This is a genomic window from Rhizobium subbaraonis, from assembly GCF_900220975.1.
Classification (GTDB): domain Bacteria; phylum Pseudomonadota; class Alphaproteobacteria; order Rhizobiales; family Rhizobiaceae; genus Mycoplana; species Mycoplana subbaraonis.
On the sequence record NZ_OBQD01000006.1, the window covers coordinates 282,581 to 338,710 of the forward strand.

At 63.3% G+C, this 56,130-nt stretch carries 55 protein-coding genes and 1 tRNA gene (2 of these 56 only partly in view); 35 read left to right on the plus strand and 21 right to left on the minus strand.

The window, feature by feature from the left end; translation table 11 throughout:
- A protein-coding gene (locus CRO48_RS11410) for an alpha/beta fold hydrolase (RefSeq protein WP_097139253.1) crosses the window boundary here: on the plus strand, window positions 1-73 show its 3' end. Its footprint begins 815 nt before the window's first position; only the last 73 of its 888 coding nucleotides appear in the window; its start codon lies beyond the left edge, outside the window; it ends in the stop codon at window positions 71-73.
- Window positions 74-278: 205 nt separating this feature from the next.
- On the opposite strand, the gene CRO48_RS11415 is transcribed toward CRO48_RS11410, so the two are convergent.
- On the minus strand, window positions 279-1,382 hold the full coding sequence (locus CRO48_RS11415) for a porin (RefSeq protein WP_097139254.1): 1,104 nt from the start codon (window positions 1,380-1,382) through the stop codon (window positions 279-281).
- Between the two features lie 509 nt (window positions 1,383-1,891).
- Window positions 1,892-2,950, minus strand: coding sequence for a porin (locus CRO48_RS11420; protein ID WP_097139256.1), 1,059 nt, complete (start codon window positions 2,948-2,950; stop codon window positions 1,892-1,894).
- A 565-nt stretch (window positions 2,951-3,515) separates the two neighbouring features.
- Between CRO48_RS11420 and CRO48_RS11425 the strand changes: the two genes are divergently transcribed.
- Entirely contained in the window at window positions 3,516-3,782 is a 267-nt protein-coding gene (locus CRO48_RS11425) for a porin (RefSeq protein ID WP_097139258.1), read from the plus strand.
- 54 nt (window positions 3,783-3,836) lie between these two features.
- Window positions 3,837-4,892 (plus strand): porin, encoded by a 1,056-nt coding sequence (locus tag CRO48_RS11430; RefSeq protein ID WP_176526723.1) that lies wholly within the window; start codon window positions 3,837-3,839, stop codon window positions 4,890-4,892.
- A 123-nt stretch (window positions 4,893-5,015) separates the two neighbouring features.
- Here the strand turns inward: CRO48_RS11430 and ftsZ are convergent, their stop codons facing one another.
- The 5 genes from ftsZ to CRO48_RS11445 all read right to left on the minus strand — a co-directional run bounded on the left by ftsZ (window position 5,016) and on the right by CRO48_RS11445 (window position 8,055).
- Complete coding sequence (gene ftsZ / locus CRO48_RS11435) at window positions 5,016-6,035, minus strand: cell division protein FtsZ (protein ID WP_097139262.1); 1,020 nt, start codon at window positions 6,033-6,035, stop codon at window positions 5,016-5,018.
- Window positions 6,036-6,314: 279 nt separating this feature from the next.
- On the minus strand, window positions 6,315-6,482 hold the full coding sequence (locus CRO48_RS32165) for a hypothetical protein (RefSeq protein WP_176526724.1): 168 nt from the start codon (window positions 6,480-6,482) through the stop codon (window positions 6,315-6,317).
- Between the two features lie 201 nt (window positions 6,483-6,683).
- On the minus strand, window positions 6,684-6,908 hold the full coding sequence (locus CRO48_RS11440; protein ID WP_097139264.1) for a hypothetical protein: 225 nt from the start codon (window positions 6,906-6,908) through the stop codon (window positions 6,684-6,686).
- Between the two features lie 288 nt (window positions 6,909-7,196).
- Window positions 7,197-7,529 (minus strand): hypothetical protein, encoded by a 333-nt coding sequence (locus CRO48_RS31790; protein WP_141402040.1) that lies wholly within the window; start codon window positions 7,527-7,529, stop codon window positions 7,197-7,199.
- 64 nt (window positions 7,530-7,593) lie between these two features.
- Window positions 7,594-8,055, minus strand: a complete 462-nt coding sequence (locus CRO48_RS11445) for a BA14K family protein (protein WP_097139266.1) — start codon at window positions 8,053-8,055, stop codon at window positions 7,594-7,596.
- Between the two features lie 280 nt (window positions 8,056-8,335).
- Here CRO48_RS11445 and CRO48_RS11450 point away from each other — a divergent pair.
- A tRNA-Ser gene (locus CRO48_RS11450) sits at window positions 8,336-8,425 on the plus strand.
- 247 nt (window positions 8,426-8,672) lie between these two features.
- On the opposite strand, the gene CRO48_RS11455 is transcribed toward CRO48_RS11450, so the two are convergent.
- Together CRO48_RS11455 and CRO48_RS11460 are read right to left on the minus strand one after the other, a co-directional pair.
- Window positions 8,673-9,269: a hypothetical protein gene (locus CRO48_RS11455; protein ID WP_097139268.1), complete on the minus strand. Its 597-nt coding sequence runs from the start codon at window positions 9,267-9,269 to the stop codon at window positions 8,673-8,675.
- A 104-nt stretch (window positions 9,270-9,373) separates the two neighbouring features.
- A complete protein-coding gene (locus tag CRO48_RS11460; protein ID WP_342588263.1) occupies window positions 9,374-9,853 on the minus strand; it encodes a LysR family transcriptional regulator in 480 nt (159 codons plus the stop codon).
- Window positions 9,854-9,954: 101 nt separating this feature from the next.
- Between CRO48_RS11460 and CRO48_RS11465 the strand changes: the two genes are divergently transcribed.
- Window positions 9,955-10,740 (plus strand): hypothetical protein, encoded by a 786-nt coding sequence (locus CRO48_RS11465; RefSeq protein WP_141402041.1) that lies wholly within the window; start codon window positions 9,955-9,957, stop codon window positions 10,738-10,740.
- A gap of 507 nt (window positions 10,741-11,247) precedes the next feature.
- Entirely contained in the window at window positions 11,248-12,285 is a 1,038-nt protein-coding gene (locus CRO48_RS11470) for a calcium-binding protein (protein ID WP_097139272.1), read from the plus strand.
- A 94-nt stretch (window positions 12,286-12,379) separates the two neighbouring features.
- On the opposite strand, the gene CRO48_RS11475 is transcribed toward CRO48_RS11470, so the two are convergent.
- On the minus strand, window positions 12,380-13,495 hold the full coding sequence (locus tag CRO48_RS11475) for a Gfo/Idh/MocA family protein (protein WP_097139273.1): 1,116 nt from the start codon (window positions 13,493-13,495) through the stop codon (window positions 12,380-12,382).
- 133 nt (window positions 13,496-13,628) lie between these two features.
- Here CRO48_RS11475 and CRO48_RS11480 point away from each other — a divergent pair, with 133 nt between their 5' ends.
- From CRO48_RS11480 to CRO48_RS11505, 6 genes are all read left to right on the plus strand, one after another.
- Entirely contained in the window at window positions 13,629-14,501 is an 873-nt protein-coding gene (locus CRO48_RS11480) for a MurR/RpiR family transcriptional regulator (protein ID WP_097139275.1), read from the plus strand.
- Between the two features lie 131 nt (window positions 14,502-14,632).
- Window positions 14,633-16,576, plus strand: a complete 1,944-nt coding sequence (locus tag CRO48_RS11485; RefSeq protein WP_097139278.1) for a bifunctional 5-dehydro-2-deoxygluconokinase/5-dehydro-2-deoxyphosphogluconate aldolase — start codon at window positions 14,633-14,635, stop codon at window positions 16,574-16,576.
- Window positions 16,577-16,719: 143 nt separating this feature from the next.
- Complete coding sequence (iolD, locus tag CRO48_RS11490; RefSeq protein ID WP_097139280.1) at window positions 16,720-18,570, plus strand: 3D-(3,5/4)-trihydroxycyclohexane-1,2-dione acylhydrolase (decyclizing); 1,851 nt, start codon at window positions 16,720-16,722, stop codon at window positions 18,568-18,570.
- A gap of 74 nt (window positions 18,571-18,644) precedes the next feature.
- Window positions 18,645-19,562 (plus strand): myo-inosose-2 dehydratase, encoded by a 918-nt coding sequence (gene iolE / locus CRO48_RS11495; protein WP_097139282.1) that lies wholly within the window; start codon window positions 18,645-18,647, stop codon window positions 19,560-19,562.
- A gap of 49 nt (window positions 19,563-19,611) precedes the next feature.
- On the plus strand, window positions 19,612-20,406 hold the full coding sequence (iolB, locus tag CRO48_RS11500) for a 5-deoxy-glucuronate isomerase (protein WP_097139284.1): 795 nt from the start codon (window positions 19,612-19,614) through the stop codon (window positions 20,404-20,406).
- Window positions 20,407-20,442: 36 nt separating this feature from the next.
- Entirely contained in the window at window positions 20,443-20,976 is a 534-nt protein-coding gene (locus CRO48_RS11505) for a GNAT family N-acetyltransferase (protein WP_097139286.1), read from the plus strand.
- Between the two features lie 28 nt (window positions 20,977-21,004).
- Here CRO48_RS11505 and CRO48_RS11510 read toward each other — a convergent pair whose 3' ends face one another.
- Entirely contained in the window at window positions 21,005-22,036 is a 1,032-nt protein-coding gene (locus CRO48_RS11510; RefSeq protein ID WP_245423492.1) for an extracellular catalytic domain type 1 short-chain-length polyhydroxyalkanoate depolymerase, read from the minus strand.
- 246 nt (window positions 22,037-22,282) lie between these two features.
- Here CRO48_RS11510 and CRO48_RS11515 point away from each other — a divergent pair, with 246 nt between their 5' ends.
- The 4 genes from CRO48_RS11515 (at window position 22,283) to CRO48_RS11530 (ending at window position 25,842) form a co-directional block, all read left to right on the plus strand.
- Complete coding sequence (locus CRO48_RS11515) at window positions 22,283-23,503, plus strand: acyl-CoA dehydrogenase (protein WP_097139288.1); 1,221 nt, start codon at window positions 22,283-22,285, stop codon at window positions 23,501-23,503.
- A 126-nt stretch (window positions 23,504-23,629) separates the two neighbouring features.
- A complete protein-coding gene (locus tag CRO48_RS11520) occupies window positions 23,630-23,968 on the plus strand; it encodes a hypothetical protein (RefSeq protein WP_097139290.1) in 339 nt (112 codons plus the stop codon).
- Between the two features lie 150 nt (window positions 23,969-24,118).
- Window positions 24,119-24,547 (plus strand): PilZ domain-containing protein, encoded by a 429-nt coding sequence (locus CRO48_RS11525; RefSeq protein ID WP_245423493.1) that lies wholly within the window; start codon window positions 24,119-24,121, stop codon window positions 24,545-24,547.
- A gap of 182 nt (window positions 24,548-24,729) precedes the next feature.
- A complete protein-coding gene (locus CRO48_RS11530; protein ID WP_097139436.1) occupies window positions 24,730-25,842 on the plus strand; it encodes a pyridoxal phosphate-dependent aminotransferase in 1,113 nt (370 codons plus the stop codon).
- Between the two features lie 196 nt (window positions 25,843-26,038).
- Here the strand turns inward: CRO48_RS11530 and CRO48_RS11535 are convergent, their stop codons facing one another.
- Window positions 26,039-26,308, minus strand: coding sequence for a sel1 repeat family protein (locus CRO48_RS11535; RefSeq protein ID WP_097139292.1), 270 nt, complete (start codon window positions 26,306-26,308; stop codon window positions 26,039-26,041).
- A 541-nt stretch (window positions 26,309-26,849) separates the two neighbouring features.
- On the opposite strand from CRO48_RS11535, the gene CRO48_RS11540 reads away from it, so the two are divergent.
- Complete coding sequence (locus tag CRO48_RS11540; RefSeq protein ID WP_097139293.1) at window positions 26,850-27,191, plus strand: DUF2147 domain-containing protein; 342 nt, start codon at window positions 26,850-26,852, stop codon at window positions 27,189-27,191.
- Between the two features lie 149 nt (window positions 27,192-27,340).
- Here CRO48_RS11540 and CRO48_RS11545 read toward each other — a convergent pair whose 3' ends face one another.
- Complete coding sequence (locus tag CRO48_RS11545; RefSeq protein ID WP_097139295.1) at window positions 27,341-28,042, minus strand: glutathione S-transferase N-terminal domain-containing protein; 702 nt, start codon at window positions 28,040-28,042, stop codon at window positions 27,341-27,343.
- Window positions 28,043-28,225: 183 nt separating this feature from the next.
- Here CRO48_RS11545 and CRO48_RS32170 point away from each other — a divergent pair, with 183 nt between their 5' ends.
- The 4 genes from CRO48_RS32170 (at window position 28,226) to CRO48_RS11565 (ending at window position 30,664) form a co-directional block, all read left to right on the plus strand.
- Complete coding sequence (locus CRO48_RS32170; protein ID WP_176526713.1) at window positions 28,226-28,393, plus strand: hypothetical protein; 168 nt, start codon at window positions 28,226-28,228, stop codon at window positions 28,391-28,393.
- Window positions 28,394-28,415: 22 nt separating this feature from the next.
- Window positions 28,416-28,592, plus strand: a complete 177-nt coding sequence (locus tag CRO48_RS32175; RefSeq protein ID WP_097139298.1) for a hypothetical protein — start codon at window positions 28,416-28,418, stop codon at window positions 28,590-28,592.
- 153 nt (window positions 28,593-28,745) lie between these two features.
- Window positions 28,746-29,066 carry a YnfA family protein gene (locus CRO48_RS11560; protein WP_097139300.1) on the plus strand — a complete coding sequence of 107 codons (321 nt, stop codon included), beginning with the start codon at window positions 28,746-28,748 and terminating at the stop codon, window positions 29,064-29,066.
- 95 nt (window positions 29,067-29,161) lie between these two features.
- The gene (locus tag CRO48_RS11565; protein ID WP_097139301.1) at window positions 29,162-30,664 is read left to right on the plus strand and encodes an AMP nucleosidase; all 1,503 of its coding nucleotides are present in this window, start codon (window positions 29,162-29,164) and stop codon (window positions 30,662-30,664) included.
- 4 nt (window positions 30,665-30,668) lie between these two features.
- On the opposite strand, the gene CRO48_RS11570 is transcribed toward CRO48_RS11565, so the two are convergent.
- The gene (locus CRO48_RS11570) at window positions 30,669-31,649 is read right to left on the minus strand and encodes a lysylphosphatidylglycerol synthase transmembrane domain-containing protein (RefSeq protein WP_097139303.1); all 981 of its coding nucleotides are present in this window, start codon (window positions 31,647-31,649) and stop codon (window positions 30,669-30,671) included.
- 90 nt (window positions 31,650-31,739) lie between these two features.
- Between CRO48_RS11570 and CRO48_RS11575 the strand changes: the two genes are divergently transcribed.
- On the plus strand, window positions 31,740-32,747 hold the full coding sequence (locus tag CRO48_RS11575; protein WP_097139304.1) for a glycosyltransferase family 2 protein: 1,008 nt from the start codon (window positions 31,740-31,742) through the stop codon (window positions 32,745-32,747).
- 1 nt (window position 32,748) lies between these two features.
- Complete coding sequence (locus tag CRO48_RS11580) at window positions 32,749-34,251, plus strand: ArnT family glycosyltransferase (protein WP_097139306.1); 1,503 nt, start codon at window positions 32,749-32,751, stop codon at window positions 34,249-34,251.
- Window positions 34,252-34,542: 291 nt separating this feature from the next.
- Here CRO48_RS11580 and CRO48_RS11585 read toward each other — a convergent pair whose 3' ends face one another.
- Window positions 34,543-35,910, minus strand: a complete 1,368-nt coding sequence (locus CRO48_RS11585; RefSeq protein ID WP_176526725.1) for an aspartate aminotransferase family protein — start codon at window positions 35,908-35,910, stop codon at window positions 34,543-34,545.
- 191 nt (window positions 35,911-36,101) lie between these two features.
- Between CRO48_RS11585 and CRO48_RS11590 the strand changes: the two genes are divergently transcribed.
- A complete protein-coding gene (locus CRO48_RS11590; RefSeq protein ID WP_097139311.1) occupies window positions 36,102-37,460 on the plus strand; it encodes a glutamine synthetase family protein in 1,359 nt (452 codons plus the stop codon).
- A 12-nt stretch (window positions 37,461-37,472) separates the two neighbouring features.
- On the opposite strand, the gene CRO48_RS11595 is transcribed toward CRO48_RS11590, so the two are convergent.
- Window positions 37,473-38,405, minus strand: coding sequence for a diacylglycerol/lipid kinase family protein (locus CRO48_RS11595; protein WP_097139313.1), 933 nt, complete (start codon window positions 38,403-38,405; stop codon window positions 37,473-37,475).
- 317 nt (window positions 38,406-38,722) lie between these two features.
- Here CRO48_RS11595 and CRO48_RS11600 point away from each other — a divergent pair, with 317 nt between their 5' ends.
- Together CRO48_RS11600 and CRO48_RS11605 are read left to right on the plus strand one after the other, a co-directional pair.
- Complete coding sequence (locus CRO48_RS11600) at window positions 38,723-39,970, plus strand: MFS transporter (RefSeq protein WP_245423494.1); 1,248 nt, start codon at window positions 38,723-38,725, stop codon at window positions 39,968-39,970.
- A gap of 164 nt (window positions 39,971-40,134) precedes the next feature.
- A complete protein-coding gene (locus CRO48_RS11605) occupies window positions 40,135-40,554 on the plus strand; it encodes a DoxX family protein (protein ID WP_097139315.1) in 420 nt (139 codons plus the stop codon).
- 187 nt (window positions 40,555-40,741) lie between these two features.
- Here the strand turns inward: CRO48_RS11605 and CRO48_RS11610 are convergent, their stop codons facing one another.
- From CRO48_RS11610 to CRO48_RS11620, 3 genes are all read right to left on the minus strand, one after another.
- Window positions 40,742-41,629 carry an ABC transporter permease gene (locus tag CRO48_RS11610; RefSeq protein ID WP_097139440.1) on the minus strand — a complete coding sequence of 296 codons (888 nt, stop codon included), beginning with the start codon at window positions 41,627-41,629 and terminating at the stop codon, window positions 40,742-40,744.
- A gap of 114 nt (window positions 41,630-41,743) precedes the next feature.
- Window positions 41,744-42,742 carry an ABC transporter substrate-binding protein gene (locus CRO48_RS11615; protein WP_097139317.1) on the minus strand — a complete coding sequence of 333 codons (999 nt, stop codon included), beginning with the start codon at window positions 42,740-42,742 and terminating at the stop codon, window positions 41,744-41,746.
- Window positions 42,743-43,053: 311 nt separating this feature from the next.
- Complete coding sequence (locus CRO48_RS11620; protein WP_097139319.1) at window positions 43,054-43,668, minus strand: L,D-transpeptidase; 615 nt, start codon at window positions 43,666-43,668, stop codon at window positions 43,054-43,056.
- Between the two features lie 248 nt (window positions 43,669-43,916).
- Here CRO48_RS11620 and CRO48_RS11625 point away from each other — a divergent pair, with 248 nt between their 5' ends.
- Window positions 43,917-44,159 carry a hypothetical protein gene (locus CRO48_RS11625; RefSeq protein WP_097139321.1) on the plus strand — a complete coding sequence of 81 codons (243 nt, stop codon included), beginning with the start codon at window positions 43,917-43,919 and terminating at the stop codon, window positions 44,157-44,159.
- A gap of 46 nt (window positions 44,160-44,205) precedes the next feature.
- Here the strand turns inward: CRO48_RS11625 and CRO48_RS11630 are convergent, their stop codons facing one another.
- A complete protein-coding gene (locus CRO48_RS11630; RefSeq protein ID WP_097139323.1) occupies window positions 44,206-45,870 on the minus strand; it encodes an electron transfer flavoprotein-ubiquinone oxidoreductase in 1,665 nt (554 codons plus the stop codon).
- A 281-nt stretch (window positions 45,871-46,151) separates the two neighbouring features.
- On the opposite strand from CRO48_RS11630, the gene CRO48_RS11635 reads away from it, so the two are divergent.
- The 6 genes from CRO48_RS11635 to CRO48_RS11655 all read left to right on the plus strand — a co-directional run bounded on the left by CRO48_RS11635 (window position 46,152) and on the right by CRO48_RS11655 (window position 51,477).
- Window positions 46,152-47,441 carry an Hsp70 family protein gene (locus CRO48_RS11635; RefSeq protein ID WP_097139325.1) on the plus strand — a complete coding sequence of 430 codons (1,290 nt, stop codon included), beginning with the start codon at window positions 46,152-46,154 and terminating at the stop codon, window positions 47,439-47,441.
- Window positions 47,442-47,522: 81 nt separating this feature from the next.
- Window positions 47,523-48,311 carry an SDR family oxidoreductase gene (locus CRO48_RS11640; protein WP_097139328.1) on the plus strand — a complete coding sequence of 263 codons (789 nt, stop codon included), beginning with the start codon at window positions 47,523-47,525 and terminating at the stop codon, window positions 48,309-48,311.
- A gap of 84 nt (window positions 48,312-48,395) precedes the next feature.
- On the plus strand, window positions 48,396-49,301 hold the full coding sequence (locus CRO48_RS11645) for a uracil-DNA glycosylase (protein ID WP_097139330.1): 906 nt from the start codon (window positions 48,396-48,398) through the stop codon (window positions 49,299-49,301).
- Between the two features lie 197 nt (window positions 49,302-49,498).
- Complete coding sequence (locus CRO48_RS32180) at window positions 49,499-49,675, plus strand: hypothetical protein (protein WP_097139331.1); 177 nt, start codon at window positions 49,499-49,501, stop codon at window positions 49,673-49,675.
- Window positions 49,676-49,864: 189 nt separating this feature from the next.
- Window positions 49,865-50,008 carry a hypothetical protein gene (locus CRO48_RS32185; protein WP_176526726.1) on the plus strand — a complete coding sequence of 48 codons (144 nt, stop codon included), beginning with the start codon at window positions 49,865-49,867 and terminating at the stop codon, window positions 50,006-50,008.
- A 182-nt stretch (window positions 50,009-50,190) separates the two neighbouring features.
- Complete coding sequence (locus CRO48_RS11655) at window positions 50,191-51,477, plus strand: MFS transporter (protein WP_097139334.1); 1,287 nt, start codon at window positions 50,191-50,193, stop codon at window positions 51,475-51,477.
- 33 nt (window positions 51,478-51,510) lie between these two features.
- Here the strand turns inward: CRO48_RS11655 and CRO48_RS11660 are convergent, their stop codons facing one another.
- A complete protein-coding gene (locus CRO48_RS11660; RefSeq protein ID WP_097139336.1) occupies window positions 51,511-52,449 on the minus strand; it encodes a DMT family transporter in 939 nt (312 codons plus the stop codon).
- Between the two features lie 320 nt (window positions 52,450-52,769).
- On the opposite strand from CRO48_RS11660, the gene pepN reads away from it, so the two are divergent.
- Together pepN and CRO48_RS11670 are read left to right on the plus strand one after the other, a co-directional pair.
- Window positions 52,770-55,418, plus strand: a complete 2,649-nt coding sequence (gene pepN / locus CRO48_RS11665; RefSeq protein ID WP_097139338.1) for an aminopeptidase N — start codon at window positions 52,770-52,772, stop codon at window positions 55,416-55,418.
- 281 nt (window positions 55,419-55,699) lie between these two features.
- Window positions 55,700-56,130 carry the start of a PAS domain-containing sensor histidine kinase gene (locus CRO48_RS11670; RefSeq protein WP_097139340.1) on the plus strand. Its footprint extends 1,918 nt past the window's final position, so 431 of the gene's 2,349 nt are visible here — the first part of the coding sequence; it begins with the start codon at window positions 55,700-55,702; its stop codon lies beyond the right edge, outside the window.

Consider the following 56,130-nt stretch of genomic DNA (forward strand, 5'->3'; position numbering starts at 1 on the left):
ACAAGGCCATGCGCCGCTCCTGCACAGGCGGGACGTCTTTTCTGCGGTCGTGGACTTTATTCAATCCATCTGACCTCCGGATCGATCGGGGCGGAAAAGTCCCGCCTTGCCAATCCTCTTTTCGGATAGCCCTTCGCAGCGCCCTTTTCTGGCAGCGCGCGGAGCAAACGTCGCTCAGACCGGTGCCGGCCCCGTTGCGCGAACATCAGGGCATCGTCAAACGGCAAGAGCCCGGCTTTGGGCCGGGCTCTCTCCAATTTGACCGAGGTCAGATCAGATTAGAAGTCGCGCTGGAAGCGGATCATGCCGCCCCAATCTTCAGCCTTGTCGCCAGCGATCTGGTCGTAGTCGGCTACGTAGCTGACTTCCGGACGAACCTTGAAGCCCGGAACGATAGCGTAGTCGAGACCGATCGAGGTTTCAAACTTGCCAGCGTCGGTGAAGTTGCCGTCGCTGTCCGTTGCACCCTGGTCCATGAAGTTGAAGTCGCCGTAGATAGCGAGCTTCTCGGTGAACTGGTACTTCGCACCGAGCCAGACAGCCCAGTCACCGTACCACTGAGCGTAGTCGTTCTGGTAGTCGCCGTCGGTGTTCCAGCCGGCCATTACGTATGCGCTGAATGCACCGAAGGTCGCGTTGATACGGCCCTTGATGGCGCCTTCTTCGACGACAGCGTCGTAGCCGCCAACGAGGAATGCCTGGAAGCCGCCGGTCGAGTAGCTCATGCCGCCGACTACGTTCGGAACGTAGGTGTCGACCTTGTCGCTGTCGCCCAGGAAGTCGCCGCTGTTGTCGCTGCTGTCTTCGACGCCAGCCGTGAACGAGAAGCCGTTGCTCGTGTCGCCGTAGGTGTAACGGATCTGGTTGCGAGCCGTATCACCGTAGTTGACGAGGATGTAGTCGTTGTTCGAGTAGCCGCCACCGATGTAGCCGCCAGCGAAGAGCGAGTCGGTGTAACCGAGCAGGAAGCCGGCGAATTCGATGTAGCCGTGTGCCAGGTTGGTGGAGCCGCCGTTGTTGTTGTCCTTCTGGAACTCAACTTCAGCGTAGGTCTTCAGCGCACCGTATTCGGTGTCCGTAGCCGTCGAGAACTTCAGGGTCGCACGGGTACGGGTGTTCCAGGAGTCGCCGCCGCCACCGGGGAAGGTGTTCTGGCCGGTGCCCTGAACGTCGCCGCCCTTCCACTCAACGCGGAGGTAGCCGCCGATCTTGAGGCAGGTTTCGGTGCCGGGGATGTAGAAGTAGCCGGTGCCGAACGCGTCGCAGACGCGAACGTATTCCATCGGCTCCGGCTCAGCGGCGACGATTGCGTCGGCAGCCTGAGCGCCGGATACTGCTGCGAGAGCAGCAGCGGAGCCGAGAAGAAGGCTCTTGATGTTCATTTTCTGACCTCCAGTCAAAAGTTTCATTCGGGTCTGGGTCTTTTTGCTGAAGGACAGCGTTCCCTGCCCCATCCCCAACTTCAAGAAGAGGACGATCACCGCCCCTGCTTCCGGAGTTGAAAATACAAGACGATCAGACCGGCGCAATCTCCAAACAGCCGGAAGCGAGCGTTTGGCTCATGCTTCCGGTTACCGTGTTGCGCAAAGGACACAAAACTGTAACCAGGGACCGAGAAAATTTACCGGTCGTTAATAAAAAAGCTTAGGATCCGGCTACTTAAGCGCGCCGGGCATGGTTCGGACGGGGCCCATCGAGGCGGCGGAATGCGGGGATTCGCACCGCATACAGCCCCATGACTGCTGCAGGCAGCGAAGTCCCAAGCCCATTTCGGCCGCGCCGTCCCGAACGAATCTGCCAGCCACAGCTGTACCGATTCGAGAATCAGCGGCCGGGCCAGATGTGGAAAACCCGGCTCGACGCCGGGTTTTCCGAAATCCCCTGGAGGAGATTAGAAGTTGCGCTGGAAGCGGATGACGCCGCCCCAGTCTTCGGCCTCGCGGCCGGCCTTCTCGTCCATGTCGCTGCGGTAGTTGAGTTCCGGAATGACCGTGAAGCCCGGAACCACCTGGTAGGCAACGTTCAGAGCGGCTTCGACGTTGTCGCCGTCGTCGAAGTTGACACCAGCGTTGATGGTTGCCTTTTCGGTCAGCGAATAGGTGCCGCCGAGCCAGACAGCCCAGTCGCCATCCCAACGAGCGTACTTGTTCTGAACGTCGCCGTCGGTGTTCCAGCCGCCCATTGCGAAGAGCGAGACCGGACCGAACGTAACGTCGCCGCGAACCTTGATTGCGCCTTCCTCGGCGTAGTCGTCGTAACCGCCGACTGCGCGGAGCTGCCAGACGCCACCATTGTAGCCAACACCGGCAACGAGGTTCGGCACGTAGCTGTCGTAGTTGGTGTAGGTGTTGTAGCCGTCGTCGTTGCTGTCGCTGCCGTCTTCGATCGAGAACACGGCGGTGAAGCCGGCGCCCGTGTCGTACTTGTAGGTCAGCTGAGTGGACTGGAAGTCACCGTAGTCAACATCGTAGTAGTCGTTGATGTTGTTGTTGCCGAACCCGGTGAAGCTCGAATATGCCGAGTCGGTGTAACCGACCAGGAAGCCGCCGAGCTCGATGTAGCCTTCCTGCAGGTAGGTGTCCGAGTCCGTGTTGTTGTCACGGTCGAAGCGAACTTCCGTGTAGGTCTTCAGGGCACCGTATTCGGTGTCGGTTGCCGACGAGAGGCGCAGGGCAACACGAGTACGCGTGTTCCAGGAGTCGCCGCCGCCGCCGGGGAAGGTGTTCTGGCCGTTGACGTCGCCGCCCGAGATGTCGACGCGGACGTAGCCGCCGATCTTGAGGCAGGTCTCGGTGCCGGGGATGTAGAAGTAGCCGGTGCCGAACGCGTCGCAGACGCGGACATATTCCATCGGCTCGGGCTCAGCGGCGACGATCGCGTCGGCAGCCTGTGCGCCGGATACTGCTGCGAGAGCTGCAGCGGAGCCAAGAAGAAGGCTCTTGATGTTCATTTTTGACCTCCAGTCAAACATTCTGATCCGATTGCGTCGGCGGGCGAACTCCTCGTCCATCCGTCCGACTGACGCATGCCCGGGTGGGTGCCCCGACCTGCTGACCGCCACATTGCAGCCCGCGGCAAACGACGCAACCGTGAACGGCGAATATCCGAACTATAATTCAAATAGACTCCCATTGTTGTTGCAATAATAACACTGGAAGATAGCGCTAATATAAGGCAACTATCGGATTCATATGCATATTTCGGCCGAGAAAGATAACATATCGTATCTCTAGTATCAAAAATGTGCCTTACGTATACTCTTTTAATATGGAAACATGGCCAAATTTTCAACTAACTGTCCGAGATTTTTTTAGACTTAACAGATTTATATTTATTTTTATGTGGAAATATTCAAGTTATTCTCAAATTAAATAAGCAACTCCGAGACATTGCCGCTCGATATCAAGCTGCCATCGCCGCGAGGGAAGAGCGCCGGATCTCAATTGCCTTGCTTGCGACGGGAGGATCGGCGAACATGACTTCGACCGGGTTTCAAGTTTCATGGAGTGCAGGGTATGGGCCGCGCCGCGATCAGACTTGTCTTGGCGACGTGCTTTGCTGCCGGGCCTGCTTTCTATGTGTCGGCCGAGGAAGCCATCGGGCAGTACCAGACAGAAGAATCACGCCCGACGAATCCCTGCGCCCACTTCGGCCCGGGATATTCGCCGCTGGGCAGCACCCAGACCTGTATCAGAATCGGCGGGAGCATCCGCTTCGACATCGGCGGCGGCGACATCGACGACAGGGATAACGGGACCGGGCGCAAACGGACCGGCGGCTGAGATCCTGCCGCATCGGCATGCTTTGGGTCAAAACCGACCACACAGGCAATGCGCATGAAGACACCACTTGCCGCCTTTGCAGCGCTTCTTATTCCGGCGTGCGGAGCACACGCCGAGGATGCGAGCCTGAGCGCGGCGCCCGAGCCTGCGTCCTACGTTCGCGTCTGCGACGCGTTCGGCACCGGCTACTTCTATATTCCAGGGACAGAAACCTGCCTGAAGGTCGGCGGATATCTTCGCGTGGAGGCCGCAGGCGGCGATCCGAACGAACAGGACACCGTTCCGGGCGGCGGCGGCGATTCGTGGTCGACGCGGTCGCGGCTGGCGCTGCGCCTGTCCTCGGCGGCCGATACGGAGCACGGCACCCTCTCCACCTATGGCGAGGCGGAGATCGAGAACGTCGACAACGGGCCGACGAGCCTCAACATAGAGAACGCCTACCTGGAACTCGGCGGCCTGCGGGTCGGATACTCAGACACGCTCTACACCGAATTCACCGGAGATGCCGGCAACACGATCAACGACTACTACGACGTCAACTACGGCGACTTCGGCCGGACGCAGATCCGCTACACCTATGGCGAGGAAACAGGATTGAGCTTCGCACTGTCGGCGGAAGACGACAGCGATGCTAATAGCAGCGTGGTGGCGGACGCGGCGAAGCCAGACGACGACTATATGCCCGACCTGGTCGCCGCTTTCGGCTACAGCGCGGAAGGCTTCAGGATCCGCGCGGTCGGCGGATACGACGAATCGATGAATGCCGGCGCGGTCAAGCTTCGGATGGACGGGACGCTGGGGCCGGTCGAACTCTTCGCGATGGGCGGCTGGAACACCAACGGCAGCGAACCCAACAACTATGCCCGCTGGAGCGGCGACTGGGCCCTGTGGGTCGGCGGCACCTTCAAGATGACGGAAAAGGCTGCCATGAACGCCTCCGCCAACTTCGATCAGGGTGGCGATGCGGAGGCGGCCCTCAACATGACCTACACGATCGCACCGGGCTTCACAGTGGCGCCGGAAATCAACTACCGCAATCGCATGGACGAAAAGGCGGGGCCGAACGCAAAGGACTGGGGAGGCGTCATCCGCCTGCAACGCAATTTCTGATCGCGATCCGAACGGGCAGTCCCGCTCCTGATCCCAACGAAGAAGCCGCTCGCGCGGGCTGCACGCAAGCGGCTTTCAATTTCGTGCCGCGCCCGATTGCACGGACGCGGTTGCGCGGGGGCGCTATCGCTGGAAGTTGACGACGACCTGGGCCTCGGGATGCGCGCCCGCTTCGCCTTCCATCGCGCCCAGCCCGGTTGCGACCACCGAAACACGGAAGGTTCCGGCGAGCTCCTGGTCGAAGATGGCGCCGACGACGATGTTGGCGTCGTGGTGCACTTCGTCGCGGATACGCGAGGCAGCTTCGTCGACCTCGAACAGCGTCATGTCATTGCCGCCGGAAATCGAAATCAGCACGCCCTGGGCGCCCTTCATCGAGGCTTCGTCCAGCAGCGGGTTGGCGATGGCCGCTTCCGCAGCCTTCATCGCCCTGCCCTCGCCGGTCGCCTCGCCGGTGCCCATCATCGCGCGCCCCATGTCCTTCATCACGGCGCGAACGTCGGCGAAGTCGAGGTTGATCAGACCTTCCTTGACGATCAGGTCGGTGATGCAGCTGACGCCGGAATAGAGCACGCGGTCAGCCATGATGAACGCATCGGCGAAGGTGGTGTTGGCGGTCGCTACGCGGAAGAGGTTCTGGTTGGGAATAACGATGACGGTGTCGGCGCTTTCGCGCAGCCGTGCGATCCCCTCGTCGGCCATCTGCATGCGGCGGCGGCCTTCGAACGAAAACGGCTTGGTGACGACGCCGACGGTGAGGATGCCGGCCTTGCGGGCAGCCTGGGCGATGACGGCCGCAGCCCCTGTGCCGGTACCGCCGCCCATGCCGGCTGTGACGAAGCACATATGGGTGCCGGACAGATGGTCCATGATCTCGTCGATCGATTCTTCCGCAGCCGCCCGGCCGATCTCCGGATGGGCGCCGGCCCCCAGGCCGCCGGTGATATCGGCGCCGAGCTGGATGATGCGGGTGGCCTTCGACATGGTCAGCGCCTGGGCATCCGTGTTGGCGACGACGAAGTCAGCGCCCTGCAGATCCTCAGTGATCATGTTGTTGACCGCGTTGCCGCCGCCGCCGCCGACGCCGATCACGGTGATCTTCGGGCGCATTTCCGCGACCTCATGGGTCCGGGCATTCGTCATGTCTCGTCTCCTCGTAACATCGGGCCGGCGCGCCCCCTAAGGGTCCCGCGCATTCGCGAATCACCGCATCCCCGTTCGTGGATAGTGGATAACAGATGTCCGCCGCAAATAAACGCAACCGATGGTTCAGCTTTCGGTGCGCCTCGAATCACGAGGAGACCCAAGAAATGCGGCTTTCTGCCGGCAATGCGGGCGCAAGAGGCTGTTGTGAACAGCTTTTGGAACAGTCGCCGCGGCTGGGCGACCGTAGATCTGGTTCCCCTGGCTCCAAATTCGGGCCTAGACCAGGCCGAGCTTGTCGCGCTGATAGGCTTCGAAGCGCCGCGCCTCTTCCTCGGTTGAAAACGCGGTATGGACCGAACTTGTCTCGACCCGCACCGTCACGACCCACTTGCCGCTCTGCTTGACGATCGTCACAGACTTTTCTGCTCCGCTTCCTCTGCTCAAAGTCCATCTCCCAACAAGCCACACCTTCTGAGACCATTAAACGTGTCAGAGCACGGTTTGGTTTCAGCAACTTGTCATAAACGTTTCGTGATCTCGGCCATGAGCGCGGGTCTAACGGCTCGCCAGGCCGCAGCGCCGGTGTTAAGTGGCCAGAGTTGAGCGCCTGCGCCTAGGGCAGCGGAGGCGCGCCGACGTTCGGGATCAGCCGGTCGGTCGGCGCAATCTCGGGCAGACCGTCGCCTTGAGCTTTTCGCGATCGCGCGCCCCGGCCTTGTAGAACTGGATGATCTGCCGTGCCAGTTCGTCCGCGGCGGCGGAATGCTGAGAAAGAAGACATTCCCTGCAAAGATCGTCGAAGACCTCCTGCAACATGCTGAGATCCTCCGGCCCGACGAAATCGTCGGCACGGATAAAGCGCGTAATCATGCACGCCTCCCTTGCAACGACTCCGGGCGCGTCCTGCCTCGCGCCCATCACGTAAGCACCGAGTTCTAGATCGAAAGATCGATATCGAAGTGCGAGAAAATTTTTACGCTGATAGCGACGAACAGCCAAGCGGAATCTGCCGATTCGCCCGTGGGGTCCCGCTCGACCGCCACGACGAATTCCAACCCCCTAATGCAGGCACTGCTAAATCGACAATGAACAGCGATCGAACACGGGCGGACCAGGTCATGAACGCATGCCGTGCCTACTGCAGGCGGCCTAACCCAATCAGGTGATGCAGGGCAGCACCTGATGCGCCTTTTGCGGGCAACCTCCGATCGACGTCGAGACAGCGTTGCCGCCATCTCGTCTTGTGAACGGTTTGTCCACAGGCTGGAGCGGCAATATCAGTTGATGAATGCTTAATGAAATATTAATGCCGGACGTGGGAGGGGAAGCCGGGAATCTACGAATATGACCTTTCAACTTGTCCAGCTCCTCTGTTTCTTCGCCGCCGTCTTCTGGTTCTACCGCTGGGTTGCGCGCGACACGCATTAGGAAGCCATGTCGCAGGGCGTCCGGCAGCGGTGCCACGCCCTTGCGCGCCTTGGTCACACCCATCAACAGACAAAACCCCGCCGCCGGCTGACCGGCGACGGGGTTTCGCACAAAAAGACCGCGGACCTCAGCGATAGGGCGAGATGCACTGCGCCCGGACACCGACCTGCGGCACATAGCTGTTATCAAAGGCACGATAGGTGCGGTATCGGGACATGCACCAGTCGACATGCGCCTGGCTCATGCCGCGTGGCGGCGCTGCTACGCCCGGATTTGCGATGGCTCCGCCAATCACCGCACCTGCGGTGAACGCAGCCAGCGGGTACCACCATCCATCATTGTGGCGGCGATAGCCGGGCCGGTAGCCCCGGTAGCCCCTGTGACCGTTGTGCCAACCGTGGCGTGGCGGCGGCGGACGTCGATAGTGCCGGTCGCGACCGCGATCATCCCGGCGATACTGCACATCCAAAACATCGACGGAGCTTATTGCCGGCTGCTTCACTGCGGGGCTAAAAGGTGCTGCGCCTGCAGGCAAAACGCCCGAGAATGCAGTCAGCGCAGCCAAGACGACAACAGAAAGTTTTTTCATAATCCACCCTTTCAATGTACGCCCCATATAATGAGGGTCCTAGTTGAACAGGGCATGAATGGACAAGGGCGCGCCCGACCACGCGCAATGGCGCAAGGATGCCACTCCTGGATTCCGAGCGTCTGCAGGGCTGTGTCGAAATATTGCGCCGCCAGCTAAGTTCGCACGACGTTTCCGGTTTTGGCCGCCAACATCCGCGCCATCAAAATACGGGGTTGCACGCGGCCAACCAGAAAAAAGGCTTGATCGCCCATCCGATTCCCCATATCAGGACCGCGACGGAGAGGTGGCCGAGTGGTCGAAGGCGCTCCCCTGCTAAGGGAGTATACCGGAAACGGTATCGAGGGTTCGAATCCCTTCTTCTCCGCCACTTGACCTTGCTTGATTTCATTGAGCCCTTAGAGGCCTTGGTTTGGCGCCGTCATCGCCGAGTATCCAACGTATTTGCAGACCTTGTCGGGACGTCAAGGCACGCTGCCAAGCACAAGCGATCCGACGCGAATCGGGACGTAAAGCACGAGTAAAGAACAGAAATTCGTCACATCATTCAGTGGTCCTGGCCGTCTGGCGGGCCAGTTCCACATAGAATCAGAAACGGGCCGTCCTGATCTGAGCAGTTAAAGACGCTGACCGTCGGCGAAGTCGCCGGCCATGTCGCCGTTGCCGCGCATGTCGCAAACGCCGTGAAGGCGGCCGGACTTCACTTCCACCAGGAACGTGTTGCGATCAGCCTGAACTTCCCCGTGCACCACCTTGACGGCATGGATATCGCGGGGATTGATGCCCCAGTATGCCGACGCCTCGCCGATGCAGCCGCGCTTGGCCAGCCCAGCGGACTTGGATTTGCCGCCAGAACCATCATGGCGGTAGGCCGACTGCCGCTGGCGTTCACGCTCGCTGATGCCGGCATTGTAGCCTGGTGCGTAGGCTTCGCTTGGTGCGCCCGTGTTGTAGGGGGTTCCGTAGAGCCCATCGCGATAGCCCTCCTCAAACCAGGCCTCGGCGCCTGCATCCGAATAGTGATTGCCGTTGTCGTGATGATCCGAACTATGGGCAAGGGCACCGAGGCCCAGAATGGCCGCGGCGCCGATAACGGCTGCAGCAGCTTCCTGCTGGTGTCGCCTGTGCTTGTCTTTGGACGATTCCGCACCTGCTGTGCTCGCAGCCAGCGCAACGATCGAGAAGAGTGCAACTCCACTAAAAATCGAACGCATTGATAACTCCCATCGCGATGTTCAAAATTGCTGGATATAGGGTGGAGCGGAACGCACCTGCTCAGTTGCAGGTGGGATATTTGGCACGGTCTGCCTCGGAAACGTCAACAGGGCATCCAGAGCTGGTCGTACCGTCGCCGGCAGCAGGCGAACTGGTTTCGCAGCCGGAAAGGGCAAGCAAGGCGCATGCGATCAACGGGAGATGCTTCATGCCAGGCTCCTACATGTGATCTGAAAATCACCGCCAGCCGTTCTCCGGCTTCCGTCAGCTCGACCCCTCTGCCGGATTTCCGAACAAGCCATTCGCCGACGTCCGCGCTCAACTTCCGCAACTGGTGGCTGATCGCACTGGCGGTAACGTTCAGTTCACCTGCCGCATGTGCAACCGACCTGCGTCGATAGACGGCTTCCAAGGCCTGGAGGCTGCGCAAATTGTAGTTCATGCGCGATAATCCCGCGGTTGAGCCAGCCTGCCTGGCATCTTGCCTGCAAGCCCTCCCGATACCCCGCTTCAGCGAGCTTGGGAGCGATGCCGATGGGCAGGCCTTCCCCGGCAAGCCCATACTGACTGTCATCGTCATCATGGCAAGGCCGAAGTTGAATGGAGCTCAACTTTGCAGGATTCGATTCATTGGACGAAGGCCTGGCAAGCAACTAGGCTGAAGCGACAAGACGCGAGGCGCTGATGCGCCGCCTGCGTTTGATCCTTTGGCGGAATGATCGGAGATGGCCGATGAGAACTGGCATTCTGACGTTTGCAGCAGTGGCATTGTTGCCCGTCCTGGCCGCGGTCGCGGCAGAGCAGGTTGTCCACTTCAAACCCGGCGCGACCTCCGCCACGCTTGATGGAACGATCAAGGGCTATGACGGGAAGGACTATCGTGTCGGGGCGAAAGCCGGACAGGCGATGTCGGTGCTGTTCGAGCCGAACAATCAAAGCTGCTACTTTAACGTCCTTCCGCCCGGATCGAACGACGTGTCGATTTTTACCGGATCGAATTCCGGAAATGAATTCGCTGCCAATCTCGAGGACACGGGCGACTACGTCATCCGTGTCTATCTGATGCGCAATGCAGCGCGCCGAAACGAGCAATGCAAATACAAGTTCACGGTCGAAATTTCCGCTCAGGCAACGGAGGCCCCCGACGGTTCGTCGAACGATGCGCTGGTGCCGGGAACTAACTTCAACGCGACCAGCGATATCCCTTGCTCACGCGTCGCAGGCCAGCCGTCCACGCGTTGCAGGGCGGGCGTGGTGCGGCGTGGCGATGGAAATTCGGACGTCACCGTGTTCTGGCCCGATGGCGGTAGCCGTACCCTGTTTTTCAAGGGCGGTGAATTCACGGGTGCCGATAGCAGTGAAGCCGATGGCGACGTCAAGACGTCGTCGTCCTTGGAGAACGGGCTCTACCTCATTCGCGTTGGCGAGCAGCGCTTCGAGGTTCCTGACGTTCTGGTGGTTGGGGACTAGATGAACCCGCGGGAACGAAACCGGAGACTTCAGCTCGCCGGTGTCCGCCTCGGGCCGACAGCGGGAGGCGCTGCCGGAGGGCCGCTGCAGAAATCTGCCTGCACCTGCCCCGCATTCCGGGCGCAAATCAGTGTATCGAGACCATCGCCAGCGGAGTAAGGCACACGTATCCTTTGCCGGATCAAACCCTCAATCCCCATCCCCGAACCCGTTGACGACCCGTTTCTGTCCGACCAGCAGGGCCGCGATGGTCTTCTCGTGATGGATGCAGATGAGACCGCGAGCGTGCGCGTCAAACCTGATTAACGAACATGGCCACGATGCGTCGCGATGGCGACGGTTCGCCGGTCGATGTCATCAAAGAACCATCTCCTCAGCCTTGTTTTGCCATGACTTCGAGCAACCTTAGGATGATGCGTCGATCGACTGCTGCTTCGTTCAAGCCGCATTCAGGAAGACGCGCATACGGTCTCAACATCGACGCCATAGCAGGAAGAGGACGAAATTATGGGTTGGATCAACTCCTACACTTTCGAAGGCACCAACGGCCGTGACACTGCCACGCAGAACGGCCGCATCGAGGTCGACATCTACACCTACGGTGGCAACGACACGATCTACCTGAACCTCACCAGCCCCGACGGCGGCTTCAACTATGTCAAGGCCGGCAGCGGCAACGACTATGTGAAGAACTGGTTCGAAGGCGGCAACAAGATCGACCTCGGCTCGGGCAACGACACCTATATCCACAACGGCTACGCCATCGACGACGACTATTACGACGTCGTCTACGGCGGCTCCGGCAACGACTGGTTCGAGGTGGAGACGCTGCAGAGCGACTACTATGGCGAAAACGACAACGATACGTTCCTCTCGGTCGGCTATGACAACTACTTCAACGGCGGCTCGGGCAACGATACGCTGAGCTATGCGCTGCAGGACGACAGCGACCTGCGTGGCCGCGGCGTGTATGTCGATCTCGACAAGAAGTTCGCCAAGGTGGGCTCGAACAAGGAGACGTTCACGAGCATCGAGAACGCCACGGGGACCGGCTTCAACGATACGCTGCGCGGCAACTCCGGTGCCAACGACCTGAAGGGCGGCAGCGGCAACGACATCCTGTCGGGCCGCAGCGGCAACGACTATCTTGTCGGAGGCTCCGGCAGCGACGAACTTCTGGGCGGCAACGGCAACGACGATCTCGTCGGCGGACGCGGCCACGATATCCTGAACGGCGGCTCGCGCTCGGACTATTTCATCTTCGATTCGATCAAGGATTCCGTCGTCGGCAGCAAGCGTGACGTCATCGAGGATTTCCATCGCTCCGAGAACGACAGGATCGATCTCAGCAACATCGACGCCAACGTCAACCGCAGCGGAAACCAGGCGTTCAAGTTCATCGGAACGGATTCGTTCGACGACAGGGCGGGCGAACTGCGCTACTCCGGCCACATCATCTCCGGCGACGTGGACGGCGATGGGAGCGCGGATTTCCAGATCTATGCCAACCTGACGAAATACTATGCGAGCGACTTCGTCCTCTGAGGCGAAATGAACGCTCGAATTGCTCGAGAGACGCGCGGCCTGGCGATGGCCGCGCCTTTTGCATTTCAGCCGGCTCCGAGCGGCGCCTCACACATCATGCGACGTCCACCCAGCGACGTTCGGCGAAGGACTGCGCCATCGCGTGGACCGAGCGCTCGATCCGCAGCCCCGCGGCAAAGTCGACGGCGCGGAAAGGCTCTCCGCTGATGGCGGCGACCAGTTCGCGGCATTCCACCACCTTGAGGTCGTTGAAACCGAGGCTGTGTCCTGGGGCAGGAACGAAGCGGTCGTAGGGCCTGTGCTGCGGGCCGGCGAGCACCGTGACGAACCCCTGCTCGCCCGTCGGGCCTGCGACGCGGTAGATCTGGAACTCGTTCATGCGCTCCTGATCGTAGACGAGCGCGCCTGCGGAGCCGAAAATCTGCAGCGCGATCCGCCCCTTGCGACCCCAGGCGGCGCGGTTGACCATCAGCACCGCGGGAATGCCGCCTTCCAGCCGCATCAGCACGCTGGCCTGGTCGTGGTTTTCGACCGTGCGCCGCCCGCCGTCGGCAAGCGGCCGATCGGCATAGGGCTTGCCGAGATCCGTCATGACGGATCGGGCGTGGCCGACAAGGCTCCATAGCAGCGACAGCGTATGCACGGCGAAATCGTCGAGCGCACCGTATCCGGACGCCTTTTCGCTTCGCGGCGAAAACGGCGCTTCCGGATCGGCCATGAAGTCTTCGTCCATCTCGATCCGCACCTGGGTGACGGTGCCGATCGCGCCCTCTTCCAGAAGCTTGCGCATATGGCGCATGACGGGGTTCTGGATGTAGTTGTAGCCGATGATCGCCACCCTGCCGGAACGCGTGGCGGCAGCCAGCATTCGCTCGGCATCGGCAAGCGAGGTCGCCATCGGCTTTTCGCACCACACGTGCTTTCCCGCGTCCAGTGCTGCAATCGCCATCTCGGCGTGAAACTGGTTCGGCGTCGTGATCGAGATGACGTCCACCTCGGGGTCGGAAAGAAGCGCGCGCCAGTCGGCCGTCGCCCTGGCAAAGCCGAATTCCCGGGCCCGGGCGGCGGCGAACTCGGAATTGCGATCGGCCAGATGAACCAGCCGCGGCCGGTCCACGTCGCCGAAAATCGTCGCAACATTGTTCCAGGCAAGCGCGTGACACTTGCCCATATATCCCGTACCGATCAAACCGACACCGATGGCTGCCATCGTCTCTCCTCCGTCGTGGCGTGCGGGGGATGATGGACCGGAACAATTCGGAATGAAAGTGACATTTTGCGATATTTATGGAATAAACATTTCATTGTCATCGCAACAGGCTTTACCGGGGAACTGACCGAGGATGGACGAACAGGATAGTGCTGCAATCCGCGTGCCGCGGGATTTCGACAGTCTGCGCAGCGTCATCATCGAGCGGAAGGAAACCATGCCGAAACGCCTGGCGCAGGTGGCGGCCTATGCGCTGGGACACCCCGACGAAATCGCCTTCGGGACCGCCGCCAGCATCGCTTCCGCCGCAGAAGTACAGCCCTCGACACTGGTCCGCCTCGCCCATCACCTCGGTTTCGAGGGGTTTTCCGACCTGCAGACGGTGTTCCGCGAACGGCTGCGTGAACGTACGCTTTCCTACGAGGACCGGCTGGCGACCCTCGAACAGGGCACGGACGGCGACGGCGAGAACGAGCTTCTCGGCGGTTTCATCGCCGCAGCCAGCCAGTCGGTGGCACGCCTGGCGACGACCATCGACAGGGACGTGTTTTCCCGGGCCGTAACGCTTCTGGCCAGTGCCGAGACGATCTTTCTCGTCGCGAAGCGCCGGTCCTATCCGCTGACGGCGCACATGGCCTATGCCTTCGGCAAACTCGGCATCCGTCACCAGATGATCGCCTCGCCGAACGGGATCGACGCAGAACTGGCCGGATTTGCCACCCCGCGCGATGCCGCCATCGCCGTCAGCTTTTCGCCCTATGCCGCCGAAAGCCTCGGCCAGGCGCAGGCCCTGAGCGAGCGGGGCGTACCGATTGTGGCGATCACCGATTCGGCGTTCTCGCCGCTGGCGGGCTGCGCCACCCACTGGTTCGAGGTGGCCGAGGCGGACTATGGCGGTTTCCGTTCCCTTTCCGCCTCGATGGCACTGGCCATGGCGCTGCCTGTCGCCATCGCCGAGAAGCGCCGCCAACAGGAGCGCGGCGGCATCCGATCCGGGCAGAAGTGATTTGGGGGCCTGTGGGTTTGGCGACGCAAACGACGTGGAACAAATATTCCGAATTGACTAGCATTCGGAATTGATGTTTCATTTTCGACATATGCGAATGGCCGTGACCGGCCGTGCGCAGGGAGGACCCGATGTCGAACGACGACCCAAACACCTTGCCTGAACCGACCCTCGACGTGATCGCGATCGGGCGCTCGTCGGTCGATCTCTACGGCCAGCAGCTCGGCAGCCGGCTGGAGGACATCACCTCGTTTGCCAAGTCTGTCGGCGGCTGCCCGGCCAATATCGCGATCGGGACTGCCCGGCTCGGGCTGAAATCGGGCCTGATCACGCGCGTGGGCGACGAGCAGATGGGACGCTTCATCCGCGAGCAGTGCGCCCGCGAGGGCGTCTCGACGCAGGGTATCGTCACCGACCGCGAGCGCCTGACGGCGCTGGTTCTGCTGGCGATCGAGGCAGAGGGCGTCTCGCCGATGATCTTCGTGCGCACCGACTGCGCCGACATGGCGCTCTGCGAAGACGATATCGACGAGGGCTTCATCCGATCTGCCCGCGCCGTCCTCGTCTCGGGCACGCATTTCTCGCGTCCGAACACCGAAGCCGCACAGCGCAAGGCGATGCGGATCGCGCGGGAAGCCGGCCGCAAGGTCATATTCGACATCGACTATCGCCCGAACCTCTGGGGGCTCGCCGGCCACGCCGAGGGCTTCGAGCGCTATGTGAAATCCGAACGGGTCTCGCAGCTCCTGAAATCGGCGCTGCCGGAATGCGACCTGATCATCGGCACGGAAGAGGAAATCATGATCGCGTCGGGCGCGGACGACGTGCTCTCCTCGCTGAAGGCGATCCGTGCGGTCTCCGACGCGACGATCGTGCTCAAGCGTGGCGCCATGGGCTGTATCGTCTATGATGGCGCGATCAGCGACGACCTTGAGGACGGCATCGTCGGCAAGGGCTTTCCGATCGAAGTCTACAACGTGCTCGGCGCCGGCGACGCCTTCATGTCCGGCTTCCTGCGTGGCTGGCTGGGCGGGGAAGATCTCGCCACGTCTGCGACATGGGCAAACGCCTGCGGCGCGTTCGCCGTCTCCCGCCTGCTCTGCTCGCCTGAATATCCGACCTGGGCGGAACTTTCCTATTTCCTCGAGCGCGGCAGCACGCACCGGGCACTGCGCAAGGACGAGGCGATCAACCATGTGCACTGGGCGACGACACGGCGCGGCGAGATCCCGCTGCTGATGGCGCTCGCCTGCGACCACCGCATGCAGCTTGTCGAACTGGCTGACCAGCTTGGCGTGCCGCACGAGAAGATCGCAGCCTTCAAGCGGCTGACGGTGGAGGCGGCCGCGCGCGTGGCCGGCGGCCGGCCGGGATATGGCATGCTGATCGACGAGCGCTTTGGCCGCGACGCGTTTTTCGACGCGGCGACCAAGAACTTCTCCTGGATCGGCCGGCCGGTGGAACTGCCGGGCTCGCGGCCGCTGCGTTTCGAATTCAGCCAGGACATCGGTTCCCAGCTCGTCGAGTGGCCGGCCGGCCACTGCATCAAGTGCCTTTGCTTCTACCATCCGGACGATCCCGCACCCCTGAAGACCGAGCAGCAGGAGAAACTGCGAACCCTGTTCGAGGCGGCGCGGCGGGTGGGACGCGAACTGTTGATCGAGATCATCGCCGGCAAGAGCGGACCGTTGGAGGATGAGACGGTTTCCGCCGCCCTGCTGGAGCTCTACGAGCTCGGCATCAAGCCGGACTGGTGGAAGCTGGAGCCGCAGGCTTCTGCGCAGGCGTGGCGGAACATCGAGGCGGTGATCGCCGCAAACGACCCCTATTGCCGCGGCATCGTGCTGCTCGGGCTGGAAGCGCCGAAGGCGGAACTGCTGAAGGCCTTCGAGGCGACGAAAGCGGCACCTTCGGTGAAGGGGTTCGCGGTGGGGCGGACGATCTTTGCCGACGCGGCGCGGCAGTGGCTCGCGGGCCGCATCGACGACGAGGCGGCGATTGCCGACATGGCGGGCCGGTTCGGCGAACTGACGGATGCTTGGCTGGGGACGCGCGGGATGAGCGAAGAGACGTGACGACGCGGCCGCTCTCCCCCCTCTCCCGACGGGCGGACGATGGTCCCAAGGGCCGGACGAGGGGGACGCGGCGCTCTTGCCCGCCGCAGGCGGGCGGGGGAAAATGAGACTGGGATGAGAAGAGACACTGGGTGGAGGACCCGATGGCAAGCACGATCCGGCTGACGATGGCGCAGGCCGTCGCGCATTTCCTTAAAAGCCAGATGACGATCGTCGACGGAAGGAAGGTGCCGATCTTCGGCGGTGTCTTTGCGATCTTCGGCCACGGCAATGTCGCCGGCATGGGTGAAGCGCTCTACCAGGTGCGCGAGGAACTGCCGACATTCCGCGCCCACAACGAACAGGGCATGGCGCATGCGGCCGTCGCCTTCGCCAAGGCGAGCTTTCGCCAGCGCTTCATGGCCTGCACCACCTCAATCGGACCCGGCGCGCTGAACATGGTGACGGCAGCGGGCGTGGCGCACGTCAACCGGCTCCCCGTCCTCTTCCTGCCCGGCGACGTCTTTGCCAACCGGATTCCCGATCCTGTGCTGCAGCAGATCGAGGATTTCGGCGACGGCACCGTCACTGTCAACGACGCCTTCCGCTGCGTCTCGCGCTATTTCGACCGGATCACCCGGCCCGAGCAGATCATCCCGGCGCTGAAGCGCGCCATGCAGGTCTTGACCGACCCCGTCGATTGCGGGCCGGTGACGCTGTCACTGTGCCAGGACGTGCAGGCCGAGGCCTATGATTATCCCGAAAGCCTTTTTGCCGAGCGGGTCTGGACGGAGCGCCGGCCACGGCCGGACACGGGCGAGTTCGCCGCCGCGATCGAGGCGATCCGCCATGCCGAGCGGCCGCTGATCATCGCCGGCGGCGGCGTTCTCTATTCGCGCGCAACCGTCGAGCTGAAAGCGTTCGCAGGGCTGCACGGCGTCCCCGTCGCCGTCACCCAGGCCGGCAAGTCAGCTGTTCCCGACGACCATCCGCTGTGCATGGGCTCGATCGGCGTGACCGGCACCTCGGCCGCCAACGCCTTCGCCGAGGAAGCCGACCTGATCCTGGCGGTCGGCACACGGCTGCAGGATTTCACGACCGGTTCCTGGGCACTGTTCAAGAACGACAAGGCCCGGATCATCGGGTTGAACACCACGGCCTTCGACGCCGCCAAGCATGACGCGCTGCCGCTCGTCTGCGACGCGCGCGAGGGCCTGACCCTGCTGTCGGAAGCGCTCGGCGGCTGGAAGGTGTCTGCGGCCGTGGAAGCCGCGGCGACGCGGCGCAAGGCCGAGTGGAATGCGGCGGCGAACAAGGCAACAGCCGCGACCAATGCAGCCCTGCCCTCCGATGCCCAGGTGATCGGCGCCGTCCAGCGGACGATCGGCGGCGAAAACTCCATCCTCGTCTGCGCAGCCGGCGGGCTGCCGGGCGAATTGCACAAGCTCTGGCATGCCGGCGCGCCGGGCAGCTACCACATGGAATACGGCTTTTCCTGCATGGGCTACGAGATCGCCGGCGGGCTCGGCGTGAAGATGGCGCGGCCGGACGCCGACGTCGTCGTCATGGTCGGCGACGGCTCCTACATGATGGCCAATTCGGAGCTTTCGACCGCGATCATGCTCGGGCAGAAGCTAACCGTCGTCGTGCTGGACAATCGCGGCTACGGTTGCATCAACCGGTTGCAGATGGCGACCGGCGGGGCGAACTTCAACAACCTGCTCAAGGACGCCCGGCTCGAGGCGATGCCCGACATCGACTTCCGCGCGCATGCCGAGAGCATGGGTGCCGTAGCGGTCAAGGTCGCCTCGATCGCCGACCTCGAGACGGCGCTGGAGCAGAGCAAGGGTAACGACCGGACCTCTGTCATCGTCATCGACACCGACCCGCTGGTTACCACCGAGGCCGGCGGCCACTGGTGGGACGTGGCCGTGCCTGAGGTGAGCCCGCGCGAAGCAGTCAACAAGGCACGCAAAGCCTACATCGAGGCGCTGGCAGCGCAACGCATCGGCTAGGCACCTACGCCCATATGAGATCACGTTTTCGGACAGGCCGTTGCCCGGCAAGTCCGATCCCATGGAGAATATCGATGAAAGCCAAACTCGGCATGTCGCCCATCGCCTGGTGGAACGACGACCTTCCGGAACTCAGCGACGACGTGTCGCTTGAGGAATGCCTTCGGCAGTCGCGCGGCGCGGGCTTCACCGGCATGGAAAAAGGCCGACGCTTCCCGGAGGATCCGGCAGTGATGCTGCCGATCCTGCGCGCTGCCGACGTCACACTCTGCGGTGGCTGGTTCTCGGGCACGCTGATCGACGAGGAACTCGCCGCCAACAAGGACCGCATCGCCCCGATGATCGCATTGTTCAAGGCGGTCAATGCGCCCTGCATCGTCTACGGCGAAGTGGGCCGTTCCATCCAGGGCGACCGCTCCAAGCCGCTGGCGACCAAGCCGCGCATCTCGGACGACGAGATGAAGGCCTATGCACGCCGCGTGACGGAATTCGGCGAATGGTGCGCAGACCAGGGCATGCCGCTGTCCTATCACCACCACATGGCCGCCGTCGTCGAAACCGAGCCGGAGCTCGATGCCTTCATGCGCGCATCGGGCGAAGGCATTCCGCTACTACTCGATGCCGGCCATCTGGCGTTTGCGGGCGGCGACGTGTTGCGCGCCATCGACAACCACCACACCCGCATCAACCACGTCCACGTCAAGGACATTCGCAAGGCCGTTGTGGACGGTCTGGATCGCAGCCGGCAGTCCTTTCTCGATGCGGTGGCACTCGGGGCGTTTACCGTGCCCGGCGACGGTTCGCTCGATTTCGGCGCTATCGTAAGGAGGCTGGCGGACCACGGCTACGAGGGGTGGTTCGTCGTCGAGGCCGAGCAGGACCCGCGCACGGCCCCGCCGCAGAAAATGGCCGAGATCGGCCATGCAGAACTGATACGTGTCATGACCGCCGCGGGCTATACCGTGGAGACGGAAGGCTTTCCAAAAGGATAGTGCGCGGCCGCCCGCCTGAACTCGAATGCCGGATGAAAGGAAAAGGCCCATGCCGAAACTGCTTGTCAAGCCGAACGGAAGCCATGGCCGGGTGACGCATGTAACGCCCGAGACTGCCGGCTGGACCTATGTGGGCTTCGACCTGCACCGGATGAAGCCCGGCGAGATCGTTGCGGCGGAGACCGGCAGCCGTGAGGTGTGCCTGGTGTTCGTCACCGGCAAGGGAACGGCGACGGCGGGCGGAGAGAGCTTCGGGGTACTCGGCGAGCGGATGAGCGTGTTCGAGGGGCAACCGCACGCGCTCTATGTGCCGGCCGATTCGAACTGGTCGGTGACGGCGGAGACGGAGCTTGAGCTCGCCGTCTGCTCGGCGCCGGGCGGAGGCGGCTATGCGGCACGCGCGATCCCGCCCGGCACGCATCCGCAGATCTCCCGCGGCAAGGGAAGCAACGTCCGCCACGTCACCAACATCATGCCGGAGGACGATGGTGCGGCGCATTCGCTGCTGGTGGTCGAGGTGATCACGCCGGAGGGGCATACGTCCTCCTACCCGCCGCACAAGCACGACCGCGACGACCTGCCGAACGAAAGCCTGCTGGAGGAGACCTATTACCACCGGCTCAACCCGCCGCAGGGCTTCGCCTTCCAGCGCGTCTATACCGACGACCGCTCGCTCGACGAGGCCATGGCGGTGGAGGACGGCGACGTGACGCTGGTGCCGAAGGGCTACCACCCCTGCGCCACCTGCCACGGCTATGACCTCTATTATCTCAACGTTATGGCCGGGCCGAAGCGGGTGTGGAAGTTCCACAACGCGGCAGAGCACGAGTGGCTGCTCAAGTAGGGGTTGCGGCCACGATTCCATGGATGGATGTTCGCGATGGCTGTTTTGCAGACGGTTCGGCTGACGCTTAGTCCTTGTCGTCCCAGCGACCGCATCGACTTCCTCGACCTCGAGCGTGATCCCGAAGTCATGCGCTTTCTCAATGGAGGACGCCCCGTCGATCATGACCGGGACGAAGGGGACGGCACGTTCCTCATGCCTCGGGGAACAGAGCCCTACGTCTGGACGGCGCGCCGTCTGACCACCGGCGCGTTCGTCGGCTGGTTCTGTCTGTGGCCGGAGAGCGAGACGATGGCCGAGCTCGGATATCGCCTGCGCCGGGCGGACTGGGGTCACGGACTGGCCTCGGAAGGCGCCTCTGCCCTCATTGACTGGGGTTTCAGGAGCAATGGCTATAAGAGAATCGTGGCGAGCACGATGGCGGTGAACAACGCCTCACGCCGCGTGATGGAAAAGATCGGCATGAACCATGTTCGTACGGTACAAGCCGATTGGCCTACCCCCATTGCGGGCAGCGAGCACGGTGAAGTCTGGTATGAGTTGGTCCGTTCGCAATGGAACCACAGTTGATTGGCCGGTGGTGCGCCGGCTCCCGCCTTCACCGCCGCCGCAGCAATCCCCACTCCCGCGCGATCTCCAGCGTCGAGGAAAACCCGGCCTCCAGCATGAACGGCTCCGGGCGGGTGGCGTAGCCGCCGCCCTTGCCGCGGGCGACGGGGGTGCCGTGGCCGAGGCCGGCGATGCGGTGATAGGTGACACGGCTGCGCCCGGTGGCATCGCGCCAGCGGCGGATGCGGCGGCCCTTGGCGCGGCTTTCGGAAAAGCTGCCCGGTTCGAGGCCGTGGACGTCGAGCCACTGGTCGACGAGCGCCTCGGCATTCGAGATCGAGACCGTGCGATCGGCCGTGCCGTGCCAGATCGACACCGGCGGCAGCCGGCCCTGCGCAGGCGCTGCCGCGCGCACAAGCTCTCCCCATTCGCGGGCGTCGCGCCCCGGGACCCGCTCCATCGCCGCCAGCGCCCGGCGCGCATCGCGCGCGGCACCGAAGGGAAGGCCGGCGAAGATCGCGCCGCCTGCAAAGAGTTCGGGGTAGTTTGCCAGCATGGCCGCCGTCATGGCGCCACCGGCGGAAAGACCGGTGATGTAGATGCGGGCCGGATCGCAGCCGGCGCGGGTGGACAGATGGTCGATCATCTGGCGGATGGAGGCCAGTTCGCCGCGATCGCGCGTCACCTCGCTCGGCCGAAACCAGTTGAAGCAGCGGCGCGGATTGTTTGCGTCCTTCTGCTCGGGATAGAGCACGCAAAAACCCTGCTCGTGCGCCAGCGACGCCCAGCCTGCGGCGCGATCGTAGCTTTCCGCCGTCTGGCGACAGCCGTGCAGCACGACGACGAGCGGGGCTTCGGCCGGCAAGGCTTCCGGTACGTATTCGAACATGCGCAAGTTGCCGGGATTTGAGCCGAATCCCCTTGCCTCGGAGAGGCCGGGGCCGTCTCCCCGTCGCCTGCGGACCCCCGCGGCCCGGTGGTCGGCTTCAAGGTCGGTAAAGAACGGACGGAACAACTCGCCGAAGCGCTCGGGATTGAAGAACAGACGATCCATCATCGATCGTTTGAAACGGTCACGCACGGGGCTGCTCCTTGGCAATTGACAAATCTTTCCTGCCACCGGCGGCGGACATAATCATGACGAACGTGGAAAAAGCGCGCAGGACGGGCCGTCTTGAGGTTTCATTCGGTGTGCGCATGAAGCCATGCGCAAAGAGGTAAAGCGTTCGCGCGGGGCCTTTGTTCCCGCCCTTCCTGCGGGCGGCAGAGTGATGTAGCAGTTCTGCAGATAATTTCGCGAGAAGCGACGGCAAGAGGAAGCCCCAAGATGAGTGCAGAAAAAGCAACACCGGAGCACGCGCGCGCCAAGATGGCCGCCTTCGACTGGGAGGATCCGTTCCTGCTCGAGGACCAGTTGACCGACGAGGAGCGGATGATCCGCGACGCCGCGCGCGCCTACTGTCAGGACAAGCTCGCCTCTCGCGTAACCGAGGCCAACCGCCACGAGATCTTCCACCGCGAGATCATGACCGAGATGGGCGCGCTTGGCCTGCTCGGTCCGACCATTCCGGAGGAATATGGCGGCGTCGGCGCCAACTACGTCTCCTACGGCCTCGTCGCCCGCGAAGTGGAGCGGATCGATTCGGGCTATCGATCGGCGATGTCGGTGCAGTCCTCGCTCGTCATGCACCCGATCTTCGCCTACGGCACCGAGACGCAGCGCAAGCGCTACCTGCCCAAGCTCGCTTCCGGCGACTGGGTCGGCTGCTTCGGCCTGACCGAACCGGACCATGGTTCGGACCCGTCCTCGATGATCACGCGGGCGAAGAATGTGGACGGCGGCTACATGGTCTCCGGCGCAAAGAACTGGATCACCAATTCGCCGATCGCCGACATCGCGATCGTCTGGGCCAAGTCCGAGGCGCATGACGGCAAGATCAAGGGCTTTATCCTCGAGCGCGGCATGAAGGGCTTCGAGACGCCGAAGATCGAGGGCAAGTTCTCGCTGCGCGCCTCGATCACCGGCATGATCATGATGCAGGACGTGTTCGTGCCGGAAGAGAACCTCTTGCCGGAAGTCGCCGGGCTCGCCGGCCCGTTCGGCTGCCTTAACCGTGCCCGCTACGGCATCGCCTGGGGTGCCATGGGGGCTGCGGAGTTCTGCTGGCACGCCGCGCGCCAGTACACGATGGATCGCAAGCAGTTCGGCAAGCCGCTGGCGCAAATGCAGCTCGTCCAGAAGAAGCTCGCCGACATGCAGACCGAAATCGCGCTGGGCCTGCAGGGCGCGCTGCGGCTCGGAAGGCTCTTCGACGAGCACCGGGCGTCGGCCGAACTGATCTCGCTGATGAAGCGCAATAATTGCGGCAAGGCGCTCGACATCGCCCGCGTCTCACGCGACATGCATGGCGGCAACGGCGTCTCCGACGAATACGGCGTGATCCGCCACGTCATGAACCTCGAGGCCGTCAATACCTACGAAGGGACACACGACGTGCACGCGCTGATTCTCGGCCGGGCGCAGACGGGACTGCAGGCCTTCCAGTAAACCGGGCCCGCCCCATCGCCCTGCCGAACAGACCTCAGGCGGTGCCCCGCGATAAGCAGGGTGCCGTCTTTGCATTTCGTCAACTGCAGCAGCTTAAGCTCGTGTTCAAAATGCGGGGAGGATCGCATGCCGTTGGAGAGCTTTCACGAACAGGTGAGGCTGCAGCACCCGAAGCGCAGCTTCGTCCAGCACCGAATCGACCGGCCGGGAACCGTCGTCCCCATCGGACACCACCTGAGCGCATCGACGGAACACGCCTGCCTGATCCGCACCATTTCTTCAGCCGGCGCCTTGATCAGCCTGGACGGAGCGCTGGAGCTTTCGGAAAACTTCTATCTTCGCATCGGCGGGATGCGCGACGAGATCGGCTGCACGGAGGTCAAGCGCGAGGGCGGCGAACGGGTGGTGCGGTTCAACATGTTCCTCGACCCGGACTATCTGACGCTCGTCCTTTCGCGCGGATAGTTCCGCTGCGGCCCGAAGTACCAGGCGATTCACGCAGCGATTGCAATACGTAAAATCTTACATATCGCCTTCAGCGAATTCGAACTTATAAATGCAATCCTGTGCCGCAGTGACAAATGGCGGCGTGATGCCTGCATCGGGGAGTGCATCTTGGTAGAGCTGGCAGACAAGCGGCAGAGCGGCGGCCTTTACGAGCGCAAATGGGAACGGTTCCGGGTCAATCGCCAGGGCATGGTCCTTTCGGTCGGACTCGATCTGGCGGTCCCCAAGGTCAGGACCTGCCAGTTGATCGACATCTCGCTCGGCGGCGCCAGCTTTTCGGTGAACACCACGATCGGCCTTGGCGAGCACTACTATCTCACCGTGGTCGGCGTTCTCGCCAAGATGGGGTGCGCCGAAGTCTACCGGAACGATCACCGCATCGGCGTGCAGTTCATCAAGGAAATCGACGAGGACCTGCTGCACCAGATCGTCCGCGCCGACTACTTCACCGGCGGTGTCGCGGCGAAGCCGAAGGAACAGAAGCCCAACTACATGCGTGGAGTGGAACGGCCGCGCTTCGAGTTCCAGCGGACCTGACGATCCCTTCGTTGGGCTCGGTGCTGCCGTCCGCACGAGCGCGCTGAACGCCCGCGTCCTTCCGACCGGAAAAGCGATTTGGAATCGCCGCGCCATGCAGTAGGGTGCCGACCGCCTTGCCGCCGCGCTATGCCTTGGCCGGCGCAGGGCTTCATGGTCGATCTCTCGAGGTTCCAGCAGACATGTCCGGATTTTCCCGCTTCACCCCGCTCGTCAACGGGCTTCCCTCCACCGTCCCCTTCGTCGGTCCTGAAGCGATCGAACGCCAGCGCGGCCTTGCCGTTAGGGCCCGGATCGGCGCGAACGAGAGCGGGTTCGGCCCTGCCCCGTCCGTGCTTGCCGCAATCGGGCGCCAGGCCGGCGAGACCTGGATGTACAACGATCCGGAAAATTTCGAGCTGCGCGAGGCGCTGGCGCTGCATCACGGCGTGTCGCGCGACAATATCGCCGTCGGCTGTGGCATCGACGGGCTTCTGGGCGAGATCGTGCGCATGGTGATCGAGCCGGGTGCGGCGGTCGTAACCTCTCTCGGCGGATATCCGACCTTCAACTATCATGTGAACGGTTATGGCGGACGGCTTGTAACCGTGCCTTACGTGAACGACCGGGAGGATCTGGACGGGCTTCTGGAGGCCGCGCGGCGCGAGGATGCACCGCTGGTCTACCTCGCCAATCCCGACAATCCGATGGGCAGCTGGTGGGACGCGGACAGCGTGACGGCTTTCGCCCGAGCATTGCCGGACCGCAGCCTGCTGATCCTCGACGAAGCCTACTGTGAAACGGCGCCCGCCGGATCGACCCCGTCGATCGATGCGCTGATCGGCCTGCCAAACGTTCTGCGCATGCGCACGTTTTCCAAGGCCTACGGGCTTGCGGGCGCGCGCGTGGGATATGCCATCGCCACCCTGGGCAACGCGCAGGCCTTCGACAAGATCCGAAACCATTTCGGCATGGCGCGCATATCGACCGTCGCCGCGCTCGCGGCGCTGGGAGACCGGGCGTATCTCGAGGACGTCGTCGGGCGGATAGCGGCCGCACGCGACAGGATTGCCGGCATTGCCCGGAAAAATGGCCTCACGCCCCTGCCCTCAGCCACCAATTTCGTGGCGATCGATGCCGGCGGCGACGGCACGCATGCGCGCGCCATTGTCGACGGGCTGATGGAGCACGGCGTGTTCATCCGCATGCCGGGTGTCGCGCCGCTGAACCGCTGCATCCGCGTCAGCGTCGGGCCATCGGCGGAACTGGACCTGTTCGAGGAAGCCCTGCCAAAGGTGCTTCGGGCGGCAAGATAGGCGGTCGTCAATAGACAGCAGGGTTGCGGACAGCATGGTTCCGCAGTCTTCTTGTTGTTGGTCAACCCCACTGCCTATTGGCTACCGCCCACATGACGCCGCGCGTCGTCGGCGCGAACAGGTGCCGCAAGGCTTGCTCTCCTGCAGGTTTCGCCCGCGGCCGTCATGGCCCGCCGAACCTGCAGCAATCCAGTCATCAATGCGTGGTCATCCAGTCCCGGGCGGCGCGCAGCGCCTGTGCGAGATCGGTCTTGCTCATCGTGGCGGCCAGATCGGCACGCAACTCGGCGGCGCGATCACAACCCTTGATGGCTGCGATGTTCAGCCACTTGTGCGCTGCGACCAGATCGACGCTACATCCGCGACCGGTCGCATACATCAGGCCCATGTCGCAGAAGGTTTCGGCGCGGGCCTCGCCGCCCATCATGGCGGCCATTTCGGAATTCTGGATATCGAAGCGTGCCATCGTTTTTGTCCCTGTTCTGTTCGTTCTTTTCTTATCGCCCTGTTTTCATTGCCTTTCGCAGCCTTGCCGTCTTCTGCGGCCGTGGTCTGCGAAGGTTTTTCCGGCCGGTTTCTCCGTGCTCGTCTTATGGCTCCACTATGCCACCGGGCCTTCAAAGGTCGCTTAAAATGCATGCTTAATTTGACGCAAACAAAGTTCAAACGCTTGGTAAACTTGGCTTTTCGTTAAGCATCGCACCGTCTGGAATGCAGCGGATTCGCTTCAAAATTTACAGAATATTCAACCTGCAATTTCAACCAATTGCTAACCACGCAAACGGGTCGATCCTTTTCGACCACCGGATCGCCACCGCCTGGCCGTTGCCAGGCCACCATGAATTCGGCGGTAAACGCCTCTCCCACATGTTTACGTTTACGTTTGCGTAAGATAATCTCGCGGCGCACCGCCGGAGGCTGCGGAGCGAAGGGATGGGCCGGCTGGACAGCCGCATGGTGACCGGAAGCCGACGGCCCGCATGCCGACACTGCGACGGGAGGGACAGATGACGAAGAGAATGATCCTTGCATTGACGCTTGGCCTCGGCCTGGCCGGCGGCGCGCTGGCGGCCGAGCCGATCGAGGGAAAGTGGAAGACGGCGAGCGGCGAGACGGCCGTGATCGGGCCCTGCGGCTCCGGCTTCTGCATCACGCTGAAGACAGGCAAGTTCGCCGGCAAGAAGATCGGAGAACTGGCTGGCTCCGGCGGCGAGTATACCGGCTCGATCACCGACCCGGTCGACGACAAGACTTATGACGGCGCGGGATCGGTGAGCGGCAACGCGCTGAAGATGAAGGGCTGCGTGCTGAAGGTCTTCTGCAAGTCGCAGAGCTGGACGCGCCTCTGACAGGTACGGCGGCGCGCGATCGAAGCGGGCAGGACGCAAGCGGTGCGGGCGCGGCTATTGAACGATGGGGCTCTGTGTCCGCGCGCAGTCATCGGCGGTGAACGGGCGAAAACCGGCATGGTCCCGTTTTCGCCTGTTCTGTTTGATGTTCAGCGGGCGCGCTGATTGAACAGGATCTTCTGCGCTTCCTTGTCTTCGGCAAGGCTCGCCTGCCGGGCGCGCTCCTCCTTTCCGACCTCGACGCCCCGCTGGACGGCGGGGCGGGCGAGCATCGCATCGAACCAGCGCTTCAGGTTGGGGAAGTCCTCGAGCCTTTGTCCCTGGTTCTCATAGGAACGGACCCAGCCGATGCAGGCCATGTCGGCGATCGAATAATCGCCTGCCAGATACTCATGTTCGGCCAGCCGCCTGTTCATCACGCCGTAAAGCCGGTTGACCTCGTTGGTATAGCGGTTGATGCCGTATTCGATCTTCTCCGGCGCGTACTGGCGGAAGTGGTGCGCCTGCCCGGCCATCGGCCCCAGGCCGCCCATCTGCCAGAACAGCCATTCCTCGACCTGAACGCGGGCGCGCTCGTCTGTGGGATAGAAACGGCCATATTTCCGGCCCAGATATTGCAGGATCGCGCCGGACTCGAAGACTGAAATCGGCGCGCCGCCTGGGCCGTCCGGATCGATGATCGCGGGCATGCGGTTGTTGGGCGCGATCTTCAGAAAGTCGGGAGCGAACTGCTCGCCCTTGCCGATATTGATGTACTTCACCTCGTAGGGAACGCCGAGTTCCTCCAGCATGATGGTGATCTTGTGGCCATTCGGGGTCGGCCAGAAATAGAGTTCGATCGGTTGGGTCATCCGCTTCTCCTTCGGTGTCCGGCAGAAGTAGACAACGACGCAACCGTGTTCAAGGCGGAGCGGGCGAATCCGTCAAACCGGCCTTTCACTTTCCTGAACGCCAGATGAACCGCACCCTCAGAACACATTCAGTTGCAACGTGCGAGAAACGCATCACGATTTGACACATTCAGGGGAATGAACATGGAAATCCTGGCACGCCGGCTTACGATCATCACGCTGCTCATGACCGTATTTGCGATCTCGGTCGCCGCCGCCGTAGAAACCGACGCCCGCCGGCACGAGAAGATGCAGCGCTACGGCACCGCCAGCGCCTGCAGCCTTCCCGTCTCCTGCCACACCGCCCTCTGATTTCCTGACCGGGTCCTCTCCCATGCCGATCGCACTTCTTTCCGGCTTCGCCATCAGCCTGCGCATTCTCGTTCTGGCGGCCATGATGGTGGCACCGCTTGCAGCCATCAGCTTCGCCGGCAATGGTAGCCTCGGCATTGGCAAGCAGGGAGCCGGCCTGGTGCTCTTCGTCACGCTGCAGCGGCAGTCGATGATCTGACCGGCGCTGCCACCCCCTGTGCACGCCGTCACGCACGGGCACGTCCGGTCTAACCGCCCCCCCCCATTGCCGAAAAAGCAACGCCCACGAGAAAGAGATTTTCGAGTTTGCTCCGAATGCGCTAGTGCTCGGCTTCAAAGATCGGAGCCCTGCATGCAGTCCATTCTCATCTATGCCGCCGCAGCACTCGCCGAGATCGCCGGATGCTTCTCCTTCTGGGCGTGGCTGCGGATGGACAAGTCCATCCTCTGGCTCATTCCCGGCATCGTCGCCCTGGCCGCCTTCGCCTGGCTGCTGACGCTAATCGATTCCGAGGCGGCCGGTCGCGCCTATGCCGCCTATGGCGGGATCTACATCGCTGCCTCGTTGCTGTGGTTGTGGCTTGCCGAAGGGGTCGCGCCCGACCGCTGGGACCTGACGGGGGCAGGCATTGCGATGGCCGGCGCCATCGTTATCCTCGCCGGTCCGCGCTAACTTTCAAAAAAACAGCAGCAGAAAAACGCAATCGGTTCGCGCGGGCGTTACATTCTTGTCGTTTGCATGCAAAATCGGCTCACCTATAATGATTCATGAGCAAACGAATCTTGTCGCCCACGCCCCTTCCCTTCGCCACGCCTGAACCTTTCACGCCACGGGCCTTTGAGGATCCGGTGCAGGCGGTCGATTGCCTCGAAGCGCTCTACGAGCGCAATACCCGCTTTCTCACCGATGCCTTCGCCGGGCTTGCCAAGGTCAACACGCCGGATTGCCGCTATCGCGCGTGCTATCCGCAGGTCAGCGTCGAGACCACCAGCTTCGGCCATGTGGATTCGCGCCTGTCGCACGGCTACGTCGCCTCGCCGGGCATCTACTCCACCACCATCACGCGCCCGAAGCTTTTCCGGCACTATCTCAAGGAACAGCTCGGCCACCTGATGCGCAATCACGGCATCACCGTTACCGTCTCGGAATCGGCGACGCCGATCCCGTTGCATTTCGCCTTCGGCGAAGGTGCCTATGTGGAGGCCGAGATCGCGGAGAACATCACCGTTCCCCTGCGCGACCTGTTCGATGCGCCGGACCTGACGAACACTGACGACGAGATCGCCAACGGCTCCTACGAGCCCGGCCCCGGCGAGCCCTCGCCGCTTGCGGCCTTCACCGCCCAGCGTATCGACTATTCGCTGGCCCGGCTCAGCCACTATACGGCGACCAACGCCAACCACTTCCAGAACTTCGTGCTGTTCACCAACTACCAGTTCTACGTCGACGAGTTCTGCGCATGGGCGCGGCTGCAGATGGCCGAGGGCGGCAACGGCTACACCGCCTTCGTCGAGCCCGGCAACGTCGTCACCCAGGCCGGCAACGACAAGCCCGATACCGACCTGACGCTCGCGCGGCTACCGCAGATGCCGGCCTACCACATCAAGCGCAAGGGCCATGGCGGCATCACGCTGGTCAATATCGGCGTCGGCCCGTCGAACGCGAAGACCATCACCGACCACATCGCCGTGCTGCGGCCGCATGCCTGGCTGATGCTGGGCCACTGCGCCGGCCTGCGCAACAGCCAGACGCTGGGCGACTATGTTCTTGCCCACGCCTATGTGCGCGAGGACCACGTGCTCGACGACGACCTGCCGGTGTGGGTGCCGATTCCCGCGCTCGCCGAAGTACAGGTGGCGCTGGAAAGCGCTGTCGCCGAAGTGACCGGGCTGGAGGGCTATGACCTGAAGCGGATCATGCGCACCGGCACCGTCGCCACCATCGACAACCGCAACTGGGAACTGCGCGACCAGCGCGGGCCGGTCAAGCGGCTGTCGCAGTCGCGCGCGATCGCGCTCGACATGGAATCGGCAACCATCGCCGCCAACGGCTTCCGCTTCCGCGTGCCCTACGGCACGCTGCTCTGCGTTTCCGACAAGCCTCTGCACGGTGAACTGAAGCTCCCCGGCATGGCCACCGCCTTCTACCGCACCCAGGTCAACCAGCATCTGAGGATCGGCATCAGGGCGCTGGAAAAGCTCGCCGGCATGCCGACGGAGAAACTGCATTCGCGCAAGCTCAGAAGCTTCTTCGAGACGGCCTTCCAATAGGCCGTCAACGCGGCTCGTTCGAAAACCACGAGAGCATCACCGACAGCGCCGTTCCCACGCAGGCGCTAGCGACGATCATCAGGTGCGCGTTGATCGCAGCCTCGGCCATGGCCGAGACCGCCGCACGCGCCTTGTCCGCGCCGAAGGCGAGCGCGCCGGCCGTGATCCCGGCCGGATAGGTGCCGACGCCGCCGGGTGCATGGACTGGCAGGACGGAGGACAATTCGCCGCCGAGTGCGCCACCGAAGGTGGCGGCAAGCGGCGCCACGCCGAGCAGGCCGAGGACCCAGGCGAGCACCAGCACCTTCACGCCCCAGTTCACCACGGTGAAGAACCAGGCGCGGGCGAAGCGGCCGCCATCGGCCGGGATGCCGGCCTCTACCTCTTCCATAAGGCGTTCGAGCTTGCCGGACAGGCTCCCCTTGAGCCGTCGAAAGATCGGCCCCTTGGCGGCGAAGAATGCGAGCGGTGACACAAGAAAAAGCGCCCAGAGCAGCCAGGCGAGCGGCCGGCCGGAAGCCCCGATCACGAGGCCGATGCCGGCTGCCGCGCACAGCGCGTGCAGATCGAGCAGTCGCATGACCAGAAGGGCTGCGGTCGCACGGGGAATCGGCACGGAAAACTGCGAGCGCATCAGCAGCGGAAAGCTGGTCTCCCCTGCGCGGAACGGCAGCATGATATTGAGAAGGTTGTGAACCTGCGTCAGGCGAAACAGTTTCAGGAAATGCCCCGCGGTCTGCTTCGGAAAGTAGTCGTAGATGCGCTGGGTGCGGACGAAATAGGTGGCGGTCAGCAGCACCAGCGCACCCATCGTCGTCCATAGGCCGACCTTCTGCCACTGCGCCAGAAGCCGCCCCCAGCCCCACTGCCATTCGACGAAGGCGGCATAGGCGACAAGGCAGGCGACCGTCAGGAGCGTCATGCCATGACGGCGGGCAATACGGGAAAGCCAGGGACGTCGGCTGGAATTCGGCGCGGAAGTCATATAAGTGCTGGGTTTCCCTTATCAGGCTGCGAGCGCGTGGTATCACGATACGCAGAAGGAAAGAACTCCGCCGGAGTGGAGAAAGAAGCATTGCAGGAAAATTCGCAAACCATCGCCGCCGTCGAGCTGCAGCCGAACGGCATCGAGATTTCGCTGGTCGTTCCCGTCTTCAACGAGGAAGAGAGCGTCGTCCCGCTGATCGAGCGCATCTGCGAGGCCATGGTCGGTTTCGACAAGCCGTGGGAACTGATCCTCGTCGATGACGGCAGCACGGATGCGACGCTGCTCAAGGCGCGCGGCGCGCTTGACCGGCCAGGGCTGAACCTTTCGATCATCGAACTGCAGCGTAATTTCGGACAGACCGCGGCCATGCAGGCCGGCATCGACGCGGCCCGCGGCCGCCTGATCGCCACGCTCGACGGCGACCTGCAGAACGACCCGCGCGACATCCGCGCCATGGCGCAGGCCCTCGACGACCGCGAGCTCGATCTGCTGGTCGGCTGGCGCAAGAACCGCAAGGACGGCCTGTTCCTGCGCAAGATCCCCTCCTGGTGCGCCAATGCGCTGATCGGGCGGATCACCGGCGTGCGCCTGCATGACTATGGCTGCAGCCTGAAGATTTATCGCGCCTCGATCATCAAGCAGGTCAAGCTGATGGGTGAAATGCACCGTTTCATCCCCGCCTGGGTCGCGGGCGTCGTGCCGAGCTCCAGAATCGGCGAGATGGTCGTCGCCCACCATCCCCGCACGCTCGGCACCTCAAAGTATGGCATCTCGCGCACGTTCCGCGTCATACTCGACCTGCTGTCGGTACTGTTCTTCATGCGCTACAAGGCGCGGCCGGGCCACTTCTTCGGGTCGATCGGCCTGGCAGCGGGCGCGCTCAGCGCTCTTATCCTCGCCTATCTGTTCATCGACAAGTTCGCCTTCGGCAACGACATCGGCACGCGTCCGCTGCTGCTGGTCGGCGTCCTGCTGTTCCTCTCGTCGGTCCAGCTGATCACCACCGGCATCCTGTCGGAGATGATCGCGCGGACCTATTTCCGCGACGACGACACGCCGAACTACATCATCCGGCAGACGTTCCGGCACGACTGAGATGACCCGCTTCCTGCGCGCCTCGCCGAATGCGGCCTTCATGCTCCTGGCCGCATATTTTGTCGTCAATTTCCTCGTGCGGATGGCGCTGCCGGATTCGCTGGAAAGGGACGAGGCGCAGCAGATCCTGCTGTCGCAGTGGCTGGCAGCCGGCTACGACACGCAGCCGCCATTCTACAACTGGCTGCAATATGCGCTGATCCAGATTACCGGACCGAGCGTGTTTGCAATCAGTCTCCTGAAGAACGGGATGCTCTTTGCCGCCTACCTCGCCTATGGCCTTGCGGCGAGAACGGTGCTGAAGGACCGCGACCTTGCGATCATCGCCACGCTGTCGCTGCTGACGATCCCGCAGATCGCCTTCGAAGCGCAGCGCGACCTGACGCACACCGTCGCCGTCGTCTTCGCCGCGGCGCTGTTCCTCTATGGCTTCTTCCGCACGCTGGCCGCCCCCACCGCGCTCTCCTATCTCGTCACCGGCATTGCGATCGGCATCGGCATGATTGCCAAGTACAACTTCGTGCTGCTGCCGGCCGCCGGGCTTCTCGCCATCCTTTTCGACGGCGAGTGGCGGCAGCGGGTGTTCGACTGGCGGCTGCTGCTGACGGTCGCGGCGGCGCTCGCCATCGTGGCACCGCACGCGCTGTGGCTGTTCGACCACCTGGCGCTCGCCTCCGGCGGCACGATGGAGAAGTTGTCGGACGGCAGCACCACCATTTCCTCGCAGATCCTCGAGGGCCTGCTGTCGCTCGTCACGGCGATCCTCGGCTTCTCAGCGGTCACCGTCGTTGTGTTTGCGATTGTCCTCCGGGGCAACCTGTGGAGGGCGCTGTCCGCCGGCAACCGCTGGACCGCGCTGATCGAGGCAATGATGGCGATCTTCCTTCTGGCGCTGCTGCTGCTGATCCTCTTTGCCGGGGCCGCGCATATCAAGGACCGCTGGCTGACGCCGCTGCTGCTGGTGCTGCCGCTCTACCTCTGCCTCAAGATCGAGGCCGCCGGCCTCGGCAATGCGCTGCAACTGAAGCGCTTCGCGCCGATCGCGGCCGCCATCATGATCGCCGTCCCGGCGATCCTGTTCGGCCGGGTCGCGAGCGCCGGGCTGACCGGCGACTACCAGAAGCTCAACGTGCCCTACGACGCCTTCGCCCGAAACATCGCCGACGAGGGCATCAGACCTGCGGCGATCCTCACCGACGACACGCATCTCGCCGGCAACCTGCGCCTGCATTTTCCCGGCATTCCGGTGGTTTCGGAGGACTATGCGGGCTTTGCCCCGGATGTCGCCTGGAGTGCCACGTCACCCGTCCTGGTCGTCTGGCGCAAGGAGAACGGTGCTGCGGCGGACACGGCCACGGAACTCCTCGCGGACGCCGCCCGCTTCGGCAACGGCCGGCCCGCCGCCGCGCCCGATCTGCACCGGATGGAACTGCCGTATCACTATGGGCGCGACGGCAGGCGCTACAGCATCAGCTATGCCTGGGTCTATCCGGCGGAGGAGTAGAGCCGCAAGCGGCCCGTGCACGCGGATCGACAGCAACACGCTCAACCGTCATCCCGGACCTGATCCGGGATCCAGCATCACCGTGCCTACGGCGCGTGGAATACTTTATCGCGCAAGGGTTTGCGCCGCTGGATGCCGGCTCGAGGCCGGCATGACGGAGAATTGAGCCGCGGGACGGAGAGGCCGGACGCGCTGGCGCAAGGCCGACATCGCGGAGGAATCGGGAGGCTCCCCACGCCTCCGCTACCTTCCACCGATGGCCTGCCGCGACCTCCCGCAGAACCCGGCCGATCAGCCCTTCATCGCCTTCAGACCGTGATCCAGCCCCTTGCGGGTGGTTTCGATCATCTGATCGATCTCGCCGCGTGAGATGACCAGCGGCGGGGAGTAGAGCATGCGGTCGCCGGTGGCGCGCAGCACGAGGCCGTTGGCAAGGCAATGGTTGCGAACCTCGACGCCGACCTTTTCCTTGTCCTCGAAGCGCTTCCGGCTTGCCTTGTCGTCGACGAGTTGGACTGCGCCCATCAGGCCGACGGACTGGGTCTGGCCCACCAGGGGATGGTCCTCCAGCGATTTCAGGCCTTCTGCGAGATAGGGGCCGACGTCGTCATGAACGCGCTCGACCAGCTTCTCGTCTTCGATGATGCGCAGGTTTTCCAGTGCGGCGGCAGCGCAGACCGGATGACCGGAATAGGTGAAGCCGTGGTTGAAGTCGCCGACCTCGTTGACGAGCACGTCGCCAACCCGGTCAGAGACCATGACGCCGCCGATCGGCAGGTAGCCCGACGACAGTCCCTTGGCGATCGGCGCCAGATCCGGCTGAACGCCGAAATGCTGGTGGCCGAACCACTGGCCGGTGCGGCCGAACCCGCAGATCACCTCGTCGACGACCAGCAGAATGTCCTTTTCCCTGCAGATGCGGGCAATCTCGGGCCAATAGGTTTCCGGCGGCACGATGACACCGCCCGCCCCCTGGATCGGCTCGGCGACGAAGGCTGCGACATTGTCGGCGCCAAGTTCGTCGATCTTCTGCTCCAATTCACGCGCCACCTTCAGGCCGAACTCGGCCGGCGAAAGCTCTCCCCCCTCGCCGTACCAGAAGGGCTGGCCGATATGGACGATGCCTTCGATCGGCAACGCGCCCTGTTCATGCATGTACTTCATGCCGCCCATCGAGGCGCCGACGACGGTGGAGCCGTGATAGCCGTTGCGCCGCGCGATGACCATCTTCTTTGACGGCTTGCCCAGCGCCGCCCAGTAGACGCGGGCCATGCGGAACCAGGTATCGTTGGCCTCGGAGCCTGAACCGGTGAAGAAGACGCGGTTGATGTTCGGCCCCGCATGCGAGGTGATCTTCTGCGCCAGCAGCACGGCCGGCGGCGTGGTCGTCCCGAAGAAGGTATTGTAGTAGGGCAGCTCGTTCATCTGCCGGACGACGGCGTCGGAGATTTCCTTGCGGCCATAGCCGATGTTGACGCACCAGAGGCCGGCGAAACCGTCGAGATACTTCTTGCCGTGATTGTCGTAGATGTAGCAGCCCTCGCCGCGCTCGATGATGCGGGTGCCAGCGGCATTCAGCTTCTTCATGTCCGAGAAGGGATGCAGGTGGTGGGCAGCATCAAGGGCACCAAGATTCGAGGCGGCAGGCATTGTCGACATGTTACGCATCCTTGGGTTTCAGGGTGTCTCACCGGCATCTCCGCAACGCGGCGAAAGTTTCGGTGCTCATTGAACGGCGGGCCAGAATAGGCTAGGAAAATGCCCTTGTAACAGGCATTTGGCAAGAGAGCGGCAGAAGAATCGCTCGCCCGGATGCACGCTTGAAAACCTGCCTGAGGCGAAACCTGACCATGCGCAAAGATTCCACGGCGAACGGCAACGTTCCGGCCAATGCTCCTCCCCGGATCGAGATCATGCTCGTCGGCATGAACGGCGACCTCCGCGGCAAACAGATCCCGCTCGAGGCGGAGAAGAAGATCTGGGACGGCACCGTCCGCCTGCCCTCGTCGACCCAGTCGCTCGACATCTGGGGCGATGACAATGACGACATCACCGGTCTGTCGCTCTCGGTCGGCGACCCGGACGGGGAATGCAAGCCGGACCGCCGGTCGCTGGCACCGATGCCATGGGCGCCGCCGGGCTCCAAGCAGGTGCTCGCCACCATGCACGAGCTCGACGGCACGCCGAGCTTCATGTGCCCACGCGCCATTCTTTCCGCCCTTCTGAAGCGCTTCGACGAGCGCGGCCTGACGCCGGTCGTCGCGACCGAGCTCGAATTCTACGTGGTGCAGGACGACTGGCGGGTGACCGGGAAGCCCCGGCCCCCGGAGCGGCTGATGTATCGCGGCCAGCCCAACGGCTATCAGCTCTACGACATGAGCGCGGTCGATGCGCTGGACGACTACCTGCAGACGGTTCGGGCCTTCGCCCGTGAGATGGAGCTTCCGGCGGATGCGACCACCGCCGAGTTCGGCCACGGACAGTTCGAGATCAACCTTCTGCACCGGCCCGATGCGCTGGCAGCCGCCGACGACTGCATCTACCTGAAGCGCGTCGCCGAGCAGGCCGCCCGCCGGTACGGGCTGAAATCCACCTGCATGGCCAAACCCTATGCGGACCAGGCGGGATCCGGACTGCACGTGCATGCGAGCATCCTCGACCGCGACGGCCGCAACGTGCTCGATGCCAGGGGGGGCGATCCGGTACGGCTGAAATCGGTGACGGCCGGCATGCTGAAGACGATGCGCGAAGCGCAGCTGATCTTCGCCCCGTTCGCCAATTCCTACCGCCGCTTCCAGCCGGGCTCGTTTGCGCCCGTCGACATCGACTGGGGCTTCGGCCACAGGGGCACGGCGATCCGCATTCCCGACAAGGACGGCCCGGCCGCCCGCATCGAACACCGGGTAGCCGGCGCGGACGTCAACCCCTACCTGCTTTTGACCGCCATCCTCGGCGGCATGCTGCTCGGTCTGGACGAGGAACTGGATCCGGGGCCGGCAACAGAACCGGGGCAGGACCCGGTCGGCGTGCCGCGTCTGACGCACGACTTCCTCACCGCCGTCGAGGAGTTTTCGGCCTCTGCCTTCATCGCCGACGTCTTCGGCGAGCGCTACCGGAAGCTCTATGGCGACACCAAGCGCAAGGAAGCCATCACCCATCTGCGGACAGTGTCGGACTTCGACTACCAGACCTATCTGGCGAGGCTCTGACGGGGCCGCCCTTCAGGCCGCTGCGGCCTGCGGGGAGGACTGCGCCTTCACGCGGGGAACGATGACCTTCAGTTCGCCGGCGTGCAGACGCAGCGACACGTCGCGGTTCATCGGCAGCAATTCGCCGTCTATGACGCAATTGACGGCGCGGTCCATCTTGGGGAAGTGGAGATCAACGGCGCTGCCGACCATCTCCGTCACGTCCGCATTCTCCCGAAGCTTGCCGCGCAGGATGTCGTAGGCGAGCCGCGCGACGCCCGAGGTCGACAGGGGCTGGGCGACATAGAAGCCCAGATGACCGCCGGTCACGCTGTCGGCATAGAGCAGCGCATCGTTGCCGAAGCGGTTGTTCGACACGTTGATGGCAGAGACGCGGCGATGCTCGCGAACGCCGTCCACGTCGAACTCGACCTCGAATTCTGGGGGGTCAAGCATGACGCCGCCGGCGGCACGAATATTGGCGACGATCTTGCCGGCGCGCGAGCGATAGGTCATGCCGTTTCGAAGCCGCACCATGCGAGCATGGAGGCCGGCGGAAAACTGGTGGACGAACGCCCGCCCATTGGCGCTGCCGATATCCGCATCCGCCACGGTTCCGTCCGCGAGCGCATCGAGCGCCTGCCAGATATCGAGGGGGATGCGCAGGGAGCGTGCAAAGAGGTTCATCGTTCCTGCAGGGACCACCCCGAGCGAGATGCCGCTTTCCCAGGCAAAGCCGGCTGCCGCCGAGATCGTGCCGTCGCCACCGCCCGCGAGCATGGCATCGAGATCCGTGCGATCGGCGCAGCGGCGCAGTGCCATCTCGATGTCTGCCCCTTCGACGACGTCGCAATCAAGGTGGTGGCCCGCTGCTGCGAAAACCGATTCGGCATGCCGTACATAGTCTTCCATGTCGGTCGTGCGAAACGTGCCGCCGTCCTTGTTGAATATCGCCTGAATCCGCATCCGCGTTCTCCAAACCTCGTGAGCGCCCTCCCCAAACGTCCCTTGCATTAGATAGTTGCAAAGCGGCGAAATAACAGCAGCAAACAGACACGGGCGGCCACATACGCAAATCCGTGGATGCTGCCATGCAAAATTGCCGATAGTTAATCCGTCGTAGAATGTTAGCTTCACTGCGATCATCGGCGCGTTCTGCGCAGCCGGTTCCCATCGTCCATTCATGCATGGCCTGCAGCCGGATCGACATGCTCAGCACTCAGGAGGACGTGCCGTGCAGACGTTCTCCTGTCCGTCATGCGGGACCTGCACAGGTAATTTACGTGACCCAATCGCACATAACGGCCGACACCCTCCCCGCCTCCGCACAACATCCCGTTTCAGCCCTCACCGTTTCGCTGATCATTTTCGCGCTCGCCGTCGGCAGCTTCGGCATTGGGACGGGCGAATTCGCCATCATGGGTCTGCTGCCCGATGTGGCCGGAACCTTCGCCGTGACCAACGCGCAGGCAGGCTACGTCATTAGCGCCTATGCATTCGGCGTGGTGGTCGGCGCGCCGGTCCTTGCGGTCATGGGTGCGCGCTTCCGTCGCCGCGACCTGCTGCTCGCCTTCATGGGCGTGTTTGCGATCGGCAACATCGCCAGCGCGCTGGCGCCGACCTTCGCGAGCTTCATCCTGATGCGGTTCCTGACGGGGCTGCCGCATGGCGCCTATTTCGGGGTCGCAGCCCTCGTCGCCGCCTCCATGGTGCCGGTCAACAAGCGCACCCAGGCCGTCGGCAGGGTGATGCTGGGGCTCACCCTTGCAACGCTCATCGGCACGCCGCTCGCCGCCTTCTTCGGCCAGATCCTCGACTGGCAGTACATGTTCGCCGCCGTCGGCGTCACCGGCGCGCTGACCGTTGTCCTGATCGCCGTCTTCCTGCCGCGCGACGAAGCGCCGGTCGGGATCAACGCGTTTACCGAACTGGAAGCCTTCAAGCGCAAGCAGGTCTGGCTGACGCTCGGGATCGCCGCGACGGGTTTCTGCGGCATGTTCGCCGTCTTCACCTATATTTCGCCGATCGTCACCGAGGTCGCCGGCCTCGATCTGGCCATGGTGCCGATTGTCATGGCCGTTTTCGGCTCCGGCATGATCGTCGGCAACATCTTCGGCGCCAAGCTGGCCGACCTGTCGCTGATGCGCACGATCGGATGGTCGCTCCTGGTCTACTTCCTCGTGCTCGTGACGCTGTCGCTGACCGCGCATATTCCCGCGATGCTGTTTCTCTGCTGCTTCCTGATCGGCTGCAGCTTCGTCGTCGGCCCTGCCCTGCAGACGCGGCTGATGGATGTGGCCGGCAATGCGCAGACGCTGGCCGCCGCCCTGAACCACTCGGCCTTCAACGTTGCCAACGCGCTGGGCGCGCTGCTCGGCGGCCTCTCCATCAGCCATGGCTACGGCTATGCGTCGATGGGCTATGTCGGCGCGATCATGGCCGTATGCGGTTTTGCGGTCTTTTCGATATCGGTCGCCCTCGACCGGCGCGACAGGCAGGTCGGATCGCTTGCCGTCTGCCCCGCCGAGTAACGCCCGGCGCCTGCCTCTATGGGTGTTACCGAAGTGACACCCACAATTTTCCGCTCTGCTAGACATGTCTCCAGCGACCCGCCGCGACGATCCAAAGGATCGGGCGGGTCGGCACCGGTCCGCCCGGCGGGCACGGGACGTCAACATGTCAATCGGAGACTGAAATGCCTCGCTTCATCGATTCGCTTACCGGATCCACCTGGTTCGGCTATGTCGCACGCACGGTGCTGACATCGATGTTCTGGATGAGCGGCCTCGCCAAGCTCATCAACTTCGACGCCGGCGTTGCCGAGATGGCCCATTTCGGGCTCGAACCCGCCCCCTTCTTCAATGCGGCCGTGGCGCTGACGCAGCTGTTCGGCTCCGCCTTCATCATCGCCAACCGCCTGACCTGGCTCGGCGCCGGCATGCTGGCGGTCTTCACCGCCCTGACCATTCCGATCGCCCATGCCTTCTGGACCATGGAGGAGCCGTTCAGGACGCTGGAGTTCTACGTCGTCGCAGAACACGTCACCGTCATCGGCGCCCTGATGGTCGTGGCATGGAAATCCTCCCATCCGGAACCGGTTGCCGCTGCGGCGTAGCGGCGACGGGACGCCGCCCTGCCCCCCACTCTCCGGGGCGGCGTCCTCGCTTGCCTCACGTCCGGAACGGGGCACGGCGCTGGCCGCAGGTCTGCCGTCGAAGCGGACAGGAGGCCGAAGATCCGGAACGTGAAAAGCCCCGGCACTCGGTGTCGGGGCTTGTCTCGTAGGCGCAGGGTGGGCCAGATCAGCCGTGCACGATCTCGCGGTGGCGCTGCAGGCGCTTGCCGTAGGCCTGGCTGACGCGGTCGAAGATGATGGCGATGCCGACGATGGCAAGCCCGTTGAACATGCCGAGCGTGAAGTACTGGTTGGAGATCGCCTTCAGCACCGGCTGGCCGAGCCCCTGCACGCCGATCATCGAGGCGATGACCACCATGGCAAGCGCCATCATGATCGTCTGGTTGATGCCGGCCATGATGGTCGGCAGGGCCAAGGGCATCTGCACGTTCTTCAATTTCTGCCAGCCGGAGGAGCCGAAGGCGTCGGCCGCCTCGAGCACGTCCTTGTCGACGAGGCGGATGCCGAGATTGGTGAGACGGATCATCGGCGGGATGGCGTAGATCACCACGGCGATCAGCCCCGGCACCTTGCCGATGCCGAGCAGCATGACGACGGGGATCAGATAGACGAAGCTCGGCATCGTCTGCATCACGTCGAGGATCGGATTGATCAGGTTCTGCAGCCGGTCGGAGCGCGACATGGCTATGCCGATCGGAATGCCGATCGCGATCGACAGGACGGTGCAGACGAAGATCATCGAGATGGTCTTCATCGTATCGTCCCACATGTCGAAGTAACCGATGACGAGAAGCGTGCCGACGCAGCCGGCAACGATCTTCCAGTTGCGGCTGGCGAACCAGGCGATCAGGGCGATCGCGAGAATGACGATCGGCCAGGGCGTGCGCGTCAACAGCCGTTCGGACTGGATCAGGAAGAACTGCAACGGCTCGAAGAAGCTCTCGATCGCGTCGCCATAGGCGCGGGTAAAGGCGCGGAATCCTTCATCGATCGCCTTTTTCAGATCGCGCAGCGAGTTGTCGTTCATATGCGGAAATTTGGTGAGCCATTCCATGCCGATCCCCTTTTCTTGTACATCCTCGATGCCGGCCATTTCGCCAGCAACCGCCGGCAAACCGGCAAACGGCGCACCCCTCAGAGGTGCGCCGCAAAGTTCAAGCGCGGAGGATCAAAGCGAGGCCTTGATCTTTTCGGCGGCCTCCGGAGAAACCCAAGGGGTCCACAGGGCTTCGTTTTCCTGGAGGAAGTGCTTGGCGCCATCCTCGCCGCTCGCCTGGTTGTCCGTCATCCAGGCCATCAGCTTGTTGACGGTGTCGTTGGTCCAGGAGCGCTTGTTGAGATAGTCCATGACGTCGGAACCGGCACGCTCGGAGAAGCTCTTGGTGACGAGGGTCTGCACCTTGTCCTTCGGCCAGTCGTTCTTCTTCGGGTCGGCGCAGTCGGCAACGGTGTTGCAGCGCTTCCACTCGGCGGTGTCGACCGGCACGCCATGTTCCAGCTTTACCATCTCATACTTGCCGAGAAGTGCCGTCGGCGCCCAGTAGTAGCCGACCCAGCCTTCCTTGCGCTCGTAGGCCTTGGCAATCGAGCCGTCGAGGCCGGCAGCCGAGCCGGTGTCGATCAGGCTGAAGCCGGCTTCCTCGCCGCCATAGGCCTTGAAGAGCTGTGCGGTGACGACCGTGCCGCCCCAGCCCTGCGGGCCGTTGTGCACGGCACCCTTGGAGCTGTCCTCCGGATCGGGGAACAGCTCGGGATGCTTCAGGACGTCATCGATCGTCTTGATCTCAGGGTTGGCGTCGGCGATGTACTTGGGGATCCACCAGCCCTGCACGGCACCGTCCGACAGTGCCACGGCGGCGCCGACGAGCTTGCCTTCCTCGATGCCGCGGTTGACGACATCCGGCAGGAGGTCGACCCAGCCCTCGGGCGCGAGGTCCGGCTGACCCTTTTCGATCATGGAGGTGATGGTGGGAACGGTGTCGCCAACGATGATCTCGGCATTGCAGCCGTAGCCTTCGCCGAGAATGATCTTGTCCAGGCTCGCCAGAACTTCGGCGCTCTGCCAGTTCATGCTGGCGATCGTGACGTCGCCGCATTCGGCGGATGCCGCACTCGCCAGGCCGAACAGGCCGAAGGCGAGACACGTGGATGCAAGCAGTTTTTTCATTGTCGGTTCCCTCTGTTATCCAGGCGGTGATAACGCCCCAATGTCCGACTGCACCGCCGCAACCGGCATCGCGATTCAGTGTACGGCCGGCCGGCCGGCAAGAAACCCGCCGGCACACCATTTCCGCATCTGTGAGTTTTGCAGGAGTGAGGGTTAATGTCGCTCAATATGCGTCCGACACTGGCCACGTTGCGCCATCGCGAGCAATTCGCAGCGAGCGCGAAGGCTGTATCGCGCAGCAACCCCACGCTATGCGCGCAGGGTGGCTAATCAAATGATAGAACTTGGCTTTTTAGTTCGGGAACGCGGACTCAGGCCTGGATAACGACGACGCGGTCGCCAACCTTGACGCGCTCGTAAAGGTCAATCACGTCGTGATTGAGCATCCGCACGCAGCCGCTCGACATGGCAAGCCCGATCGACTCCGGCTGGTTGGTGCCGTGGATGCGGAAGTGGGTGTCGTTGCCGCCGCGGTAGAGATACATGGCGCGGGCGCCGAGCGGGTTCCACGGGCCGCCCTCCATGCCGCCGGCGAGCTTGCGGTAGCGCTCCTCGCGACGCATCATGTTCTCCGTCGGCGTCCAGCGCGGCCACTCGGCCTTGCGACCGACATAGGCGCTGCCGGCGAACGCCAGCCCCTCGCGACCGACACCGACGCCGTAGCGCATCGCCTTGCCGCCATCCATAACGTAGTAGAGCCGACGCGCCGGCGTATCGACGACGATCGAACCGGGCTTGTGCGGGCCCTCATAGGCGACTTCCTGGCGGCGCAATTCCGGCTTGATCTTGTCCAGCGGCATGGCCTTGAGCGGAAATTTCTCGTCCGGCACGGCCGCATAGTTGGCGACATGATTGGGAGCATTGGTGGCGCAGCCGGCCAAAAGGGCCGACATGCCCAAAAGCAGGCCTCGACGGGAAATCGACATGAATGTGTCCTTGGTGAGTCAATATGATGACCAAGGTTTATTGAGATTATGGTTAATGAAGTGATAAGGACGTGTAGTGGAAGTTGGTCACAAGTACGTCACCCCGACGAGGCCGGAACATTGTGAACTGCATCATCTGATGCTCTTTTGATGCATGAATTCCGGAGGCCGCGATGAGAACCACGTTCACGCTGGACGACGATCTTATCGCGCGAGCGCCGCGCTCCTGAACGAGGCCTTGTCGAAGCTTGTCCGACACGAGGGCTGCGCAGAGATCGATCCTGCCGGGCGATCTGCCGCAGGCACCTGTGGCCGCGGCGAGCGAAGTTTTCCACCTGATCAAGCAACATGGCTTGATGGGAACCGGCATCGGCTATCTCGATGCCCACCTACTGTCGTCCGTCAAGCTCAGCCCGAACACTGCACTCTGGACGCGCGCCAAGCGCCTTGCAAACATCGCACTGGCGCTTGACGTCGGCCACGCGGACTAGCATCGGCTGCCTGATCGGGACTGAAACGCCCGACCATCCCGCTCCGCTACATGTTCGGATAGACCGGCCCCTCGCCGCCCTGCGGCGGTACCCAGTTGATGTTCTGGTTGGGGTCCTTGATGTCGCAGGTCTTGCAGTGGACGCAGTTCTGGGCGTTGATGACGAACACGTCCTTGCCGTCCTTCTGCACCCATTCGTAGACGCCGGCGGGACAGTAGCGGGTCGACGGGCCTGCGAAGACGTCCAGTTCCGAAGTCTTCTGCAGTTCCGGGTTCTTGAGCTGCAGGTGGATCGGCTGGTCTTCCTCGTGATTGGTGTTCGACAGGAACACCGAGGAGAGACGGTCGAAGGTGAGCACGCCGTCGGGCTTGGGATAATCGATCTTGCTGTGCTTTTCGGCCGGCTCCAGCGAGGCGGCGTCGGTCTTGCCGTGCTTCAGCGTCCCGAAGAAGGAGAAGCCGAGCAGGGTGTTCGTCCACATGTCGAGGCCGCCGAGCGCCACCCCGATGGCGGTGCCGAACTTCGACCACAGCGGCTTGACGTTGCGCACCTTCTTGAGGTCCTGGCCGATGGCGCTGTCGCGCCAGCCGCGCTCGATCTCGATCGGCTCGTCATGGGCGCGGCCGGCGGAAAGCGCATCGGCGAGCTTTTCGGCTGCGAGGATGCCCGACAGCACGGCATTGTGGCTGCCCTTGATGCGCGGCACGTTGACAAAGCCGGCCGAGCAGCCGATCAGCGCGCCGCCGGGGAACGACAGCTTCGGCACCGACTGGTAACCGCCCTCGGTGATGGCGCGGGCGCCGTAGGAGAGCCGCTTTCCGCCCTCGAAGGTGCCGCGAATGGCCGGATGCGTCTTGAAGCGCTGGAATTCCTCGAACGGATAGAGCCAGGGGTTCTTGTAGTTGAGGTGCACGACGAAGCCGACCGCGACGAGGTTGTCTTCCAGATGATAGAGGAACGAACCACCACCAGTCTTCATGCCGAGCGGCCAGCCGAAGGAATGCTGGACCAGGCCAGGCTTGTGGTTTTCCGGGCGGACCTCCCAGAGCTCCTTCAGGCCGATGCCGAACTTCTGCGGCTCGCGGCCTTGATCCAGCTTGAACCGTGAAATGAGTTGCTTGGCGAGCGAGCCGCGTACACCCTCGCCGATCAGCGTGTATTTGCCGAGCAGCGCCATGCCGCGGGTATAGTTCGGCCCCGGCTCGCCGTCGCGGCCGATGCCCATATCGCCGGTGGCCACCCCGATGACGGCACCCTCGTCGTTATAGAGGACTTCGGAAGCGGCAAAGCCCGGATAGATCTCGACGCCGAGTTCCTCCGCCTTGGTGGCCAGCCAGCGACAGACATTGCCGAGCGAGACGATGTAGTTGCCGTGGTTGTTCATCAAGGGTGGCATGGCGAAGTTCGGCAGGCGAACGGAGCCGGCCGGGCCGAGCAGCAGGAAATGGTCGTCCGTGACTTCGGTCTTGAAGGGATGGTCGGGATCCTCGCGCCAGTCCGGCAGCAGCCGGTCGATGCCGATCGGATCGACGACGGCGCCCGACAGGATGTGCGCGCCAACCTCGGAGCCCTTCTCCAGCACGACCACCGAGAGATCAGGATCGACCTGCTTCAGCCGGATCGCTGCCGCCAGACCGGCCGGCCCCGCGCCGACGATGACCACGTCGAATTCCATGCTCTCGCGTTCGGGAAGGTCCATCGCCTCGCTCATATTTTCCAGCCTCCGCTGCCGTCCCCTTTGACGACTATTCGTTTTGGTGTCCTCATGACAAATGTACAAGCGTCTGTCGAGCCAAGGGGCGACAGAGAGTGGCCGTATTTGCGCATGATGTCATGCGCAGGCGCGAATGGCGCCTTTGGCCGGGACGAATCATCCCGACGGCATCATTTGCCGACGCGAAAGGGTGCGTGATCCGGCAATCCGCCTTGCATTTGCCCGACGAACGTGGGAGGAGGCGCGCCCTTCCCGCCGTTCACCACACCGGACCCGTCATGACGATCGCCTACGGCCTCGATTTCGGCACCACGAACTCGGTGCTCGCCACCACCTGCGGCACAACGACGCAGTCCGTACTCATGCAGACGCCGGTCGGCGAGACCGACACGCTCCGGACCGCGCTTTCCTTCATGAAGAAGGGCCTGCACGGCCTTTCCAGCGAAGCGGGGCCCGCCGCGATCGCCCAGTTCATCGACAACCCCGGCGAATGCCGTTTCCTCCAGTCGATCAAAACGTTTGCCGCCTCGGCCCTGTTCCAGGGCACGCTGGTCTTTGCCAAGCGCTACGATTTCGAAGACCTGATGCACGCCTTCCTGTCGCGCCTGCGGGACTATGCGGGCGCGGAATTCGAAGGCGGCGCGGGACGCGTCGTCGTCGGGCGGCCGGTCCGGTTCGCCGGCAGCAATCCGGACGAACGGCTTGCGACGGAGCGCTACAACGCCGCACTTGCCCGCTTCGGCTTCCCCGAAGTCCATCACGTCTACGAGCCCGTTGCCGCCGCGTTCTACTTCGCGCGCAACCTCGACCGCGACGCCACCGTCCTCGTCAGCGATTTCGGCGGCGGCACGACGGACTACTCGCTGATTCGCTTCGAGAGCCATGCCGGGCGACTGACGGCGACACCGCTCGGCCACTCCGGCGTCGGCGTTGCGGGCGATAATTTCGACTTCCGCATCATCGACAACATCGTATCGCCCGTCATCGGCAAGGGCTCGATGTTCAAGAGCTTCGACAAGCTTCTTGAAGTGCCGACCAGCTACTATGCGAATTTCGGCCGCTGGAACCAGCTCTCGATCTTCAAGACGCTGCGCGACTTCACCGAATTGAAGAAGCTGGTCCGCGCCAGCCTCGAGCCCGAGAAGCTTGAGGCCTTCGTCGATCTCATCGAGATGGACGAAGGCTATCCGCTGTACCAGGCCGTTTCGGCAACCAAGATGCGGCTTTCGAACGCCGAGGAGACGGAATTCGCCTTTCCGCCGCTTGGCGACAAAGCCCGCCGCGTCGTCAGACGCTGTGACTTCGAAGGCTGGATCGCGCCTGAACTCGAGCGGATCGAAGAGGCGCTGGACGACGTGCTGACACAGACCGGCACGGCGCCTGGCGACATCGACAAGGTGTTCCTGACGGGGGGAACATCGTTCGTGCCGGCGGTGCGCCGACTGTTCGAGCAGCGCTTCGACCGCGACCGAATCGAAAGCGGCGGCGAACTCCTGTCAATCGCTCACGGCCTGGCCTTGATCGGCGCGCGCGACGACATCGCCGACTGGTCCGCCCGGACGCTCTGACGGCTCCCACGGTTTGCGCCGACGCCATTCTCGACTAGTTTGCCGGCCGAACGACGATAGAACGATCACAGGGAGACTGTCATGGACCTCGGAATCTCGAAAAAGAGAGCGCTGGTGCTGGCCTCGTCGCGCGGCCTCGGCCGCGCCATTGCCGTCGCACTGGCCCGGGAGGGCGCCGACGTTCTGCTCTGCGGCCGCAATGCCGAAGAGCTTTCGGCAAACTGCGCCGCAATCAACGCGGAAGGCTTGGGACGGGCCGACTTCGTCCCCGCGGACCTGTTCGAGGCAGACGTGGTCGAGCGGCTGGTGACGGGCGTTGCCGAAAAGCTGGGCGGGATCGACATCCTGGTGAACAATTCCGGCGGCCCGACGCCGGGTTCGACCGAGGACATGACGCCGGAGACGCTTCAAACCTACTTCAACGCGATGGTGCTGCGGCTGATCACGCTCACCAACCGCCTGCTTCCGCAGATGAAGAGCCAGGGTTGGGGGCGGATATTGACCGTCGCGTCTTCCGGCGTCATCGAACCGATCCCCGGTCTGGCGCTGTCCAACACGCTGCGGCCGGCGCTTGCCGGCTGGTCGAAGACGCTGGCAAGCGAGGTGGCCGCCCAGGGGATAACCGCCAACCTCCTGCTTCCGGGCAGCATTCTGACGGACCGGCTGAAAAGCCTGGATGCTGCTGCAGCCAAGCGAAGCGGCCGGACGCTGGAGGAAATCGCGGCTGCGTCCGAGGCGGCCATTCCCGCCGGGCGCTACGGTACGGTCGAGGAATTCGCCGCCACGGCGGCTTTCCTGTGCAGCCAGCCGGCCAGCTACGTGACCGGCAGCATCATCCGCTGCGACGGCGGTGCTGCGCGCTCCGTCTGACGCAGAGAGCTTCGACGCGGGATAAGCGGCACGCGGCTGTCGCGCCCTTGCCGCCCATGCAAGGGTTCCTGTATGGCTAGCGCCATGATCTCCGCTTCCGACCTCGACGCCGCCGAACTGGCCGCCCTGCTCGCGTTCCACGCCGATGCCGGCGTCGAATGGCTGCTGGAAGAACAGCCGATGGACCGGTTTGCCGAGTTCGAGGCGATGCGGGCCGCGCATGCGGCAAGGCAGGGGGCGGCAAGCGCCTCCTCGCCCCGGCAGGCCGAGGACACGCAGGCACGAACCGGCAGCGGGCCCGCGCGCACGACGACGCGCCCCCCCCAGCGCGATGCAGCCCCCGCTCCTTCCGTCGCCATTCCTGACGGACAAGCCGTCGCCGATGCCGCCTTTGTGGCGTCGAGCGCGCGCACTCTTGCGGAGTTGCGGACGGCCATGGAGGGATTTGGCGGCTGCAATCTGAAAAACAGTGCGCGCGGCCTGGTCTTTGCGGAAGGAAATGCGAGCCCCTCCGTCATGGTGATCGGCCCCATGCCGAATGCCGACGACGACCGAGAAGGCCTTCCCTTCTCAGGACGGCAGGGCGCGATGCTGGATCGCATGCTGGCGGGCATCGGCCTCAGCCGCGCCGACGTCCTGCTTTCGAACGTCATCCCATGGCGTCCGCCGGGAAACCGGGTGCCATCGAGCGCGGAAAGCGACATCTGCCGGCCCTTCATCGAGAGGCAGATCGCGCTGGCGGAGCCGAATCACCTGCTGCTGCTCGGCAATTTCGCGGCGCGATTCTTCTTCGGGGGTGCCCAGACGATCCATCAGTTGCGTGGAGAATGGCGGGAAATCGAGATTGCGGGCCGGAAAATAGCGGCACTTGCAACACTTCATCCCCAGGATCTCGCCGCAGCGCCGGTCAGCAAGCGACTTGCCTGGCAGGACTTGCTGGCGTTTCGCGCCCGGATCACCGCGGACAATGCGCCGATGGCGCAAGGTTAAACCTTTATATTTCAAGGATTTAATTGCCAACACCCACCGCGCCGGGTGTGAGCCTGAGCGCGATTTGCCGCTATTATGAACAAAATATTACCGAAGCCATGTCAAATACGCATATCAGGCGGTCGCAATGTCGCATTGCAAATCAAATGCTGCGCTGCAATATTAGCAAGCGGGAGGACAGATTAAGGAACGAGATCATGACCGCCCGCCTTCGCCCCATCCATTCCAGCTTCGAGACGCTGCGCTACGCCGGCTTCCGTCGGGCTAGTGGTTTCGGCGGCACGCGCGCCCCGGCCAACGAGCAGATGACCGCCGCTGGCTACGCTCGCATCAACCGCCCGGCCAATATCTACGCCGAATTCGTACAGCGTTGATCGCCTGCTCCGGCATGCAGACCCTTGCGTGCATGCAGACCATTGCGTGCCGGATCACTGAACGGCTCTTGCCGGCGCATTCACTTTCACGAAAGAAGCCGCGGAGCGCCCCCAGCGCTCCTTTTGTCGTTTTGCCTTTTCGCCCGAATGCGGTTCCCGCATTCTGGAGATAGGCTTGAGGAGAAGAGAATGGGACGCATACGCAAGCTGATCGCCGACCTGCACGACATCCGCACCGCGGTCAACGCCGCCCGCGAGTACAACGTGCTTGCAACGCTTCCGCGCAACGCCATGCAGCGCCAGGATCAGCTGAAGGCTCTCATGCCGAATTGAGCTGGCAGAAGCCTCCAGTCGGCCACGGCAAGCCGCTGCAGTTTCGCGACGTCAAGGCACCGCCGCTGCGGTTCTTTGCGGCAGGCGTTGTCGCGCTGGACAGCGCGCGAGGAGTTCTTTAGAGGCACACTCCTCCTGTCCGCGTCACCACTGAGGCGCATTTCTCCTTTCCGGATTTCCCGATGCTCGCGAGCCTCGTCCCGTTCCTGAGCCTGCTGATCTCCACGCTGCTGATGATGGTGGCGTTCGGTCTGCAGAGCTACGTCGTTCCCGTGCGCGCCGTTGCCGAAGGCTGGTCGACGCAGACGATCACCTGGATTGCGACCGGCTATACGCTCGGCTTCACGTCCTCGTGCATCGTCACGCCGAAATTCATTCTCGCCGTCGGGCATGTGCGCGTCTTCGTGGCACTGATCACGTTGCTTTCCATTGCCATCCTGCTCTGCTCGCTCATGGTCGACTGGCGCGCCTGGATCGTCTTCAGGACGATATCGGGCTTTGCCATCGCCGGCAGCTATCTGATCATCGAGAGCTGGCTGAACGAGCGGGTGACGAACGAGAATCGCGCCAGCGTGTTTTCCCTCTACGTCATGATCACGATGGTCGGCAGCGTGGCCGGCCAGTACCTGGTGCCGCTTGGAGATCCGACCAACACGACGCTGTTCATTCTCTGCGCCATCATCTTCTCGGTGTCGCTGCTGCCGACCGCGCTGACCTCCTCGCCGCTGCCCGCGCCGCCGACACAGGCACGCTTCAACGTGCTCAAGCTTTACCGCCGTTCGCCGGTTGCCGTCGTCGGCGCCTTTCTGGCCGGGGCGCTGTCGGGCGCCTGGCTGAACCTCGGCGGCGTCTTCACCCAGCGGATCGGGCTTTCGACGGCGCAGGGGGCCACCCTGCTCGCCGCCCTCCTCGTCGGCAGCACGCTCGCCCAGATCCCGATCGGTCGCGCCTCGGACCGCATGGACCGGCGCCTCGTGATGGTCGCCTGCGGCATCGTCGGCGTCGCTGCCAGCCTCGCCATGATCGCCGTACAGGGCGGCCCGCCGACGCTGCTCTATGTTGTTGCGGCGCTCGTCGGCAGTGTGCTGTTTCCGATCTACGCGCTCAACGTCGCTCATGCGAACGACCTCGCCCAGCCGGACGAATATGTCGAAGTGTCCTCGGGGATGATGATCGTCTACGGCATGGGCACGATCTCCGGGCCGCTGGTGGCGGGCCCGGTGATGGACCGTTTCGGCCCGACGGCGCTGTTTGCCGTCTTCACGCTCTACTTCGCCATCTACGGCGGCTATGCCGCCTGGCGCATCGCCCGCCGCGACGCGGCAAGCGGCATGGTGGCGAAGACCGACTACCAGGCGATGCCGGTGCAGCCACTCGGCGCGGAAGCGTCTGCCGCAGCGCTGCAGGGAGAAAGCTCCGACGAGCCCCTGATCGCCGACACCACCACGCCGCAATGGACGAAGCCCTGACAGCGGCTTGCGTTTGCGGAAATCCCGCAGGCTTCATCCATGTGGGGTCATGTGCCTGCGGGCGGCCTTCCGGCGCAGGCCAAGCCTGTGCTCGCGGACAATGATGAAAATGCCGGCGCAGATGACGATCAGCGTGCCGACGAGCATCGCAAGCGTCGGCACATCGCCAAACAGCACATAGCCGAAGCCGAGGCCGAGCACGATCGAGGTGTACTCGAACGGGGCGATGGTCGAGACGTCGGCATAACGGTAGCTCGCCGTCAGCAGGATCTGCGCCACCCCGCCGCAAAAACCCGCAAGCGCCAGAAGCAGCAGCGCCCTGCTGTCGAGATCCGCCCAGCCGAGCGGCAGGGTGGCAAGCGAAAAGACCGATGCCGAGAGCGAGAAGTAGAGAACGATCGTCGGCGTCTTTTCCGTCTGGATCAGCTTGCGCACCAGCACCATCGCGACGGCGCCAAGGGTTGCTGAGACGAGAACGGCTGCAGCGCCCAAGGCCTCCGCCGTGCCGATGCCGCCCGCATCGAGGAGCGTCAAACGTGGCCAGGTGATGATGGTGACGCCGATCAGCCCGATGAGAACCGCCGACCAACGGTAAAGCCCCACCGTTTCCTTCAGGAACAGGGCTGCGATCATGACCGCGATCAGCGGCATCGCATATCCGATGGCAATCGCTTCGGGCAGCGGCAGATGGATCAGGCCATAAAAGCCGAAGCTCATGGCCAGGATGCCGACGAAGCCGCGGGCCAGATGCCCGGTCACGTCCTTGGTGCGGAAGGAATGGATCAGTTCGCCTCGAAAGGCGAGATAGGCCATGATCGGCAGCATGGCGAAGGCCGAGCGATAGAAGGTGATCTGGCCGGTCGGAATGTCCTTGCCCGCCGCCTTGATCAGCGTGGACATGCAGACGAAGATCACGACGGAGGAGACCTTGAGGAAGATCGCCTTCATCGGCTGCTGTTGGTCGAACTCCATGGGAGAACAGTCTCTTATTCGCAGCCCGCGCAGGAGCCGGTGACGCGGAGCGTCATTCAAATATTCAATCGGCTAGACAATAACGGGGTTTTGCCCGATGCGGGGATGAATTTTGGTGATGCCGGCGAAAAGGTTTTGATGGGCGCCGTTCAACCTGCGGCCGCACTGCCTCCAAAGAAATCGTTGGAGGGTGCAAGACGGCAATGAGATGTTAAGCCGGATTGCATAGAAGGAATTCAGCCGAAGACCAATCCGTCCTTTCGCCCTTCGTCCCGATGCTCTAAATCAGGACAAGCTGAAGGACACGAGCAGGACATACCATGCGCACTGAGAGCGGCCGGATCATCAATCTGGCAGACTACCGTCCGACTGACTTCGTACTCGAGCGTGTCGACCTCACATTCGAACTTGATCCGACGGAAACGAAGTGCACATCACGCATGTTGTTCCACCGACGCGAAGGGGCAGCAACGGACGCCCCGCTCGTCCTGGATGGCGACGAACTGAACATGACCGGCCTGCTCTACGACGGCATGCCGATGGAAGCCGAAAGGTTCACGGAAGAAGACGACGTGCTGACGATCCGCGAACTTCCCGAAACGGGATCGTTCGAGATCACGGTCGACACGGTGATCAATCCCGAAGCGAACACCCAGCTGATGGGTCTCTACCGGACCAACGGCATCTACTGCACCCAGTGCGAGGCCGAAGGGTTCCGCCGGATCACGTACTTCTACGACCGGCCCGACGTGCTCTGCGTCTACACCGTCAACATCATCGCCGACAAGGAAAGCTGCCCACTGCTGCTATCGAACGGCAATTTCCTGGGTGGGGCCGGCTATGGCGAGGGCAAGCACTTCGCCGCCTGGTTCGACCCGCACCCGAAGCCGAGCTATCTCTTTGCGCTGGTGGCCGGCGACCTCGGCGTCGTCGAGGATAGCTTCACCACCATGTCCGGTCGCGAAGTCGTGCTCAAGATCTATGTTGAGCACGGCAAGGAACCGCGCGCGGCCTATGCGATGGATGCGTTGAAACGCTCGATGAAGTGGGACGAGGATGTCTTCGGTCGCGAATACGATCTCGACATCTTCATGATCGTCGCGGTCTCCGACTTCAACATGGGGGCGATGGAGAACAAGGGGCTCAACGTCTTCAACGACAAGTACGTGCTGGCCGACCCAGACACGGCGACCGACGCGGACTACGCCAACATCGAGGCGATCATCGCCCACGAATACTTCCACAACTGGACCGGCAACCGCATCACCTGCCGCGACTGGTTCCAGCTGTGCCTGAAGGAAGGGCTGACGGTTTATCGCGACCACGAGTTTTCGGCCGACCAGCGCTCGCGCGCCGTCAAGCGCATCGCCGAGGTGCGGCATCTGAAATCCGAACAGTTCCCCGAGGATGCCGGCCCCCTCGCCCATCCGGTGCGCCCGACGAAGTATCGGGAAATCAACAATTTCTATACGACGACCGTCTATGAGAAGGGCTCCGAGGTCACGCGCATGATCGCGACCATTCTCGGCGCCGAGCTCTTCAAGCAGGGCATGGATCTCTATTTCGAGCGTCATGACGGCGATGCCGCGACGATCGAAGATTTCGTCAAGTGCTTCGAGGATGCGAGCGGCCGCGATCTGTCGCAGTTCTCTCTATGGTATCATCAGGCCGGCACGCCGCTGGTCACCGTCTCGAGCGCCTTCGACCAGGCGAAGGGCGTGTTCACCCTGTCCTTCGAGCAGATGGTTCCGCCCACGCCCGGCCAGTCGGCCAAGGAGCCCATGCACATTCCGCTGCGTTTCGGCCTGCTGCTCGCCGACGGCACGGAGGCGCAGCCGAGGGCCATCGAGGGGGCGGAGGTCACCGGCGACGTCCTGCACCTGACCAAGCGCCAGCAGACGGTCACATTCTCTGGCATTCCGACGCGGCCGGTGGTCACGCTCAACCGTGGTTTCTCCGCGCCGATCAACCTGCATTTCGAACAGCCCCTCGCAGACCTGGCGCACGTCGCCCGGCACGACAGCGACTTTTTCGCACGCTGGCAGGCACTAAACGACATCGCGCTGCCGAACCTCGTCGAAGCCGCCCGCGGCGCCCGTAACGCCGGTGAAATCGCCGTCGATCCGCTTCTGGCCGACACGCTCATCGCCGTTGCCGGCGACGAAACGCTCGAGCCCGCCTTCCGCGCGCAGATTCTCGCGCTGCCGAGCGAAGCCGACGTCGCCCGGGAACATGGCGGCAACAACGACCCGGATGCGATCCGCGCCGGCCGCGAGGCTGTCCTGGAGGTCGTCGCACACAAGGGAGCGGAACTCTTCGCAGCGCTCTTCGACCGCAACCACACCAGGGGTGGTTTCACGCCGGATGCGGCCAGCGCTGGAAAGCGCGCGCTTCGCAATGCCGCTCTCGGCTATCTCGCCATTGCCGAGGGCCGGCCCGATCGCGCGGCGAAGGCCTTCGAGACCGCCGACAACATGACCGACCTGAGCGCGGCCCTCACCGTGCTCGCCCATCGCTTCCCGGATGCGCCGCAGACGGCAGAAGCACTGGAGGCGTTCCGGGCACGCTTTGCCGACAATGCACTGGTCATCGACAAGTGGTTCTCCATCCAGTCGACCATTCCCGGCTACGGCGCGCTGGATCGGGTCAGGGCGCTCATGGAGAGCCCGCTCTTCAACAGGTCGAACCCGAACCGCGTACGCGCGCTCGTCGGCACCTTCGCCTTCTCCAATCCGACCGGCTTCAACCGCGCCGATGGCGCGGGTTACCGCTTCCTCGCCGAGCAGATCCTCGAGATCGATCCGAAGAACCCACAGCTTGCCGCCCGTATTCTCACTTCGATGCGCTCCTGGCGGGCGCTCGAAGACGTGCGCTCCGACCATGCGCGCAATGCACTGCGCACGATCGCTGCCGGGGAGAAGCTTTCTTCGGACGTGTCGGACATCGTGGAACGCATGCTGAAGGCATAAGCGCTGCGGCCCTTCCTTCCGATGTTCTGATCAGGGTTGTTGCCGGCCGGGACCTGTTCCGGCCGGGCAGCGCTCCGGCAACACCTCTCCTCCCTGCCCGCTGACAACGCCGACGCCGCGCGGTGCGCCGCCTTCCACCGGCAAGTGCGAATTTCCACCCGCAAGAAATGGTTAACAGAGTTTTACCGTTTCCTCTGGACAAGGCGAATCGCGAATGATTCATTAGCTTAGATTCGGATGAGCGGCATTTCCGAATCACCAGAAGAAACAGGGTATTGGACATGGCGGACGCGCAGCGGGGACGCGCAGCCGGGGGGCGGATTCGTCTCAAATTTCCAGGTGTGGCAACCTGGGACAAGGACCTTTCGGGGCGCGCGCGGATATTCGCCGGTCCGGAATCGCTTCGCATGTCGCGTGCGGAGCCAGTGCTGAAGCGTTCGATCCCGGTCCTGATCATCGCCTTTCTCCTCGTTGTCGGGATCGCCCGGCTGAGCGGGCTGATGTTTGAGCAGCAGCGCATGGACAGGGGTGTCCGCGACAGCACCGCGCTGATGGCCGCCGCCGTCTCCGTTCTCGTTTCGACGGACGAGGGCCGACTGATTTCTGAGGGCGTGCGTGGCGATGCCGAACGTGCCCTTGCAAAGTACCTCCCACAGGACCGGCTACCTGAAGGCGCACTCGTCCTTTTCATCCAGAAGAGCGGGCGGGTGTT

Bases quoted from the DNA above. Each gene is read 5' to 3' on its own strand.
- CRO48_RS11645 (WP_097139330.1), top strand. From the start codon at position 48,396: ATGATCTCCGCTTCCGACCTCGACGCCGCCGAACTGGCCGCCCTGCTC.
- CRO48_RS11470 (WP_097139272.1), top strand. From the start codon at position 11,248: ATGGGTTGGATCAACTCCTACACTTTCGAAGGCACCAACGGCCGTGAC.
- CRO48_RS11415 (WP_097139254.1), bottom strand. From the start codon at position 1,382: ATGAACATCAAGAGCCTTCTTCTCGGCTCCGCTGCTGCTCTCGCAGCA.
- CRO48_RS11540 (WP_097139293.1), top strand. From the start codon at position 26,850: ATGACGAAGAGAATGATCCTTGCATTGACGCTTGGCCTCGGCCTGGCC.
- CRO48_RS32170 (WP_176526713.1), top strand. From the start codon at position 28,226: ATGGAAATCCTGGCACGCCGGCTTACGATCATCACGCTGCTCATGACC.
- CRO48_RS11445 (WP_097139266.1), bottom strand. From the start codon at position 8,055: ATGAAAAAACTTTCTGTTGTCGTCTTGGCTGCGCTGACTGCATTCTCG.
- CRO48_RS11560 (WP_097139300.1), top strand. From the start codon at position 28,746: ATGCAGTCCATTCTCATCTATGCCGCCGCAGCACTCGCCGAGATCGCC.
- CRO48_RS11640 (WP_097139328.1), top strand. From the start codon at position 47,523: ATGGACCTCGGAATCTCGAAAAAGAGAGCGCTGGTGCTGGCCTCGTCG.
- CRO48_RS11480 (WP_097139275.1), top strand. From the start codon at position 13,629: ATGGACGAACAGGATAGTGCTGCAATCCGCGTGCCGCGGGATTTCGAC.
- CRO48_RS32175 (WP_097139298.1), top strand. From the start codon at position 28,416: ATGCCGATCGCACTTCTTTCCGGCTTCGCCATCAGCCTGCGCATTCTC.
- CRO48_RS11485 (WP_097139278.1), top strand. From the start codon at position 14,633: ATGTCGAACGACGACCCAAACACCTTGCCTGAACCGACCCTCGACGTG.
- CRO48_RS11655 (WP_097139334.1), top strand. From the start codon at position 50,191: ATGCTCGCGAGCCTCGTCCCGTTCCTGAGCCTGCTGATCTCCACGCTG.
- CRO48_RS11520 (WP_097139290.1), top strand. From the start codon at position 23,630: ATGCCGTTGGAGAGCTTTCACGAACAGGTGAGGCTGCAGCACCCGAAG.
- CRO48_RS11530 (WP_097139436.1), top strand. From the start codon at position 24,730: ATGTCCGGATTTTCCCGCTTCACCCCGCTCGTCAACGGGCTTCCCTCC.
- CRO48_RS11515 (WP_097139288.1), top strand. From the start codon at position 22,283: ATGAGTGCAGAAAAAGCAACACCGGAGCACGCGCGCGCCAAGATGGCC.
- CRO48_RS11615 (WP_097139317.1), bottom strand. From the start codon at position 42,742: ATGAAAAAACTGCTTGCATCCACGTGTCTCGCCTTCGGCCTGTTCGGC.
- iolB (WP_097139284.1), top strand. From the start codon at position 19,612: ATGCCGAAACTGCTTGTCAAGCCGAACGGAAGCCATGGCCGGGTGACG.
- CRO48_RS11455 (WP_097139268.1), bottom strand. From the start codon at position 9,269: ATGCGTTCGATTTTTAGTGGAGTTGCACTCTTCTCGATCGTTGCGCTG.
- CRO48_RS11590 (WP_097139311.1), top strand. From the start codon at position 36,102: ATGCGCAAAGATTCCACGGCGAACGGCAACGTTCCGGCCAATGCTCCT.
- CRO48_RS11605 (WP_097139315.1), top strand. From the start codon at position 40,135: ATGCCTCGCTTCATCGATTCGCTTACCGGATCCACCTGGTTCGGCTAT.
- CRO48_RS11565 (WP_097139301.1), top strand. From the start codon at position 29,162: ATGAGCAAACGAATCTTGTCGCCCACGCCCCTTCCCTTCGCCACGCCT.
- CRO48_RS11465 (WP_141402041.1), top strand. From the start codon at position 9,955: ATGCGCCGCCTGCGTTTGATCCTTTGGCGGAATGATCGGAGATGGCCG.
- CRO48_RS31790 (WP_141402040.1), bottom strand. From the start codon at position 7,529: ATGGGTGTGACCAAGGCGCGCAAGGGCGTGGCACCGCTGCCGGACGCC.
- CRO48_RS11425 (WP_097139258.1), top strand. From the start codon at position 3,516: ATGGGCCGCGCCGCGATCAGACTTGTCTTGGCGACGTGCTTTGCTGCC.
- CRO48_RS11430 (WP_176526723.1), top strand. From the start codon at position 3,837: ATGAAGACACCACTTGCCGCCTTTGCAGCGCTTCTTATTCCGGCGTGC.
- CRO48_RS32185 (WP_176526726.1), top strand. From the start codon at position 49,865: ATGGGACGCATACGCAAGCTGATCGCCGACCTGCACGACATCCGCACC.
- CRO48_RS11475 (WP_097139273.1), bottom strand. From the start codon at position 13,495: ATGGCAGCCATCGGTGTCGGTTTGATCGGTACGGGATATATGGGCAAG.
- CRO48_RS11420 (WP_097139256.1), bottom strand. From the start codon at position 2,950: ATGAACATCAAGAGCCTTCTTCTTGGCTCCGCTGCAGCTCTCGCAGCA.
- CRO48_RS11545 (WP_097139295.1), bottom strand. From the start codon at position 28,042: ATGACCCAACCGATCGAACTCTATTTCTGGCCGACCCCGAATGGCCAC.
- CRO48_RS11505 (WP_097139286.1), top strand. From the start codon at position 20,443: ATGGCTGTTTTGCAGACGGTTCGGCTGACGCTTAGTCCTTGTCGTCCC.
- CRO48_RS11660 (WP_097139336.1), bottom strand. From the start codon at position 52,449: ATGGAGTTCGACCAACAGCAGCCGATGAAGGCGATCTTCCTCAAGGTC.
- CRO48_RS11570 (WP_097139303.1), bottom strand. From the start codon at position 31,649: ATGACTTCCGCGCCGAATTCCAGCCGACGTCCCTGGCTTTCCCGTATT.
- CRO48_RS11635 (WP_097139325.1), top strand. From the start codon at position 46,152: ATGACGATCGCCTACGGCCTCGATTTCGGCACCACGAACTCGGTGCTC.
- CRO48_RS11440 (WP_097139264.1), bottom strand. From the start codon at position 6,908: ATGATTACGCGCTTTATCCGTGCCGACGATTTCGTCGGGCCGGAGGAT.
- CRO48_RS11460 (WP_342588263.1), bottom strand. From the start codon at position 9,853: ATGATGACGATGACAGTCAGTATGGGCTTGCCGGGGAAGGCCTGCCCA.
- CRO48_RS11630 (WP_097139323.1), bottom strand. From the start codon at position 45,870: ATGAGCGAGGCGATGGACCTTCCCGAACGCGAGAGCATGGAATTCGAC.
- CRO48_RS11620 (WP_097139319.1), bottom strand. From the start codon at position 43,668: ATGTCGATTTCCCGTCGAGGCCTGCTTTTGGGCATGTCGGCCCTTTTG.
- iolE (WP_097139282.1), top strand. From the start codon at position 18,645: ATGAAAGCCAAACTCGGCATGTCGCCCATCGCCTGGTGGAACGACGAC.
- CRO48_RS11585 (WP_176526725.1), bottom strand. From the start codon at position 35,910: ATGTCGACAATGCCTGCCGCCTCGAATCTTGGTGCCCTTGATGCTGCC.
- pepN (WP_097139338.1), top strand. From the start codon at position 52,770: ATGCGCACTGAGAGCGGCCGGATCATCAATCTGGCAGACTACCGTCCG.
- CRO48_RS32180 (WP_097139331.1), top strand. From the start codon at position 49,499: ATGACCGCCCGCCTTCGCCCCATCCATTCCAGCTTCGAGACGCTGCGC.
- CRO48_RS11535 (WP_097139292.1), bottom strand. From the start codon at position 26,308: ATGGCACGCTTCGATATCCAGAATTCCGAAATGGCCGCCATGATGGGC.
- CRO48_RS11610 (WP_097139440.1), bottom strand. From the start codon at position 41,629: ATGGAATGGCTCACCAAATTTCCGCATATGAACGACAACTCGCTGCGC.
- CRO48_RS11580 (WP_097139306.1), top strand. From the start codon at position 32,749: ATGACCCGCTTCCTGCGCGCCTCGCCGAATGCGGCCTTCATGCTCCTG.
- CRO48_RS11595 (WP_097139313.1), bottom strand. From the start codon at position 38,405: ATGCGGATTCAGGCGATATTCAACAAGGACGGCGGCACGTTTCGCACG.
- ftsZ (WP_097139262.1), bottom strand. From the start codon at position 6,035: ATGACGAATGCCCGGACCCATGAGGTCGCGGAAATGCGCCCGAAGATC.
- iolD (WP_097139280.1), top strand. From the start codon at position 16,720: ATGGCAAGCACGATCCGGCTGACGATGGCGCAGGCCGTCGCGCATTTC.